49 protein-coding genes (2 of these 49 only partly in view) are annotated in these 57,671 nt (G+C 49.1%); 4 read left to right on the forward strand and 45 right to left on the reverse strand.

What is annotated here, in order from left to right:
• The 5 genes from C3B52_RS13870 to C3B52_RS13890 all read right to left on the reverse strand — a co-directional run.
• On the reverse strand, positions 1-125 hold the beginning of the coding sequence (locus tag C3B52_RS13870; protein ID WP_103106675.1) for a threonine ammonia-lyase. 847 nt of this gene lie to the left of the window's left edge; only the first 125 of its 972 coding nucleotides appear in the window; the start codon lies at positions 123-125; the stop codon falls past the left edge of the window.
• Positions 126-153: 28 nt separating this feature from the next.
• The gene (locus C3B52_RS13875; protein WP_103106676.1) at positions 154-1,299 is read right to left on the reverse strand and encodes a M20 metallopeptidase family protein; all 1,146 of its coding nucleotides are present in this window, start codon (positions 1,297-1,299) and stop codon (positions 154-156) included.
• An 18-nt stretch (positions 1,300-1,317) separates the two neighbouring features.
• Entirely contained in the window at positions 1,318-2,733 is a 1,416-nt protein-coding gene (locus C3B52_RS13880) for a YfcC family protein (RefSeq protein WP_103106677.1), read from the reverse strand.
• Positions 2,734-2,816: 83 nt separating this feature from the next.
• Positions 2,817-3,947, reverse strand: coding sequence for an aminotransferase (locus C3B52_RS13885; RefSeq protein WP_103106678.1), 1,131 nt, complete (start codon positions 3,945-3,947; stop codon positions 2,817-2,819).
• A gap of 33 nt (positions 3,948-3,980) precedes the next feature.
• A complete protein-coding gene (locus C3B52_RS13890) occupies positions 3,981-5,030 on the reverse strand; it encodes an ornithine cyclodeaminase family protein (protein WP_103106679.1) in 1,050 nt (349 codons plus the stop codon).
• A gap of 331 nt (positions 5,031-5,361) precedes the next feature.
• Here C3B52_RS13890 and C3B52_RS13895 point away from each other — a divergent pair, with 331 nt between their 5' ends.
• Positions 5,362-6,153 carry an SDR family NAD(P)-dependent oxidoreductase gene (locus C3B52_RS13895; protein ID WP_201264886.1) on the forward strand — a complete coding sequence of 264 codons (792 nt, stop codon included), beginning with the start codon at positions 5,362-5,364 and terminating at the stop codon, positions 6,151-6,153.
• 60 nt (positions 6,154-6,213) lie between these two features.
• Here C3B52_RS13895 and C3B52_RS13900 read toward each other — a convergent pair whose 3' ends face one another.
• The 23 genes from C3B52_RS13900 to C3B52_RS14010 form a co-directional block, all read right to left on the reverse strand.
• Positions 6,214-6,981 (reverse strand): IclR family transcriptional regulator, encoded by a 768-nt coding sequence (locus tag C3B52_RS13900; protein WP_103106680.1) that lies wholly within the window; start codon positions 6,979-6,981, stop codon positions 6,214-6,216.
• 182 nt (positions 6,982-7,163) lie between these two features.
• The gene (locus C3B52_RS13905) at positions 7,164-7,850 is read right to left on the reverse strand and encodes a GntR family transcriptional regulator (protein ID WP_103106681.1); all 687 of its coding nucleotides are present in this window, start codon (positions 7,848-7,850) and stop codon (positions 7,164-7,166) included.
• A gap of 258 nt (positions 7,851-8,108) precedes the next feature.
• Entirely contained in the window at positions 8,109-9,584 is a 1,476-nt protein-coding gene (locus tag C3B52_RS13910) for a sodium:solute symporter family protein (RefSeq protein ID WP_103106682.1), read from the reverse strand.
• The gene (locus C3B52_RS13915; RefSeq protein WP_103106683.1) at positions 9,584-9,781 is read right to left on the reverse strand and encodes a DUF3311 domain-containing protein; all 198 of its coding nucleotides are present in this window, start codon (positions 9,779-9,781) and stop codon (positions 9,584-9,586) included. The genes C3B52_RS13910 and C3B52_RS13915 overlap by 1 nt, the downstream gene beginning before the upstream one ends.
• 18 nt (positions 9,782-9,799) lie before the next feature.
• Positions 9,800-11,002 carry a M20 family metallopeptidase gene (locus C3B52_RS13920; RefSeq protein ID WP_103106684.1) on the reverse strand — a complete coding sequence of 401 codons (1,203 nt, stop codon included), beginning with the start codon at positions 11,000-11,002 and terminating at the stop codon, positions 9,800-9,802.
• Positions 11,003-11,139: 137 nt separating this feature from the next.
• On the reverse strand, positions 11,140-12,534 hold the full coding sequence (locus tag C3B52_RS13925; RefSeq protein WP_103106685.1) for an NCS1 family transporter: 1,395 nt from the start codon (positions 12,532-12,534) through the stop codon (positions 11,140-11,142).
• A 192-nt stretch (positions 12,535-12,726) separates the two neighbouring features.
• On the reverse strand, positions 12,727-14,124 hold the full coding sequence (gene allB, locus C3B52_RS13930) for an allantoinase AllB (protein WP_103106686.1): 1,398 nt from the start codon (positions 14,122-14,124) through the stop codon (positions 12,727-12,729).
• A 144-nt stretch (positions 14,125-14,268) separates the two neighbouring features.
• Positions 14,269-15,534: an ArgE/DapE family deacylase gene (locus tag C3B52_RS13935; protein ID WP_103106687.1), complete on the reverse strand. Its 1,266-nt coding sequence runs from the start codon at positions 15,532-15,534 to the stop codon at positions 14,269-14,271.
• Positions 15,535-15,574: 40 nt separating this feature from the next.
• Complete coding sequence (locus C3B52_RS13940; RefSeq protein WP_103106688.1) at positions 15,575-16,810, reverse strand: allantoate amidohydrolase; 1,236 nt, start codon at positions 16,808-16,810, stop codon at positions 15,575-15,577.
• A 172-nt stretch (positions 16,811-16,982) separates the two neighbouring features.
• Positions 16,983-17,846 carry a class II fructose-1,6-bisphosphate aldolase gene (gene fba, locus C3B52_RS13945; protein ID WP_103106689.1) on the reverse strand — a complete coding sequence of 288 codons (864 nt, stop codon included), beginning with the start codon at positions 17,844-17,846 and terminating at the stop codon, positions 16,983-16,985.
• Positions 17,847-17,895: 49 nt separating this feature from the next.
• Entirely contained in the window at positions 17,896-18,807 is a 912-nt protein-coding gene (locus C3B52_RS13950) for a sugar phosphate isomerase/epimerase family protein (protein ID WP_103106690.1), read from the reverse strand.
• Between the two features lie 85 nt (positions 18,808-18,892).
• Positions 18,893-20,620, reverse strand: a complete 1,728-nt coding sequence (locus C3B52_RS13955; protein ID WP_103106691.1) for a thiamine pyrophosphate-binding protein — start codon at positions 20,618-20,620, stop codon at positions 18,893-18,895.
• A gap of 28 nt (positions 20,621-20,648) precedes the next feature.
• The gene (locus tag C3B52_RS13960; protein WP_103106692.1) at positions 20,649-22,085 is read right to left on the reverse strand and encodes a four-carbon acid sugar kinase family protein; all 1,437 of its coding nucleotides are present in this window, start codon (positions 22,083-22,085) and stop codon (positions 20,649-20,651) included.
• Positions 22,086-22,098: 13 nt separating this feature from the next.
• Positions 22,099-23,043, reverse strand: a complete 945-nt coding sequence (locus tag C3B52_RS13965; RefSeq protein WP_103106693.1) for a transketolase family protein — start codon at positions 23,041-23,043, stop codon at positions 22,099-22,101.
• Positions 23,044-23,868: a transketolase gene (locus C3B52_RS13970; protein WP_103106694.1), complete on the reverse strand. Its 825-nt coding sequence runs from the start codon at positions 23,866-23,868 to the stop codon at positions 23,044-23,046.
• A 101-nt stretch (positions 23,869-23,969) separates the two neighbouring features.
• Positions 23,970-24,347 (reverse strand): RidA family protein, encoded by a 378-nt coding sequence (locus tag C3B52_RS13975; RefSeq protein WP_103106695.1) that lies wholly within the window; start codon positions 24,345-24,347, stop codon positions 23,970-23,972.
• Positions 24,348-24,461: 114 nt separating this feature from the next.
• Positions 24,462-24,959 carry a thiol peroxidase gene (tpx, locus tag C3B52_RS13980; RefSeq protein WP_103106696.1) on the reverse strand — a complete coding sequence of 166 codons (498 nt, stop codon included), beginning with the start codon at positions 24,957-24,959 and terminating at the stop codon, positions 24,462-24,464.
• A gap of 306 nt (positions 24,960-25,265) precedes the next feature.
• Positions 25,266-25,679 (reverse strand): DUF6220 domain-containing protein, encoded by a 414-nt coding sequence (locus tag C3B52_RS13985; RefSeq protein WP_103106697.1) that lies wholly within the window; start codon positions 25,677-25,679, stop codon positions 25,266-25,268.
• 15 nt (positions 25,680-25,694) lie between these two features.
• Complete coding sequence (locus tag C3B52_RS13990) at positions 25,695-26,417, reverse strand: VOC family protein (RefSeq protein ID WP_103106698.1); 723 nt, start codon at positions 26,415-26,417, stop codon at positions 25,695-25,697.
• A complete protein-coding gene (locus tag C3B52_RS13995) occupies positions 26,414-27,301 on the reverse strand; it encodes an RNA polymerase sigma-70 factor (RefSeq protein ID WP_103106699.1) in 888 nt (295 codons plus the stop codon). The genes C3B52_RS13990 and C3B52_RS13995 overlap by 4 nt, the downstream gene beginning before the upstream one ends.
• Positions 27,302-27,328: 27 nt before the next feature.
• On the reverse strand, positions 27,329-28,603 hold the full coding sequence (locus tag C3B52_RS14000; protein WP_103106700.1) for a phytoene desaturase family protein: 1,275 nt from the start codon (positions 28,601-28,603) through the stop codon (positions 27,329-27,331).
• 190 nt (positions 28,604-28,793) lie between these two features.
• Positions 28,794-30,122 (reverse strand): sensor histidine kinase, encoded by a 1,329-nt coding sequence (locus tag C3B52_RS14005; protein ID WP_103106701.1) that lies wholly within the window; start codon positions 30,120-30,122, stop codon positions 28,794-28,796.
• Positions 30,119-30,805: a response regulator gene (locus tag C3B52_RS14010; protein WP_103106702.1), complete on the reverse strand. Its 687-nt coding sequence runs from the start codon at positions 30,803-30,805 to the stop codon at positions 30,119-30,121. Before C3B52_RS14010 ends, C3B52_RS14005 begins: the two co-directional genes overlap by 4 nt.
• Before the next feature lie 185 nt (positions 30,806-30,990).
• Here C3B52_RS14010 and C3B52_RS14015 point away from each other — a divergent pair, with 185 nt between their 5' ends.
• The gene (locus tag C3B52_RS14015) at positions 30,991-31,497 is read left to right on the forward strand and encodes a hypothetical protein (protein ID WP_103106703.1); all 507 of its coding nucleotides are present in this window, start codon (positions 30,991-30,993) and stop codon (positions 31,495-31,497) included.
• 376 nt (positions 31,498-31,873) lie between these two features.
• Positions 31,874-33,484, forward strand: a complete 1,611-nt coding sequence (gene aceB / locus C3B52_RS14020; RefSeq protein ID WP_103106704.1) for a malate synthase A — start codon at positions 31,874-31,876, stop codon at positions 33,482-33,484.
• Positions 33,485-33,540: 56 nt separating this feature from the next.
• On the opposite strand, the gene C3B52_RS14025 is transcribed toward aceB, so the two are convergent.
• The 17 genes from C3B52_RS14025 to C3B52_RS14105 form a co-directional block, all read right to left on the reverse strand.
• Positions 33,541-34,272: an IclR family transcriptional regulator gene (locus tag C3B52_RS14025; protein ID WP_103106705.1), complete on the reverse strand. Its 732-nt coding sequence runs from the start codon at positions 34,270-34,272 to the stop codon at positions 33,541-33,543.
• 25 nt (positions 34,273-34,297) lie between these two features.
• On the reverse strand, positions 34,298-34,984 hold the full coding sequence (locus tag C3B52_RS14030; RefSeq protein WP_103106706.1) for an amino acid ABC transporter permease: 687 nt from the start codon (positions 34,982-34,984) through the stop codon (positions 34,298-34,300).
• Between the two features lie 123 nt (positions 34,985-35,107).
• On the reverse strand, positions 35,108-35,917 hold the full coding sequence (locus tag C3B52_RS14035) for an ABC transporter substrate-binding protein (RefSeq protein ID WP_103106707.1): 810 nt from the start codon (positions 35,915-35,917) through the stop codon (positions 35,108-35,110).
• A 35-nt stretch (positions 35,918-35,952) separates the two neighbouring features.
• Positions 35,953-36,675, reverse strand: coding sequence for an amino acid ABC transporter ATP-binding protein (locus C3B52_RS14040; RefSeq protein ID WP_103106708.1), 723 nt, complete (start codon positions 36,673-36,675; stop codon positions 35,953-35,955).
• Positions 36,676-36,943: 268 nt separating this feature from the next.
• Positions 36,944-37,948: an aromatic acid exporter family protein gene (locus C3B52_RS14045; RefSeq protein WP_103106709.1), complete on the reverse strand. Its 1,005-nt coding sequence runs from the start codon at positions 37,946-37,948 to the stop codon at positions 36,944-36,946.
• Between the two features lie 31 nt (positions 37,949-37,979).
• Positions 37,980-38,393: a zinc ribbon domain-containing protein gene (locus tag C3B52_RS14050; RefSeq protein ID WP_164684780.1), complete on the reverse strand. Its 414-nt coding sequence runs from the start codon at positions 38,391-38,393 to the stop codon at positions 37,980-37,982.
• 266 nt (positions 38,394-38,659) lie between these two features.
• Positions 38,660-40,909 carry a YcdB/YcdC domain-containing protein gene (locus C3B52_RS14055; RefSeq protein ID WP_235615709.1) on the reverse strand — a complete coding sequence of 750 codons (2,250 nt, stop codon included), beginning with the start codon at positions 40,907-40,909 and terminating at the stop codon, positions 38,660-38,662.
• 131 nt (positions 40,910-41,040) lie between these two features.
• Positions 41,041-41,793 carry a hydrogen peroxide-dependent heme synthase gene (gene hemQ, locus C3B52_RS14060; RefSeq protein ID WP_103106711.1) on the reverse strand — a complete coding sequence of 251 codons (753 nt, stop codon included), beginning with the start codon at positions 41,791-41,793 and terminating at the stop codon, positions 41,041-41,043.
• A gap of 125 nt (positions 41,794-41,918) precedes the next feature.
• Positions 41,919-42,677, reverse strand: coding sequence for a glucosamine-6-phosphate deaminase (gene nagB / locus C3B52_RS14065; protein WP_103106712.1), 759 nt, complete (start codon positions 42,675-42,677; stop codon positions 41,919-41,921).
• Positions 42,678-42,692: 15 nt separating this feature from the next.
• Entirely contained in the window at positions 42,693-43,586 is an 894-nt protein-coding gene (locus tag C3B52_RS14070; protein ID WP_103106713.1) for a MurR/RpiR family transcriptional regulator, read from the reverse strand.
• Positions 43,587-43,727: 141 nt separating this feature from the next.
• Complete coding sequence (locus C3B52_RS14075) at positions 43,728-50,282, reverse strand: carboxypeptidase regulatory-like domain-containing protein (RefSeq protein WP_103106714.1); 6,555 nt, start codon at positions 50,280-50,282, stop codon at positions 43,728-43,730.
• A 154-nt stretch (positions 50,283-50,436) separates the two neighbouring features.
• On the reverse strand, positions 50,437-50,793 hold the full coding sequence (locus tag C3B52_RS14080; protein WP_103106770.1) for a YisL family protein: 357 nt from the start codon (positions 50,791-50,793) through the stop codon (positions 50,437-50,439).
• Between the two features lie 311 nt (positions 50,794-51,104).
• On the reverse strand, positions 51,105-52,109 hold the full coding sequence (locus tag C3B52_RS14085; RefSeq protein ID WP_103106715.1) for a proline racemase family protein: 1,005 nt from the start codon (positions 52,107-52,109) through the stop codon (positions 51,105-51,107).
• Between the two features lie 30 nt (positions 52,110-52,139).
• On the reverse strand, positions 52,140-53,579 hold the full coding sequence (locus tag C3B52_RS14090; RefSeq protein ID WP_103106716.1) for an aldehyde dehydrogenase family protein: 1,440 nt from the start codon (positions 53,577-53,579) through the stop codon (positions 52,140-52,142).
• Positions 53,580-53,594: 15 nt separating this feature from the next.
• Complete coding sequence (locus tag C3B52_RS14095; RefSeq protein WP_103106717.1) at positions 53,595-54,479, reverse strand: dihydrodipicolinate synthase family protein; 885 nt, start codon at positions 54,477-54,479, stop codon at positions 53,595-53,597.
• A gap of 46 nt (positions 54,480-54,525) precedes the next feature.
• The gene (locus C3B52_RS14100) at positions 54,526-55,551 is read right to left on the reverse strand and encodes a 4-hydroxyproline epimerase (RefSeq protein WP_103106718.1); all 1,026 of its coding nucleotides are present in this window, start codon (positions 55,549-55,551) and stop codon (positions 54,526-54,528) included.
• Positions 55,548-56,747, reverse strand: a complete 1,200-nt coding sequence (locus C3B52_RS14105; protein ID WP_103106719.1) for an NAD(P)/FAD-dependent oxidoreductase — start codon at positions 56,745-56,747, stop codon at positions 55,548-55,550. The genes C3B52_RS14100 and C3B52_RS14105 overlap by 4 nt, the downstream gene beginning before the upstream one ends.
• A gap of 178 nt (positions 56,748-56,925) precedes the next feature.
• Between C3B52_RS14105 and C3B52_RS14110 the strand changes: the two genes are divergently transcribed.
• Positions 56,926-57,671, forward strand: partial view of a sigma-54 interaction domain-containing protein gene (locus tag C3B52_RS14110; protein ID WP_373419726.1) — the beginning only. The gene runs 967 nt beyond the window's last position; only the first 746 of its 1,713 coding nucleotides appear in the window; the start codon lies at positions 56,926-56,928; its stop codon lies beyond the right edge, outside the window.

A 57,671-nucleotide genomic window follows, 5' to 3' on the forward strand; every position in this document is an offset into this window, starting at 1 on the left:
TTCATCCATACGTCTGCGCCAGACAAGCTGGACAAGGCTGCCGACTGAATGAGCGGTGTCTGAATGACTTGCCCTCTCAAATGTTTATGTGCTTTGACAATATCGAGAAAAGATACCGTTAGCATTTGCTACATCCTCCTTTTGTACAATCTATTAGAAATGCTTGACCAATTGAATAAACAGCTCGATACCTGTCGGGATTACATCCTCGTCGATATCAAATCGGGGGTGATGGTGGGGATAAGCGCTTTGGTCGCCTCCCATTCCAATAAAAACAAAGGAACCAGGCTTACGCTCCAAATAATAGGAAAAGTCTTCTCCCCCCATGACCGGCTCTACATAGCATAGCACTTCTTCCCCCCAATGATCGGCGACAACTCCTGCGACATACTGGCTCATCTCTTTATCATTTACGACAGGCGGTGTGCCCCAGTCCACGATCACCTCACCCTTTGCGCCCCACGCGCTGCATATGGCCTCAATCGTCTGCTTCAGCTCGGCGACCAGCAATTGCCTCGTCTTTTCAGACTGCGCGCGGATCGTTCCGTAGAGAATGGCCGTGTTTGGGATAATATTGTAGGTGGTACCAGACTCCATCCGACAAATCGAAATAACTGCAGGCTCCATCGGGTTTATCCTCCGGGACACAATCCCTTGGACTGCTGTAATGACCTGGCTGGCTACAAAGATCGGATCAACGGTCTCATGCGGCATCGAGCCATGTCCACCGTAACCTGTAATCACGATACGCAAATCATCGGAGGAGGCCATTATCGATCCGTTGCTAATTCCGATTTTGCCTTTCGCAAGCGGCTGCCAGAGATGAAGTCCAAACACGGCGTCGACGTCGTCCACCACGCCTTGGCGAACAAGCGCTTCCGCACCGCTCGGGAGCATCTCCTCAGACGATTGGAACAGAAACAGCACATTGGGCCGTACTTCCCCCCTGTTCTCAGCAAGCCACTTCGCTGCTGCAAGCAAAATGGCGGTGTGACCGTCATGCCCACATACATGAGCGACACCCGGATTTTTGGAAAGATAAGCTTTATCCCCTTCTTCGTTCACAGGCAGAGCGTCTATATCTGCGCGCAGAGCAATCGTTTTGCTGCCATCCGTTCCCCGCAACAAGCCGACGACGCTGGGAGGCTCGCATGGAATCAGCTCAATTTGCCATTGTTGCAGCCATTTTCGGATATAAGCGGCAGTCTGATATTCCTCGCCAGACAGCTCCGGGTATTGATGCAAATATCGCCGCTCGTTCACCGTCCATTGGGCGAGAGTCGAGGTACAAATTGTCATGGCCTACTCTCCTTTTTATCAAAATGGTCCGTACCCGATCAGATGCGCAACAAACACCGCAACAGCCGCAACAGCGTATTGCATCATAATCAGCGGGAAAATCCACTTCATCCAGCGGGTCCACGGAATGCCTGCCAGCGCCAGTCCAGCCATAAAATAACCGGAGGTCGGGATAAAAATATTCGAGATTCCATCCCCGAACTGATAGGCGAGCACCGCTGTCTGGCGCGTCACCCCGACAAGCTCTGCCAAAGGCGCCATGATCGGCATGGTCAGTGCAGCCATTCCACTGCCAGACGGAACGATAAAGCTGATGATTGTTTGCAAGACGAGCATCCCGAGAGCCGTAAAGGTGCTCGGCAGCTGATTTAGCACCCCTGCGGAATAATACAGAATCGTATCGAGAATATGACCATCATTGAGGACAACCACGACAGCCCGCGCGACTCCGATGACCAACGCTCCGGCAATCAGCCCGGCTGCCCCTTTCATGAAAGCGTCTACGATATGATTGACGCTAAGCTTTCCTGTGAAGCCGATGATGATCCCGAGTAACAGGAAGAGTCCGGATAGCTCAGTCAAATACCAGCCATACTCGATCACCCCAAAAACCAGAACACCGAAGTTTAGGACAAACAAGGATAAGATCCATTTGTGCCTGACCGTTAATTGAATATCCTCGCGCAAAAGCTCACTCGTGCTTTTTCCTTCGAACAGACCAAAGAAGCCAGCTGAACGATCCTTTTTCACTTTTGATGCATACCGCAAAATAAAGGCGGTAGAAACGATGTACATCACGACAAATACAGCAATGCGATAGCCCATGCCGGAGAAGGGAGGTAATTCAGCGATTCCTTGGGCAACTCCCACTGTAAACGGATTCATAAGCGCCGACGTAAAACCGACAGACGCTCCTACCAAAACGATCGCCGCACCCGTAATTGCATCAAAGCCAAGTGCGATCGCCAGTGGAATCATGATTGCGATATAAGGCAGCGTCTCCTCGGCCATACCCATGAGGGAGCCTCCAGCGGCAAAAAACAGCATCATGATTGGAATCAGCCATTTTTCTTGATTTCGCAATAGCTTGGATAGAGTGACGATGAGTGCTTCAATCGCGCCAGTAGCCGTTATAATTCCGAATGTTCCGCCAATTATAAGAACGAAAAAGATGACTCCAGAGGCTTCAACCAAGCCGGTATGCACACTGTTGACCAGTCCCAGCGGCTTTACTGGAGAAGCTTCTATGAATTGAAAGGTAGCTGGGTCAATCACGTTTCTTCCATTTACTTCTACTCTTCCATATTCACCAGCAGGCAGTAAATACGTAAGTACAACTGCAATTGCAAGAACGACAAAGAGCAAGGCAAACACGTTGATATCCCATAGCTTTTTCTGCTTTTTCGGCTGCACGTCCACATGTAACTGACTCATGATAACCCCCCATTTGGTATCAGATCAGATGATCGGGAGAGAAGTCTCCTCCATCACTTGAAGGAGACTCTGCCTGCCCGAGCCTATTGCGTTACTTTTTGTGTAGCGAGAAACTCAGATACCTTTTCCAAGCCAGCCTTCAGTACCTCTGTAGAGCAGGCATATCCGATTCGGACCCAGCCCTCCATGTCAAAGCAGCTACCCGGTGTCAAAAACGCTCCGGTTGACCGGAACAAATCGATGCAAAATGCTTCTGACGGAATATCCAGCTCGTATTTCAGCATCGCGGTTGTTCCCGCCTGTGGCTTCACGTAAGAAACCAGCGGCTCGCTTATTACCCATTCATCTAAAATTTGTAGGTTATCACGTACGATCTTCAGGTTGCGCTCCATGATTTTGTCGCGGTTTTTCAAGGCATGTACGGCCAGCATATCGTCAAGCATCCCGCAGCTGATGGTTGTGTAGTCACGATGCTGGAAGCAGTTTTTGATCACATCTACAGGCGCGGCGATCCAGCCCAGACGAAGGCCCGCGAGAGAAAATACTTTAGACATACTGCTTGTCGCAATTCCTTTGTCGTACAGATCCACAATCGAAGGAACTGTAATCTCCGGATCTTGGTGCAAATTGCGATAGACCTCGTCACATAGCAGATAGGCATCTACAGAGCGGGCAATCTCTACGATTTCACGGAGAATCGCTTCGTTCATCAGCGCACCTGATGGATTGTTCGGGTTGTTAATGCAAATCAGCTTGGTCTTGTCTGTAACGAGCGAGCGCAGCTCATCGAGGTCAGGTAAAAACTCATTCTCTGGAAGCAATCTGAGCAGCTTTACTTGTGCGCCAAACGATTCAGGCACGGAGTAGATTTGCTGGTAGGTAGGATGAACCGTAATGACCTCGTCCCCTGGCTGGACAAGCGAGAACAAGGTAAGGAAATTGGCTCCGATCGCCCCATTCATCGCCAAAATGTTCTCTGGCTTCATCGTCTTGTACATGCCTGCCACGAGGCTGCGGAATTCCGGGGAGCCCTCGATGTGACCATACGTCAGCTTCTGCGCTGCCATCTCTTTGAAAAAGTCTTCTGGCTCAGCAGAAAGACGAATCAGCTCCTCGACTGTCAGAGAGTCTACACATGTCTCAGCAATATTGTAGACAGCCTCAAGCTCGTATTCATTCATCCATTCTTCTACTTTAAAAGGGGCAATTCTCATCGCTCGTTCTCTCCTTTACGCATACATTTCCTTTTACAGATCAACAATCGTTCCAACGCCGCGTTTATCTGCCACTTTCAAAATATGGGTAGCCGTCAGCAAATCCTGAATAGCGATACCTGTACTGTCAAAGATCGTAATTTCCTCTGCTGTATTTCTACCGGGAACACGCCCCAGGATCACGTTGCCGATTTCCCCAACGATGTCTGCTTCGGTGATGACTCCTTTTTTGATCGGAACCTCTGTTTCTCCTACACGAACAGCCTGCCCGACATCATCCACGAAGACACGCCCTGCTGCAAACAGGTGCTCATCAATCTCCTGCTTTCCTTCCATATCTGCACCGATACATGTGATGTGTGTACCTGGTTTTACCCAATCCTTTTGAATCATCGGCTCGCGGGAAGGAGTAGCTGTAATGATGATATCTGCTTGTCTGACGGCATCCTCGATATTTTCCACCGCGATAAATTCTACATCGCAGCGACTCGCATAACGCTCGTATTCATCTCCTGTATACTTCGAGACGAACTTTTTAAGAAGCTTGTCCTTGATCTGCGCTGTAAAGCTGCGTGCTTTTTCTCCTGATTTCGGATGGCAAATATAGACTCGTTTAATATGCTCCATGGCCATGAGCGTCGCCATGATTTGAAAAGGTGCCTGATGACCCGTACCCACGATGAGGAGGTTTTCTGATTCTGGACGTGCCAAATATTTGGCGCCAATTCCGCCTGCTGCTCCCGTACGCATGCAGGTGATGTGCTCCCCGCTCAAAATCCCGAGAGGAACACCCGTCTGACTATCCAATACCATGACAGTTCCGACCAGCTGTGGCAACCCTTTTTCTGCGTTGTCTCCAAACCATGAGACGAGCTTGAGCCCAAACACATCTGCTGCTGGCAAATGGCCTGATTTAATATCCATGTCGGCCCTGCCCTCTACGAATTCATGAAAGATGAGTGGGAACAATGTCGCCTGCTGATCTGACTTCATTTGATAGGCCTGCTCTACCACTTCGATCACACTGGCCATATCCAGTACGTCTTCGGTAGTTTCCTGATTGATTACGCGAAATGGAAACATGTGTCTCGCTCCTCCCCTCGATTTCCTTCACACTAACACAGTTTTCTGTCACTAAAAAATTGAAAGTTCCAATAGTTAGTATTAAGAAAAGTAAAGCCTCCAAATCCACGTCAGATCATGGGCTTTTCGCGAAAAAGCATTGAACTTCTGTTCCTCGTTTGTTACTATTTTCCTTAAAAAAGAAACTTATTTTCGCAATACGAAACAAAAATGCATTTCTTTTTTGGTGAATATCCAGGTCGTACGCAGTGAAAAGGGCTTCGGGCAACACCAATAATCAGAAAGTTCGTACAAAAAAATGCCGCCGAGACCTCTGCTGGGAAGGAAGACCATGTATATTCACTCCAATACGTTTACGTTCACTAAAGAAAAGGTGGGGATTTCATTGTTAAAAGGAAAAGTGGCCTTGATTACAGGCGCAGGTACTGGAATCGGACGTGCTACAGCCTTGCGCTTGGCAAAGGAAGGCGTACATATCACGATTAATTATTCCAGATCAGAGCAAGAGGCGCGTGAGACGCAAAAAGAGGTAGAGGCTCTCGGGGTTCAAAGTCTGTTATACCAAGCGGATGTAGCAGATGATGAGGCTGTCCGTCTCATGGTGAAAGAAACCATCAAGACGTTTGGACGCTTAGATATTTTGATCAATAACGCAGGTGTCACTACTTTTGTTGACCATCGCGACCTGGAAGGACTAAAGGATGAATACTGGGACAAAGTCATGGATGTCAATGTAAAGGGGATGTTTCATTGCTGCCGGGCAGCAGCTGACGAGCTGAGAAAGCAAAAGGGCTGTATCATAAACATTACCTCGATCGCAGGCATGACTGGGCTCGGCAGCTCCATCGCTTATGCGGCGTCCAAGGCTGCAGCCATCAGCGTCACGAAATCGCTGGCTAGAGTCATGGCACCCGAAGTTAGAGTAAACTGCGTTTCCCCAGGCGTCGTCCAAACCCGTTGGGTAGAAGGTCAGGATGAGCATGTAGAGCGTCTTGCCGAAGGAACACCATTGGGAAGAGTTGCTTCACCTGAGGACGTATCTGAAGTCATCTATTCCTTACTCGCTCACGCTCGCTTTGTAACTGGCCAGAACATAGTTGTCGATGGCGGTATGTTTATTTAAAGCAAACGTTCAAAAAGCAGTGAACACATCGCCCCATGCATGTGTGCACTGCTTTTTTTGTTATTCTCTGTACCCTAGTCGCCCTGATATCTTCTTGGCAATGCCTACAATATGCTCCTGCAATTCTTCCAACCTCTCTGCTGTCATACGCATCGTAGGTCCAGAAATACTCACTGCTGCAACAACCTTCCCGTTATGCTCGAAAATCGGAGCGGCAATACAGGAAATGCCCATTTCATTTTCTTCCAGGTCATACGCAAACCCGTTGCTTTTAATTTCTTTGAGTGCATCTAGTAAAACATCTTTATCGACAATCGTATGAACGGTATACGGCTCCATAGGCTGTCGATCGATTATTTTGGTTACTTCTGACGACGGCAAGTACGCCATAATCACTTTCCCAACACCTGTGCAGTGCATGGGAGCCCGTGTACCGACCTTGGAGTGCATGCGCAGCGTTTCGTTTCCTTCGAGCTTTTCAATATAGACGACCTCGCCACGATCATAGACAACGAGGTGAATCACTTCGTTTGTCACATTCCCGAGCTCTTTTAAAAATGGCTTCGCCTCTGTTCGCAAATCGATAGAGTCGAGCAAAGCCGAGCTCAATTCCAATACTTTATAGCCTAATTTATATTTCTCGGTTTCTGCATCCTGTTCAACATAGCCATGCCGAACAAAGGTAGACAGCATGCGATAAACCGATGTTTTGTTCAACCCGATCTCTTTGGATATTTCTGTTACGCCATATCCTCCCCTGCGAGAGCCAAGTACTTCAAATATCTGCAAGGCTCGATCAAGAGATTTAACCAAGTTATCACTCGACATAGTGGAGACACCCCAAATCTATTAGTGAGAAAAAACGGTAACAATCTACTCCTACTATAACATACAACGAAAGAATCTTAAGGACGGATAGCATTCGTCCTTAAGCCGGAACGGGAAATCCCCTTCACTTTTTTCAGTCCAAAAGAAGGGGATGGATGATTCGGCATTGACATTCCCCACATCTACGAGGGTGACCTGACCTCTTTGAAAATATCGACTAACGAGGTAGGCATATTCTCGGCTTCATCAAAATCCAGAGACTGCTCGATCAATGTGAGATGTTGGACGATAAGCTGCTCGGCAACCGCCTCGTCTCTTATTCGAATCGCTTCCAAAATTTGTGTGTGCTCGTCTGAGCTGCAGTACATTAATTGCTTGTAACCGTAAAAAGCAATAATGACATAGGTCAAGGAGATCAGTTCTTCCAAATAACGCAGGTAGTAGGAATTCCCTGCGATCTCTGCTATCTTCAAATGGAAATCCCCGGAAATTTGTAATACGCCAAACATATCACCTTGTACATGCGCCTCGTGCTCTTCTTCAATCAGGGCACATAGCCGATCGAGATGCTCCACATCCGCAAGCTTGCAGGCCTGTCGGATTGCTGCTGCTTCCAACACCCGACGCATTTCGAAAACTTCCTTGGCATCCGTAACTGCCGGACATGAGACAAACGTTCCTTTGTGCGGAATAATCGTCACCAATTTTTCGTACGCGAGACGCCGCAGTACGTTTCGGACAGGGGTACGACTAACGCCAAACGACTCTGCAATGACATCCTCTACCAACTGCATGTTAGGCCTGAGCTTTTGCTGCAGGATCGCTTGTTTTATCGTTTTATAAATGTCGGTTTCATTGGATTGGATCATTGGTTGGACCCTCTCTATTCATCCTTCGTGTATTAAGCAAGGCAACGACGACATTAGTACATTATAACATCAAAGGTTTTCATTTGCATAAACATTCAGAACAGACCCGCAATTACCATCTATTTAAAAGAAGGAGTATTCAGCACTTTTGACAGGCTGAATACTCCTTTGCTGATTAGCTTGAAAATTTCTAGATATCCCCAGATCAAACGCGGAAACAGTTTTGGGCAGAGGCTCTTTTCATCTTGTGCGTTATGACTAAGCCACGCGTGATTGTCTGTCGACTATCGAAACATTATCCTTCGTTATCAAACTGACAATGGTCATCACCACCACATTGATTACCAGGGCGATAATACCCTGGTTCAAATCCTGGATGGACTGCGGCAACAATGGGAACAGTGTCCCGATTGTAGTATTGCTGATCGTAACGTAAGCTACCATAGACACACCAGCAATGATTCCTGCTGCTGCACCCTGTTTCGTGACAAAATTTCGTTTCATCAAGCTGAACACCAATGACGGGCATAATTGCGTCACGAGACTGTAACCCATCAAGAGCAAGGTCACGAGCGTGTCGCCGCCCTCAAATGTGAAATAGAGGGAGATCAAGGCCACCACAGGTACGAGATATCTCGCCAGCCTGGAGACTTGTGCATCCGTCGTGTTTGGAACGATTACCTTGTACACATTTTTGGCCAAAAGAGTCGATGCCGACATCAGCATCATCGATCCCGGTACGATGGCAGTCAAAAGACCGGCCGCGCCGATGATACCGACGAACCACGGATCAAAGGTTTGGATAGAGAGACGCAAGAGTGATAGGTCGCCTTCCGCTCCTTTTAGACCAGGGACTTGCATGATAGCCGCGAATCCGACGAAAAAGACGAACAAGAGCACTAATTGATACATGGGCATGATGAAGGCATTCTTGCGGAACACTTTTTCGTTTTGTGCGGAGTAAATCGAACCAAAGGTATGAGGCCAAGCATAAAACCCAATTGCTGTAAGGAGTACCGTTGAGACAAACCAAGACGGGCTCAATCCCTTGTCCGGTAAGGCGAGGAATCCCGGTTTTACCGTCTCAATCGCTTGGAACATCTCGCCGATGCTGCCATAGTAATGGTAAGGCAGATATATACCGAGGAAGACGACGACACCTAGTATGGTGATATCTTTTACCACAGCCGTCCAAGCCGATCCATGAATCCCGGAAATCGTGACATAAACGGTAACAGCCATCGTTCCGATCCAGATCGCTGCGGTCGAAGAAATGCTCCCATAGGAGGCTTCTGATACGATTAGACCCAAACCTTTTAATTGCAGTACGAGATAAGGAATCAATGCTAATACCCCTACCAGCGAAACGAGTACACCGAGATAAGGGCTTTTGTACTTACTAACGAAAAAGTCAGATTGGGACATCAAGTTGTTTTCTTTTGCATAGCGCCAAATGGCAGGCAACAACCAATACGAGATGATATAGGCCAGACAGCCGTACCCCAGAATATAAAACGCGGGACCGCCCTTTCCGTAGGCCCAACCGCTACCGCCTAGGAAGGTGAATGTAGTGTAAATCTCGCCTGCCATGAGTAGGAAGATAAAAATGGTACCGAAACCGCGGCCCCCCACTGTCCACTGCTCCAGGTTCATGTCCTTTCCTTTGCGTGCCAAGATGCCTAGAAGAAGAGAAAATATAAGAAAACCGAATATTATGAATAAAGCTACGCCCATTATACCTCGCCCTCCTTATTCGCCGGGTCCAGCTTGTAGATAATGCCCATGATGATCGATGTCAGTACGACCCACAAGACAATCCAAAACAGAATGAACGGCAGTCCTGCAACAAATGGTGTAACCTTATTGACAAATCCTATACAGCCCAATATGCCGATAAACGGCAGCATCGCTAAAAAATGGATTAGCTTCATAGATATCTCCCCCAAATTTTATCTTTCACAGTTCTCCTTGTTTTCCATCACGATCTTTCTCGCTGCATTGACAAACATCTTCACGCCCACTTCCAGTGCATCTTCGTCCACTGTAAAGCGCGGATGGTGATGTGGATACGTAATGCCTTTTTCCTTGTTTCCAGCAGGCACGAAGAAGAAGCATCCCGGCGCCTTTTGCTGGAAGGCAGAGAAGTCTTCGCCACCCATGATTGGACGCATGTGCTCCACCCATTCTTGTCCTAAAGTCTCCACCACTACTTCTTCTATTAATTTCGTTACTTCGGGGTCATTGATCACAGGATAGTTGCCAAACTCGTATTTGAATTCGTAAGAAGCACCATGTGCCTCTGTAATTCCTTTAATCACACGCTCCATCAGGCCAGGAACGGCTGCACGCAGGTCCTTGTCAAAGCTGCGAACTGTACCGCAAATCTCTACAGCATCCGGGATAACGTTGTGTGTGGTACCTCCAATAAACTGCGTAACAGAGAGAACCAGATTGTCCAGCGGATCGGCATTGCGGGATACGATATGCTGCAGACTGGTTACGACTAAAGCTGCAATGGCGATGCTGTCAATGGTTTCATGCGGCAATGCGGCATGTCCACCTTTTCCAATTACAGTCAGCCAAAAGGTATCCGTTGCAGCCATCATCGGACCTGAGCAAATCCCGACTGTACCAAATTCCATCGTCGACCACAAATGCGTACCAATTACCATATCGACGCCATCCATCACCCCTGCCTGGACCATCTCCTCTGCACCGCCAGGAACTACCTCTTCCGCGTGCTGGAACAAAAAGCGTACTTCCCCTTTGATCTGATCTTTCTTGCTGGACAGAAGCTTCGCGGCACCAAGCAACATGGCCGTATGTCCATCGTGGCCACATGCGTGCATCACGCCGGGATTTTTTGAGACGAAGTCAAACGTGTTTTCTTCCATGATAGGAAGAGCATCCATGTCAGCTCGCATGGCTAGCACTGTACCAGGCTCTGAACCGATCAGACGCGCCATAACACTTTTTTCGGTCGGTCGACTTACTGCCAAATTCCCAAAAGAGACGAGAGTTTCATATACAAACTGGGCTGTCTTTTCTTCACGGAAGGAAAGCTCTGGATTTTGGTGCAAATAGCGTCTCCACGAGATTACCTGTTCCTTCAACTCTTCTGCTTCTTTATTAAGTGTTTCTGTTGCTGTCATTTCGTTCTCCTCCTTTTACTTGCCCGGGGATATCTTTCTCGGACCCGGGTGCGTTTGTCATCTGCCTTTTCTAAAATCCACGGGAAATGCTCAGACGGATCTCCCCACTCCTGTTTCTCTCTTTCTCAAACGCTGCTTTACTCGAAGATCGTACCTTTTCTGAATTTCGAATCTTTAAAGGCGTATTTGGTCAGAAGAATATAGGCAATCCCCGCCACAACAAAACCAACAATCCACGCCAGCTCCACTTTTACGATTGCTGCTCCGGCACCGATAAACATTGCGAGCATAGCGTTTGGGTTATACCCTGCAAATGGACCGTCTTCCTTGTACAATTCCGAGATGTTCACTTCTTGCCTCCGTAAGATGTAGTATTCGACGAGAAGGATGGAGACGATCGGTCCTAAAAAGGCAGAGTAAATCAGAATGAACAGGTTCAGACCTTCTGCAGAAGAATCCTGCACCAGCACCCACGGGAATGAGCAGAGCGCGAGCAAGCCCGTGATGATTACCGCTGGCTTGAATTTGACTTTGGTCAGCAGCGTAATGACATAGGCTGGCGGAATGATGTTGGCAACCATGTTGACTGCTACCACGCCCATGACAATAAATGCAGATACAAAAATAGTAATGTATGAGTTATCAACCACGAGTGCAAATGCCTTGACTGGATTGGAAATGCCCGTTGCGGAAGCTAGCATGCCCCCGATGGTGAGGGTAAAGCCGTACGCGATTAAAATCGGCAGGAAGTACAAGAATCCGCGCTTCGCGTCACTGATGCCTGTTTTCAGCTCTCTCGAATAGTCTGCGGCACTCAAAAAGATAGCTGCGTAATTCCCCATAAATACCATAATGAATGCAAAGAACGGCAAGCCCCACGTCCCTTCAGTATGAACCCATTTTTCTGCAATCACAGCACTATGGGAGGTAAGCAGAACACCGAATACGTATAGAAGGGCGAGCATAATCACGATTGACGTAAGCGCTTCCACCCATTTGATTGCATGAAATCCGTACAGAGACAACCCGATTTGCACAAGCTGGAGGACAACGAAGCAAATCGCGACACTATCAAAGGCTCCACCCGTTACAATCTTGGCGATTTCGTTTAGCGCCGTGCCCCCTATCCAGCTCTGAAAGCCGTACCAGACAATCGCAGGTATACCACGCATCAGTGAGGAGATGACGGAGCCTTTTAGCCCAAATGACATCCTGAGCTGCACAACATAAGGGATTCCCGTTCTGTAACCGAGTCGATCGTTCAGGGCGAAAATGATGGAAATGATCCCGATCGCGATGATTGTGGCGGCCATGGTTTGCACGATATTCAACGTAGCAATCCCCGCAACAATCAAGCTGGCACCGAGTGTCATGTTGCCTAGATTCACACCATCGCCAATCCACATAAAAATGTAATCGAGTGGCCGTACGGTTCGGGCATCGTCTTTTTTCGGATTTAACGATTCATCCAGACCCGTGTTCTGTTGGATCTGTGTTTCCGTCGCCAATAAGCTTTCCACATTGGTTGACATAATTCGCCCAGCTCCTTTTTGTTATCGGTTCTTGTTCCGCAATAAGAAACAATGTTTCTAGTGAAGATTCGCTTTTTTACAGGATGACACGGCATTTTTGCTTTGCTCTTTTTGCGCAAGTGATTTACGAACGATAAGCTGATGGTAACCCGGGAAGAGTCCCGGGCTCCTCAATCAAAAAGGGCCTGTTACTCATTGTGCTTGGGCGAAGTTGTTTTGAGAAGTTTTGGGATGGGAGAGGAGCTGTCCGATCGGTTCACTGACAATCCCTTGTGGAAGATCAAAGACTAGATGACCTCGTACAAATGTTTTTGTGACGCGGCAGTTGATGGTTCTACCTGTGTAGGGGCTTTGTTTATGACGATAATACAAATCTTCTGCTGCTACCGTATACGACTGATTTGGATCTACGAGAATGATGTCTGCATCTTTAAAGATCGCGATTTCACCCTTTGACTTCAGCTGGAACCGTTCTGCCGGCTTCGTTGCAATCATTCGAACAAATTCTGTGACGGGGACATTGCGTTTTTTTACAGCTTCATCAAACATGAGGTCGACGTTGTTCTGGCAGCCGGAAATGCCACCCCACACTTCGAAAATATTGTTTGTATCACTGTGCTTCATTGCTGGTGGGCACGGAGAATGATCAGAGGTGAGCATATCGATCTTGCCTTGCTTTAGTACTTCCCACAGTTTTTCTTGTTCTCGCTCATCGCGCAAAGGCGGAGAACATTTTGCCAGTGGGCCAATCGCTTCAAACTGGCTGGTCGTAATCGTGAAGTAATGCGGGCATGATTCTAGGGTTACATCCTGACCTTCCTTGCGTGCCGAAATGATGACCTCCACGGCTTCTGCACTGCTGATATGGACAAAATGCAGTTTGCATCCTGTCTCTCTCCCCAATTGCAGGGCGCGCTTGACAGCTTCTACTTCGGAGATGATGGGACGTGATTCTACGTAATCGGTCGCTGTCAGCTTTCCTTGCTTGATCTTTTCTTCTGCGAGGCGATCCGTAATTTGGGGATTCTCAGCGTGGATCGATAACACATGACCGAGCTGAGCTATTTTTTTCATTCCGGCATAAAGCGTGTAATCATCCACATTTTTGAAATCGTCAGGCAAGTCTGTGCCGCAGGATGCCATGAAGCATTTGTAGGCGACGACCCCTTCATCGGACAGCTCCTGCAGGTTATCCAGATTTCCTGGTACCAATCCTCCGTAGAAGTAATAGTCGACGTAATTTTTACCTTCGGCCGCCCTCCTTTTTGCCTCCAGTGCTTGCTTGGTAGTCGTGGCGGGCAGGGCATTCAACGGCATATCCACGTATGAGGTGGTCCCGCCTGCTGCGAGTGCTTTGGTCCCGATAACAAAGCCTTCCCACTCGGTTCGTCCCGGCTCGCAAATGTGTACATGTGTGTCAATCATTCCTGGCATCACGTATTGGCCAGTGGCATCCACTACCTCGATTGCAATCGCTTCCAAACTTTCGGCAATCGCGGAGATTTTCCCATCTCGCACGCCGATGTCTACCTTCTTCACTTCATCACGAAAAACGACGTTCCCACCTTTAATAATGAGATCATAAACCATACACCCTTACCTCCCCTAGTTTTTGTTTTTTACCTCCCATTTTCTAAAGCGCTCTCCCGTTTTGGTAAAAGAAGACCGCTTGACCTTTGCGATATCGATGTATGCGCTTATCGGTCAAGCGGTACGAGAACCCCTTGGATGAATTTACTTGTTGTTTAACAGATCATAGAGTGTGAGTGCGACGATCTTCGTTGCTTTGACCAAATCGTCAATTTTCACATGCTCATCAGCACGGTGGCCGTTTGCTTCCAGCAAGGTGCGCGGTCCCGCTCCAAACATGACGGTCGGAATCCCGGCTTCTGCGAAAAGTCTGGCATCTGCATAGAGTGGCACACCGTGAACGGTAAGCTCTCCGTCCATGATTTCCTTCCAGTTTGCTCCGAGTGTTTGGATGAGTGCCGTATCCTCTGGAACAGGGCCAAAGCTTTTTGCCAAAAGGATACGCTCAACCGCCGCTTCGATGCCGATATATTCGCTTGCTGTTTGTTCTACCAGGCGGCGCAGCTCTGCTTCGACTTGCTCTCCATCTTCTTCCGGGATGAGTCTGCGGTCGATACGAATCGTGCATTCATCTGGCACAACGTTTGTATTGATGCCACCCGAAATCAGACCGACAACCATATTTGGCGTGCCGATTCCTGGCACCTTGGAGGAGACTCCCCGCAAGGTTCTGCGATACTCGTACAAGGCAGCAAGTACGCCCGTCATCGCTTCGATGGCGTCATAGCCTGTCTCCGGCGCAGCTGCGTGTGCCGATTTCCCTTTGAGCTTAATCTCCAGATGGAGGCAGCCATTATGTGCATTGACAATCGAGTGTGTGAAGCCCGCTGCTATTGCCATGTCCGGTGCGATATGGCCTTTTTCCAGCAGCCACTTCGGCCCGATGATGCCGCCTACCTCCTCGTCGAAGGTAAATGCGAGCGAAACTTTACCGGACAATTGTTCAGCCACCTGCCGAAGCGCCATCACCGCAAATGTATAGGTGGCAATATCGGACTTGGATACCGCTGCTCCGCGACCATAAATTTTGCCGTCGACAATTTGCCCGCCATAAGGATCATACGTCCAGCCAAGCCCCGGAGCGACGACATCCCCGTGTGAATTGAGGGCGATCGTAGGTCCTGCTCCATCTCCAAAGCTCGTAGTGGAGACAACATTGGCCACTCGTATCATGCCATTGGCTTTTACGGCTTCCGGCTCTACTGGAAGCAGCGATACATCTTCAAAGCGGAAGTCTGAAAGACGTTTTTCGATGTGGGTCGCGATGTTGTAGCAGTCCCCTGGTGGATTATCTGATGGAATCGCTACCAATTCCTGCAAAAAAGAAATCAGATGGTCTGTATGTGCTTCTATCCATTGAAGTACTTCCTGTTTCGATGAATTCAGCGTTCCTTGATTTGCAGTGCTCATGTACTGGCAACTCCTTTATCTTCATTTTTCAAGCCCTCACCTACGTCAGCCTGAGTACCACGTTCAACAGGACCGAAGCCCCTGCTTGCATATCCGCTACCGTCACAAACTCATCTGGATGATGGCTTACCCCATCCCTGCATCTGACGAAAATCATTCCGATATCGGTGATCGAAGCAACTGCCATTGCGTCATGCCCTGCACCGCTCACGATCTGAATCGGTTTCATCCCGCTCTCTGCCAGAACAGTTTCAATCTCATTGATAAAACGCTGTGAGCAAGCTACAGCGGGAGAATCCATAATCTGCGAAAACTCCCCAACCAATCCGCGCCTCGCTAAAATGCGCCTGCATTCCTCCAAAATGTCCGCGAGAGCCATCTTTTTGGTTTGATCTTCGATATGCCGTATGTCCAGCGTCCCCTCGACAACACCTGGAATGACATTGCTCGCTCCAGGAGCAACGGACAATTTGCCGACCGTTACCACAAGATTCTGATATTTTTGCGCAGCCTTTTCCATCGCCAGGATCATTTCGCTCGTTCCTACCAGTGCGTCCTTGCGCATCGAGATCGGGACAGTCCCTGCATGACCCGCGTTTCCTTCTACACGAAAGTGATACCGTGCTGCTCCTGCGATCCCCGAGACAGCACCACAGGCTTGCATCTCCTGTTCCAGAACCGGTCCCTGCTCGATATGCAGCTCGATATAGCCGAGGATCGTCTTCGGGTCACGTGCAGCCAAATGATAGCGGGACGGCTCCAGCCCCAGCTCTTGCATGGCGGCAGCTACGGTAATCCCTTGTTCATCCTTTGCCTGTAAATCCTCCGCTCGCAAATCACCGGATAATGCCTTGCTACCCAGCAAAGTCGTATGAAACCGGGTCCCTTCCTCGTCACAAAAGCCAATCACCTCGATAGGATGCCGCGGTCGATATTGGTGCTCGTGCAGCGTCTGGACGACCTCGATGCCTGAGAGGACTCCGAGAATTCCGTCATACTTCCCAGCTTCGACGACCGAATCAAGATGGGAACCGATCAGCAGTGCAGGAGCATCGGGTTGTGTTCCTTCGTATCTGCCAATCAGATTGCCTAGTTCATCACGGCGAACTATCATTCCTGCCTCTCTCATCCATTGGCTGACGAGCTCGTTTGCCGTCTCGCTTTCTTTAGTAAACGAAAGTCGCGTTACGCCTCGTACAGTCGTACTGCATGCTGCCAATTCTTCAATACGCTGGGCGATTCTCTGTGCGCTCACGCTTTGCTGCATCACTTGCATCTGCTCTCCTCCTTCCCTACCAATCAGAGAAAACAGCCCTTGCACAGCCTGATGAATCCCTCGTTGTATACAATACGATTTATGATTGTATACACTGTTATATCCATACCGAAACTATAGTTTGAATTTATACAATTTTCAATATTTTTATTTCTACTTCCAGATGCTTTTTTTACGCTTGTTGAGAGGAACCAAACTCGCGCATTTTTTGCTTTACGCTAGCCCTGACAGCGTCTACTGCCTGTCTTGCATACTTTTGCACCTCATAGGCATTCGCTGCTCCCACCAGTACGCGTCTAAGCGCTGCCGTGTACACTATCTGGTTTTCGGTATTGACGTTGATTTTCGTGATGCCAAGCCCAATTGCTTTTTGGATATCGCGGGTCGGGATACCTGTACCTCCATGGAGAGCACAAGGTGCCTGGGTCAAGCGTACGATATCTGCCAGAAGATCAAATTGGAGCCTGGGCTCACCCTTGTACAGCCCGTGTACAGACCCAAGTGCCGGTGCCAAGCAATCGATCTGCGTTTCGAGCATGAATCGCTCACAGTCTTTTGCAGCAGCAAATGTCCCCAGCGACTCATCAACAACGATTCCATCCTCTTCCCCTGTTATACGTCCGAGCTCTGCCTCAACGGATACGCCGAGCGAGCGGGCAACCGCGGCCACTTTTTGCGTCAGCTCGATATTCTTTTCCAGTGGCAAATGGGACCCATCAATCATGACAGAGGAAAATCCTGCCTGGATCGCTTTGACACATGCTTCAAAGGAAGAGCTATGATCCAGATGAAGTGCGACGGGAACCGTAACCTCGTACGCTTTGATCAGTTCCCGGACGATCGAGGCAACGAGTGCAAAGCCTCCCAAATGACGAACCGCTGCTTCCGTAATACCGAGGATGACCGGCGAGCTCTCTTCCTTTGCCGCAAGCAAAAAGGCTTGTGCGAACTCCAAGCTGTTTACATTAAACTGACCGACTGCATATTGCCGCTCTTTTGCTGCATGCAGCATGTTTTTCATCGAAACGATTTGCATACATACCTATCTCCTCTTGCCCCATGCGCAAAAAGATGTTAAGAGACTGCTACAGCTTGCTCCACGCTTTTCGAAGCGTACGCTTGGACTGGGCAACAACGATATCAGACGATTCTATGCCAACTGGCTTCACTTCGAAAGCCACCACATTTTCCGAGCCTTCGCCGATGTAACCAATCTCCAGCAATATTTTCAAATATTCCACCAATTCATCCACGTCGTTTTCAGACCCTGGATAGCCAAATCGCGGATGTACATCGCCATAGGCAGGATCGGTTGGATTTTTAATATAGCAATTGCCAATATGGGCATGATTGATGTAATCGCGAGCTGTGTAAAGCGCATCCCGCGACGTTTCACGCTGCATGGGCAAATGGCTCAGATCGAGCATCAAGCCAAAATTCGCATCTGTTTTGCGTACTTCCTTGGCTACTTCTACTGCCAAGCGATTTGGTCCGACCAAGCATTTTTTATCAGTCGCATCGTCGAACGTTTCCAATGAGATGGACAGATTTCCTTTTGCTCTCGCATACTGGCAAATCTCTTTCAACGAATCAATCAAAAGTGCCACTGCCTTCTCTTCATTCTGGTCGGGCTTGGGACCGCTCAGCAAGCCGAGCTTCCCGGCATTCAGCTCATGCGCTTGATCGATCGCGCCTTTGATTAAATCGATTGCAAAGCGTCTTTTCTCTTCGTCAAACGAATTCAAGTCCGCTTTATTTCCGAGCAATATCGGTTGTGCACCGAAGCCTGTTGTGATTCTGCCCGATTCCAGCATCTGCGCGACTTGCTTTCGCTGCTCACTGTCGTTGATTCGCGTAATTTCAATCGCGGAAAAGAAATCATCCGTAATGATTTTGTTAACCGTCTCTACAATCGGTCCCTCTCCACCGATTGTTTGGGGATACGCCATGAAATGAACAATACCTACCTGCATGTAATGCTGGAGATCTGTTTTCATCTATCCTTCCCTGCTCCTTTCTGGATATCTTTCTCCCCTCACGACGAGAGGAGAAAGATTCGTCTTTGCTCCCAAAAGCATCGAGTTAGTTGACGCTATAATCAACGGTCGATAGTCTTCCATTTGGCGAGAAGCCGCATTCTGCTGCTGGGTCGACGATCACTTCGATGAGATAAGGCTTGCCGAGCTCTACTGCGCGTGCAAGAGCAGGCTTGATCTCTCTCCAATCCGTAACAAGCTCGCCACGAACGCCCATTCCTTCCGCTGTTTTGACGAAATCGATGCCACGGTCGCCATTTTCGCAAAGCTCATTCGTATAAATCAGGTCGGTAGAAATGCGGCGCTCGTCATACCACCAGTTTTGCTGCTGGCGAATCAGACCGAGCAAGGAGTTGTTCATGACGAATACGATGATAGGGATATTGAACTTGGCGGCTGTAGCCAAATCCTGCAGGGACATCCCCAAACTGCCGTCACCTACAATGTTTACACTTTGACGCTTTGGAAAAGCTAGCTTTGCTGCCATCGCTGCTCCCAGCCCCCAGCCCATCGTACCTGCTCCTCCTGTGATGAGATAGGAGCGCGGGACATATGTTTCGAACAATTGGCATGACCAGATTTGGCTGATCCCGCAGTCATGCGAAACAAAAGCGTCTCGGTCCAAAAATTCGCGAAGCTCACGCAAAGCACGCTGTGGCTTGATCAGATCGTTGTCAAAATCCGTCTTGCGCGCAAGGCGATTGCGCTCTTCGGTTAAATCGAGCTGCTTGATCTCCAACGCCGCAGCAGCTACATCCTTTGTCAAATCCTTGATTGTAGCAGCGAGCTTCACCATGTACGATTTAACGTCAGCGATTACCGCTACCTCTGTCTCCAAATATTTGCCGATTTGCTTTTTATCGAGATTGACGTGAACGATCTTCGTATTTTGCTTGAACTCTTCGAAGTTTCCAATGCTTCGATCTCCGAAACGTCCCCCCAGGTTGATCACGAGGTCAGCTTCCAAAATCGTTTTGTTTCCAAGCGGCGTGTTGAGCATCGTGCCCATCCGTCCTGCAAACAATGGATGATCGTTCGGGAAAGTATCGATCCCCATCACTGATGTAACGACCGGAATTTGCAAGGTTTCTGCCAGCTCTTTCAATTCAGCAGTCGCATTAGCCAGGTTTACACCGCCACCAGAGATCAGTACTGGCTTCTTGGCTTCTTTCAACAGCTCGATTGTTTTGGCAATATCTTCATCCGTCGCTTGTGGCAATTGTTCCTGTACGCTGACGAAAGCATCCAAGTCCACCTCTACCTCTGTCTTTTGTACATCTACACAAAGGTCGATCAATACGGGACCTTTTTTCCCGGTCGTTGCCGTCTCCCACGCTTCATGGAACCGTTGGACCGTTGTAGCCGCATCGTTCATCAGATAAACTTCCTTGCAGACGGGCCGCGCGATTTCGGTAACTGGCACTTCCTGAAACGATTGTGTACCGATCAGATGAGTCGCCACTTGACCTGTAAAGGCAATCATCGGTACCGAGTCCATGTAGGCTCCGTAAAGACCCGTGATAAAATTGGTTCCACCCGGCCCGGATGTGGCTGCACAAACGCCCACCTTTCCAGTCGCTCGGGAGTATGAATCGGCCATGAAAGCAGCTGTTTGTTCATGTCGAACAACATACGATTGGATGTCCGTCAATTCGCGAATCGCATCATATAATGGAAGAATCGCAACACCCGGAACACCGTATACGTGCTCGACTCCTTTTTTCTTTAAATAAAGCGCAATTGCTTCTGCTACCGTCATTTTTTGCAATGCCATGATCATGCCCCTCTTTCTTCATTCGTTCCTAAATTTTGATCGTGCCGATGATCTCTGCCAAGGTGGATCGATTCCCTACGTTTCCTGGAAAAACGATGTAGGGTGTATGGGGAAGATGTGCTTCTGACCCGGTTAGCCAGACAGGGATTCCAGGTGCAGCCTGACCGAGCACCTTTGCTTTTTTGATCGCCAAGCCTTTGGTTGCAATATCACTGGAGGTAATGCCTCCTTTGGCTACGATGAATTTTGGCGTCACACGCAGACTGCTGACTACCTCCGCCAGACTGTTCGAGATCGTTTGACTAATCGTCAAATTGTCCGATTTGTCCTTGGCCGTCACGACTTCTCTGCTTGTGTACATAACCGTGTCCTGCCCGCTTGCCATTGCTTCTTCTACCTGATCGCGCACCCGTGCCAATTCCCCTTTTCGCGAAGCTTCATCTAATAGTTCAGCTACACGTATCTCAATCGTTTGAATCTGGAACCGGGAGATGAGCTCCTGGAGCTGCTCTGTCGTTTTTTTCGTGTGCGAACCGACGATGATCAGTCCGCCGTGATTTTGGCCAGTTGCCGACATCATTTCCCGGGCAGTCAGGAAAGGCCGGTCCTCGATTCCTGCAAACGATTTGACAAAGGAAGCTGCGGTGCGGAACAAAAACCTTTTGCCCATTTCCATTGCTCGAATCAGAGCGACGGACAAAATATCGAGGTCCTCATACGAAGCTGCATTGACGATAATCGGTGCATTTCCATGTGTCGCAAGCAGCTTGGAATGTACCCGAACGACACCGCCCTCACGAATGTCCGCAAGCGAAATCGTCTGGATCGGATCGCTGGCATCAGCTCCGCCTTTTTCAATCACCCAGCTAGGGAGATGCGCATTGGAAAAGCCGAAGACCACGTCCCTAGCAAACTCCGTTTCATGTACGGGAACAAGCGTGTCGCCATCCAGCAGGTAGTGAGTATCATTAATCGTGTAGCGCCCGCCCTCCATAAAGGCAGGTATGATCAGATGACCGTCAAACTCCCACCCGGCCTCTCGGGACAATTCGTTTTGCAGTACCTGAACCTCCAACGGATAATGCCCACGCAGCGTAGAATCCCCACGGCTAATCACAGAAAAATCGATAGCCATTTCCTGCGCAGCCTCCACCAGATTGTACATGATCTCGCGGTTGATCTCTGCCGCCTTCTCGGGCTGATAGCTTCTCGTATTCGTCAAAATGTAGAGGACATGACGATCATCCGCCAAGCCTTGGCGAATCCATTCCTTGCTCCAGTCTGTAATGACGTATACATCGTGTACGGTTTGAACTCCCGTAGGATCATCATCGAGAACAATCAATTTATGCCCGGTTTGCTTCCATCTGTCCTGGATTTGTTGACGCAGACCATGCTCCTGTCTGACTGGCGGGAGGTCGCTGCGTATGGCTTCAAACGTTATGGGCGTGGATGGTGGATTCATAGAGACATCCCCCCTACAATTTGACTCTGTCTAAAAGCTCTTCGACCGTTTCCACAATGTTGGCCGCCCGCAATCCGAAGAAATCAAGCAGCTCATCCATTTTTCCAGAAACACCGAAGCGATCCTTGGTCCCGACACGCCGCAGTTGAGTCGGCTGATGCTCAGCGAGTACCTCCGCAACAGCGCTCCCCAGTCCGCCTACAATCGAATGCTCCTCGACAGTGACAACCTTGCTCGTTTTGGCCGCGGACTGTACGATCGCCTCTACATCGATCGGCTTGATTGTATGAACGTGGATTACCTCGGTACTGACGCCCCGATCTCGCAGCTGCTCTGCCGCTTTTAACACTTCACTCAACATCATGCCCGTACTAATGAGAGACACATCCGAGCCCTCAAGATAGCGTTTCGCCTTTCCAATTTGGAACGGCTCCTCGGACTTTGTGACAATCGGCACGGGCAGCTTGCCTACGCGCAAATAGACTGGACCCTCAAAATGAAAGGCAGCTTCGACTGCCTTTTCCATTTCGACCGAGTCGGCTGGGACCAGTACGGTCATCCGCGGCAATGAGCGCATCAGCGATATGTCCTCCAACGGAAGATGGGTGGCCCCCTCCTGTGCAGCAGAGGTTCCCGCATTATGTCCGACGATTTTGGCATTATTGTTGGCGTAGCAGACGGAAATCCTCATTTGATCGTAAGCGCGGCCCGTTAAAAAGTTGGCATAGGCATTCGCAAAAGGAATTTTTCCAGCAATCGCAAACCCTGCTGCTGTCCCTACCAAATCGCATTCCGAAATACCAATATTGAAAAAACGTTCTGGAAATTTATCTTTAAACAAATTGGTCATATTCGATTTCGCACAATCGGCGTCTAGAACGACCAGCTCTTTGTGCCTTTCGCCTAAACGAATCAGAGCGGCACTATATCCTTCACGAGGTGCTTTTAGCAGCGTCATTTATACCAGCTCCTTCAACGCGAATTCCAGTTCCTCATTGCTTGGCGCCAACCCGTGCCACTTATGTGTATTTTCCATAAAGGAAATCCCTTTGCCCTTGATCGTATGAGCCAAAATCGCAGTTGGCTTGCCTTTTACCTCTTTGGCTTGTCGCAGAGCATCGTCCACCTGATCCAGCTCATGTCCATCGATTTCGATCACATGCCAGCCAAACGACTTCCATTTACCAACCAGATCACCGACGCCTTTTACATTGTCCACATAATCGTCCAACTGAATCTTGTTCCAGTCGATGATGGCACAAACGTTATCCAGCTTGTAATGAGGCGTAGTCATCGCCGCTTCCCATACTTGGCCTTCCTGCAGCTCTCCGTCACCGATCATGACGTAGGAGCGGCGATTACTGCCATCCAGCTTTGCTGCCAAAGCAACTCCATTCGCTACAGACAGTCCCTGACCGAGCGAGCCCGAGGAAATATCAACTCCCGGACAATGCTCGCTGCACGGATGCCCATGCAAGCGTCCATCCACATCGCGGAAGGTCATTAGCTCTTCCACCGGAAAAAAACCTTTCTCAGCCAGTACAGAATAATAAACTGGCGTACAATGACCTTTTGATAAAAAGAAGCAATCCCTATCAGCCCATTGCGGATTTTTTGGATCGACATTCATGTGCTCAAAAAACAGTACGGTCAGAAGTTCAGTTGCTGACAACGAACCGCCAGGATGTCCACTCCCCGCATGATTGGTCATTTTGACAATGTGCCTGCGAATGGTTTTCGATAATTCCTGATAGTGCGCCAGCTTTTCCCGACTTAAAGCCATAGCGGCTCCCTCCTTCTTCGAACTCTCCTTTGTGATATGGGCAAGCACTCCAATTGTTTCTTATTAAGAAACGTCGTTTCGTTTAATGATTAAAAAAATATCTACTCACGAACAGCTGCTATTAGCTCTATTTCCACCCAAGCGTCTTTTGGCAAGCGAGCGACTTCCACCGTAGAACGAGCCGGAAGATGCGCTGTAAAATATCTGCCGTAAATTTCATTGAGCTTTGCAAAATCATTCATGTCTTTTAAGAAAACGGTCGTTTTCACCACATGCTGCAAGCTGGTACCTGCCGCTTCAAGAACGGCTTGTAGGTTGGCAAATACTTGATGCAATTGATCTTCGAAGGTTCCCTCCACAAAAGTCCCATCTGGTCTGAACGGAAGTGTCCCGGAAGTATAGACCAGATTGTCAATCTTCACCGCTTGTGAATAAGGGAGATTCGGCTGCGGTGCTTTCGGCGTGCGAATCATCTCCATCTCGATCGTCTCCTCCCTTTACTACTTTTGTTCCTTATTACGAAACAATGTTTCTATTTTATAGCGATTGTATCAACTCTGACAGCGCTTTTCAAGATACAAAAAATTAAATTTTCAGTTTTTTATTGCCACCTGTATCGCTGCTTCATAATCAGGATGTTCGGTTACTTCTGATACATATTCAGCATGAACCACTTTATTATTCTTGTCGATCACAAAAATTGCCCGTGTGAGCAAGCGCAGCTCCTCGATGACAACCCCATATGCTTTTCCAAATGATAGATCACGATAATCCGACAAAGTCTGCACCTGATCGATACCTGCTGCGCCGCACCACCGTTTTTGGGCAAATGGCAAATCCACACTGATTGTTAATACGGTAACATCTTTCAGATTCGCAGCCTCTTGATTAAATCGGCGCGTCTGCTGGTCACACACAGGCGTGTCAACGGAAGGAACGACACTGATGATGCGAACGGTGCCTTTGGAATCCTCCAGCGAAACCGGAGATAGATCATGATCCAGTACGGTAAAGCTTGGTGCTTGCTGACCTGCCTTTACTTCCTGCCCTACAAGTGTGACCGGATTTCCTTTGAAAGCTACTTGAGCCATTTTTACAAGCCTCCTTCATTTTGAGTTTGTTTCTTAATAAGAAATATCGTTTCTTAAATGAACTCACCTCTTTTATATCACATCCCTCTTGTCCTTCACAACCATTTTGTGACAAAGGAATATAACCCTATGCAAAAATAGAAGATTTACCTCACCTTGTAGCCATTGAAAAGCGCATTGAGATAATTTCCGATAGCTTTTATGTAGCTGAAGAAGATGGTGAAATTGAGGCCATCCCTTACAGGGTGGCCTATAAATTTCCTTGAAAATCATGTTTACTAGATTTCAAACGCTGTCTCCACTCATCTATTCTTTCGTTTTCGTCATTTCCCTCATAATCAACATCGCGTTCAAGAGCAAGCCTAGCGAGATGACGGGATGTGCCGCTGCCACGAATCCAATTTCTTCCGAGAAGACAGCCGTCGCGAAAATCAAAAGGGTTAGGCCGATCAGCACCAAACTCTTAATTTTTATGCCCTTGGGCAGTATGGCCGGAAAAGACAATATAAATAACAATACGGGGATAGGCGCGAAGTACATGGCGAAATTACCGTGCAGCCCCCATTGAGTCGAATCTAGGAACAGCGCAATTCCAGCCAAGAACACCTGTACCGCGATGCAGATCGAAAAAAGCACGTTCAATTTTCTAAAACCTAGCCGCGCGTATTGAGCGGCTACCGGCAGCGAAGAGCGGTTTTCGGTCATTTTGCGTACTTCCATCTTTTAAATCCTCCCTTAGACTTGCCTTTCGGAAACAGCGCGAATGAAGTAGGGGTACGGATCCAATTGAAACTCCCCTACTTTTGGATCGAGAATCGTCATTCGAATAGGGTGAACTTCCGGAATCTTCATCGAAGGATACCACCCGATGGCCATATCCCCCAGGATGAACATTCCGTGCTCGTCACCGAGCATCTGAAACGTCCTTCCGTCCCCGTTATAAGGCGTGACGTCAAATCGAGAATCTAGTCGCTGAATTGCCTCCGATACGCTGCCGCGAAGCGGAAAGCCGATCTCGCTGACATTCAGAATGGATTCGTGATCAAACGGCTTTGTTGAGGCATTGTCCATCCGATGCCGAGCGATGAGCTCCACCAGATTCCCCGAAGGATCTTCGAAATAGAAGGCATGCGCATCCATTCCTTCGAAATAAGCGATATCTTCGTTTGCCTGAATTCCTGTGTACGGAAGGGGCGCAGCGGAAAGCACCTGACAGCCTTTGGCCAGAAGCCAACTTTTCGCTTCATGAATTTGGTTCTCGGGGATATTCATTGCCAAATGGTAGGACGGCAGTATGCTACCCTCCTCCTCGTGAACGAAAGTCAATCGCGTTGCCCCGGCAACGATCGTGATTGAATGTTCCGTTATATCTGCTAAAACAAATCCAAGTCTTTCTGTGTAGAACACCTTCATTTCAGCTAAATGGGAGGTTCTCAGTTCCAGTTCGATGATTCTCATCTTACAGCCTCCTCCAGATACTTGAGTTTGTCAGGATTTGCAACTGCATAGATGGAATGAATCCTATTGTCCAAAGCCTCGAACGAGTAAACGTAAGCAATGCGTCCGCCGATCATCATTACGATTCCCGGGCTTCCGTTCACCGTAGTGATTATATAGGAATAGTGGCTATCAGGACTCCGGAACCAATCCATCCATTGCATATAAAACGGAATGACTCGCTTCGCTCCGACGACGGGCTGCTGTGCAGCCGGCGCCTTGCCACCTCCATCTGTATAATGGACGACGTCAGGAGACAGCAACTGCAACAAGCGGTTCGCATCGCCGGCAATCACGCTTTGGATGAATTGCTGCACTTGCTTCTCCGTAACAGTGCTCGCTCTTATGTCCAGCGGTTCATGGCGGATACCTTTCTTGGCCCGATGGAAAATTTGCCTGCAATTGAAGCTGCTTTTCCCCACCATGTTGGCAATCTCGTCATACGGATATTGAAACATTTCCCGCAGGAGAAACACTGCCCGCTCGACCGCGCTTAGCTGTTGCAGAAGCATCAAACAGGCCGTTGAGATCGTTTCCCTTTGTTGATAAATTTCAGAAGGGTCCAAGCTTACGCCTTCAAGATGCACGAGGGGCTCCGGCAGCCAGGTCCCCACGTAAACTTCCCGTTGTTTCGCGGACGATTGCAACAGGTTCAGGCAACGGTTTGTTACGATTTTGCACAAGTATGCCTTTACGTTCCGGATATTTGCGTCCGAAGGCAATTGGTTCATCGCCAGGAAAGCATCCTGTACGATGTCTTCCGCATCCATGACGCTTCCCAACATTCGATACGCCAGTGAGAACAATAACATCCGATAAGTTTGATATAGTTGTTCTGTGTCCATACAGACCTCCTTTCCGAAATAGTCCGTTTAGTGCGCGAGAATATGAAGGGAAGCTCGCTTCGCGCTTGCTGTCGCCCCGCCCGCCAAATATTCACCGTGTGACACCCAATCTCCAGCCACGTACAGGCCCTTGATCTGAGGGACGGCAGGACCCGGATTCTCGACCCGCTTCATATGTGGAAAGTCATGAACAACCGTCATCTTGGGCAAATACTGCTCCGCCACCACTTCCCGTCTCCAACCGGGATGAACGAGATCCATTGCTTGCTCAAGCTGTCTGCGGTCTTCTTGCGCATTGCTTCCTTGCACTTGGAACTTGATCATTTGAAACACTTGAACGTCATCGTTCTCGCTGAGTTCTAGCCCTTTGATTCGTGATGAGTTGATCATAAGGAACGGTTGATCGATGCCGTAGACAAATTGATGCTGCGGAGCGGGAAGTCGACGGAGCCCGATATCCAAACAAGCGGCCGTGATCGGAATGGCCTGCTGCTCCCACGTCCGCAGCGAAGTCAGTTCGACAGATGGAACCAGTCTGCTCGCTATCTGCGGCGATGTCGTCAGGATCACGTTGCGAACCTCTATCGTTTCGCCATTCTCGCATCGAACTCGTTGCACCCGTCCGTCATCATGCTCAACGGATATGACTTTCCTACCTGTAATCACTACCACGCCGAGCCGACGTGCTTCCGAAAACATTTCCTCGATCAGAGATCCCCAGCCTTTCTTCAAATAATACACGCCAGTGAAGGAACGTTGCATCTGTCTGAACAAAGGTCCCGCCACTTGTAAATCCGGAGCTTGCACGTATGTTCCTCCTCGGGCCAGTACGTACAGAAGATGACGTACCATCGGGCTTCCCACGTGCTCCTCCATCCAGTCTCGCAGACTCATGTGTGGAATCGTGGCCGTGTCAAGCTTGAGAATTTTCAAGAGGGTGGCTCCGAACCTGTATTTGTCCACCGCCGATAACAAGGGAGTCTTAAGCAGCGAACTGACTGCAGCTGGAAACGGGTGCACCTGCTCTTTCCAGATTCCGAATGGGGTGAACTCGTCGACTTTTCGAAAAATATCCGGATTTAAGGTTAATTCCCGGAAAATGTCGTACGCATCCCCGGCATAGAGTGCATGCGAACCCAAATTGAAGAGTATTCCGTCCTTCTTGTTCGTGATCGCCCTTCCCCCCGTCTGATTCTGACTTTCCAAAACTACGACACGTTTTCCTCCTCTTGCTAAATAAAGAGCTGCGGTCAGTCCGGCAATACCTCCACCAACAATGGCTACATCATACTTTGCAACCATTCGAAGAAGCCTCCTTCATGTGTTGTCATTAAACAAGACAGGAAGGAGGCCGAAGATGTGACAAAGTGAAAACAGCGATGTAGAAAAAAGAGCAACCCGAATAGCCCAGCCCACATTGAGTTATGACAAGAATTTATATACTTCAAACAAAAAAGCCGCATAAGTTGCGGCGACGGCAGACGTTGCATGATCAATACGGGAGCCGAATAATAAACCGACTTCCTTGATTCAGATTGCTTTGCACTTCAATGACGCCATTGTGAGAAAGTACGTATTGTTTTGCAATGGCAAGACCTAACCCTGTCCCACCGCTGACTCTTGAACGTGCTTCATCGACGCGGTAAAAACGGTCAAGCAAGTGTGGCAGGTGCTCAGGGGAAATGCCAATACCAGTATCCTGCACAATGACTGTCAAATATTGATCATTCTCATTAAGAAGCCGGAGATAGATGCCTCCTGGGCTCGGTGTATATCGGATAGCATTGGTAAGCAAATTCACCAAAACCTGTTTGATTCGATTAGCATCCACGGATATGGTTGTTTGATTGGTCCATACATCTAGTTGAATAGAAATACCTTTTTCTTCCGCAATTTGCTCCATAGCTGCGAGGAGTTTTTGTGCCAGGTCTGCCATATTAGTAGGCTCTTTTTTTACTGGCAATTCTCCTGCTTCTGCTAATGACAACGTTCGCAGATCCTCTACTAATTGGTTTAGCCGAATGAGCTCGTCCTGTAGCGGCAACAATGTCTCGGGCGGTATCATTTTCCCCTGCTGTTGCAGTGAATCCAGCTTCCCACCAATAATGGTAAGGGGGGTCCTAAGTTCATGTGCGACGTCAGCGGTTAGATTTTGACGTGCCTTTTCAGCTTGCTCCAGTTTTGTTGACATCACATTGATTGCACTCGCAATTTTGCCGTATTCATCATGCGTGTTTACATTGGTTTGAACGCCAAATTCTCCTCTTCCTAACTGTTCAATCACGGGGAGTAGCGCTCGCAGCGGAGAGGTCAACCACCGTGATAATTGGTAGGTGATGATAAGAGAGATGAGTATGAGCAACACACCGCTTACAAGTAAGATGATCACGACGGATATTGGTATGCCTATCATGATTTTATTTAAGTTTGCCACTTCTGGATCATAATAAAAAAATTGACCGACGATTTGTTCATTGATCATGATTTCTTTATGAATACCCAGGCGAGTTATTAACGTTTCAGGTGAGTCACCTAGATAACAAATGACGTTTTGATTGCTGTCCATGACAATGATGCTCGGACTTTCCTGGTGAATATCTTGTAAAAGATCGAACTGTTCAAGCCTATTCCATGAATACTTGTTGTCTAGATAATAGTTCGATAATTTGTTCGTAAGTAATCCAACTTCTTTTCCCCTTGTTTCATTTATGCTCGCGTCAATCGCGTTCTTCACAATTAGATGAGTAAGCGTAATAAATATGATGCTAATTCCCACGACCGTAGAAGTCATTGTCAGGAAAATTTTCCAGTGAAACTTCATGGCTGGTCCCCAAATCGATATCCGAATCCGTATACGGTTTGTATGTATCTTGGATTCGAAATATCGTCCTCTATTTTTTTCCGCAATCGGCTAATATGGGCATCCACTGTTCGCTCCTCGTTAAAAAGATCGTCCTCCAATGCAGCCTTTAAAAGCTGAAGACGGCTGTAGACAATACTGGGCTTGTCGGCCAGCGTCAATAAGAGCTTGAATTCCGTAGGCGTCAAACTGATTTCAACTCCACGCTTCCATACCTGATACTGTGAACGGGAAATGGTTAAGTCGCCTCTTACCAAATCTTCTTCGAACAAGGGGCTGCCATCTATCCTGCGCATCACCGAACGAATGCGCGCCAATAATTCTCGTAATGAAAAGGGTTTTGTCAGGTAATCATCGGCACCGACCTCAAGGCCGACTACTTTATCCATCTCGTCTGCCTTTGCGGTCACCATAATAATGCCGACCCGGCCCTTCTTCCTCAGTTCACGACAGACATCCAGCCCGCTCATACCGGGCATCATCCAATCAAGCACGACTACAACCGGATTTGTTTCTTTCGCTTTAGCCAGTGCCTCCGTTCCTGTTCGAGCCGTAACAACCTTGAATCCTTCACTCTGGAGAAATGAACGCATAAACTCAAGGACCTTTTCCTCATCATCCACCAATAGAATGGTTTGGTCCATCAAACTCCCTGCCTTTCCAAAGCCTCTCTTTCGTTAGTATATCCTATAGAATTTAACGCGTCATAAATGTCATGAAAGCCGCAACGGTTCGTCATAAGTTCACAACATTTTTTTGTTACGGTTAATGGGAGCTAAGGTGCTCGCTCAAGAGCATTTGGCACTTTTTTTGATAGAGGGTGATTACTATGGCATATAGGCTTAGTCACAAGAAAAAAAGCTTTCTAGTGGCGATACACGTTATTGCAGTTGCTTCATGGATCGGCGGAACATTGGGGATGCTGCTGCTTGGTTTTTATTTGCAAAATGCCGCTAATGGTGAACAACTTGCTTATACATTGGTGAGCATGGAGGTGATCGATGAAAATTTGCTTAAGTATCCTGCATTGTTCAGCTTGCTTACCGGAATCATGTTATCTGTATGGACCCAATGGGGACTTGTCAAGCACTACTGGGTCATCACGAAACTGGTCTTAACGATTATGACGATATTGATCGGCATTTTCTTTCTAAACGATTGGACAGCATCTCTTGCCGAAATGGTAGAAAAGATGGGCTTTTCAACATTGCAAAATCCGGATTTTCAAAATACATGGTTGTCCATTATCATCACGGCAAGCTTCAACTTGTTATGTTTAGTGTTGATGGTCTTTCTTACTTATTTCAAACCGTTCGGAAAGATGAAAAAGAAATAGCCACTAGAATCCACCGGAAAGGAATTTACTTTATATGACATTAGCGAAAGTTTTATAATTGATGTCTTCATCACCAATGCGATTTGGGGCTTAGTTATAGGAGGAATCGCTAAAGCCATAGGCCGTGTAAAGAGGTGGAATTTATATTAGGATACTTAATTAGAGAAGATGCAGTCTAAGACTTTTTTAGGCTGCATTCCTTTATTATTGCTGACTTAGTCTCAGGTTGCCGATTTAACCGCGTCCATTTTCACTGCGTAAAATAATTGATTTTTCTGAATGTAATTGCTACTATATATTATTAGAAACGTTATTTCTTATTAAGGAACAAGTGACAACCTATTCCTATGCCCCACCCAAAGGAGATGGAGAAACCGTGAGCAACCATACCAAAAGGCAGGTCGAAGGCATTCAAGTAACTGGTCCAGTCACCCCAGAAATAGCAGAGATTCTCTCACCCGATGCTCTTTCCTTTCTCGTCAAATTATCCAGAGCGTTTTCTGATACACGCCAAGATTTGCTTCAAAGAAGATTGGAAAGACAAGCCGAATTTGACGCAGGCAAAAAGCCTGATTTTCTCCCAGAGACGGAGCATATTCGCAATGGCGATTGGACCATTTTGTCGGTCCCTCAGGACTTGCAGGATCGGCGGGTAGAGATTACTGGGCCTTCCGGAGATCGCAAAATGGTCATCAATGCCTTGAATTCGGGAGCAAAGGCTTTTATGGCTGATTTCGAGGACGCGAATTCACCTACGTGGACAAACACTATTCATGGGCAAATCAATATGCGCGATGCAATTAACCGAACGATCGACTACGTTAGTCCGGAAGGCAAAAAATATGCTCTACATGACGAGATCGCTACACTGATCGTCCGTCCGCGCGGCTGGCATCTGGATGAAAAGCATGTGCTTGTTGACGGGAAGCCCATCTCGGGAAGTCTGTTTGATTTTGGGCTCTACTTTTTCCATAATGCTAAAAATCTATTGGCCAAAGGCTCTGGTCCATACTTTTACTTGCCGAAATTGGAAAGCCATCTGGAAGCACGTCTTTGGAATGACGTGTTTATTCTCGCGCAGGACGAACTCCAGATTCCCCAAGGAACGATCAAAGCGACGGTTCTCGTGGAAACGATTTTGGCGACCTTTGAAATGGATGAAATCTTGTACGAGCTGAGGGACCATATTGTCGGGATGAATTGTGGACGCTGGGATTACATCTTCAGCTATATCAAAAAGCTTCGCAATCATCCGGAGGTCATTCTCCCCGACCGCTCTTTGGTGACCATGTCGGTTCCGTTTATGGAAGCGTACACCTTGCTGACCATCCAAACATGTCACCGGCGCAAAGCTCATGCGATTGGAGGAATGGCTGCCCAAATTCCGATTAAAAATGATGCTGTCGCCAACGAAGAAGCGCTGCAAAAGGTCAAAGCCGATAAACAGCGGGAAGCACAAAACGGACATGACGGCTCGTGGGTAGCACATCCTGGTCTCGTGCCGATTGTAAAACAAGTATTCGATGAGATCATGCCTGCGCCGAATCAAGTGGAGAAACTAATCGAGAATTTGAACGTATCTGCCGCGGACCTCGTTCGGGTACCCGAAGGTGTTATCACCGAAAGCGGTCTGCGCACCAATATTAGTGTGAGTATTCAATATATCGAGGCCTGGCTGCGAGGTTCGGGAGCGGTTCCTATCTTCCACTTAATGGAGGATGCTGCAACCGCTGAGATTTCCAGAGCACAAATATGGCAGTGGATTCGCCATCCAAAAGGGGTTCTTGCTGATGGTAGGGACGTGACGCTGGACCTGGTACAGCAGCTCGGCGCCGAAGAGCTGGACAAGATCAAAAACACTATTGGCGAGGATGCCTTTGCCGCTGGAAAATTTGGGGTGGCTTACGAAATTTTTAGCAACCTCATCGTAAATGATCAGTTTGAGGATTTCCTGACTGTTCCGGGATATGCTTATTTGGAAGAATAGCTACTACTCTCCCATACAAAAACCTCCATTCTCTTTACGCGGAATGGAGGTTTTGTTTAGGTACCGCCGATTCTTGCAGAAATCGTCGCCGCCTTTTGCTTTACTTTTTCAATGAAGAAAGACAATCGCTCATCTGGAACCCGAAAGCTGGGAGCATTGATCGAAATAGCCCCCACTAGCTGATTTCCATATCCGATGATCGGGGCTGCGACAGCCATCGTCCCTTCTGTCTTCTCCGCGTAACTGATCGCATAGCCGTTCTGCTTGGCCTCTGCCAGTTGCTCGATGAACGTCTGCTGAGAAGCTGACGGCAGCTGAGCGCTGACTATTTTCATCATCTCTGGCGTTTTCCAATGTGCGAGAATCATTTTACTGGGGGCACCGATTGTGAGAGGAATCCGTTCCCCCAAATTCTCGTCAATGCGTATTTTCAATGGACTTTCTACTTTTTCGATCGGAATGGAATCGCCGCCTGCCGGAATGTTGAGGAAAATGCTCTCCTCTACCTCTATCGCCAGCTCCTCCATATACGGCCTCGCCACAGCGCGCAAATTCAGCTTTTCATGCAGCAGAAATCCGATTTCCATCCACGTATAGCCGGCCTTGTAATGCTTGGTGACGGGTTCCTGCTCCACCAATCCGTAGTGGATCATCGATTCGAGAAAACGGTGGAGCGTACTGATGGGCAGGCCGGTTGCGTCAACTAGCTCCGATATGGGCCAAGCAGGTTTCTCGTCTGAAATCAGTACCCGAATGATTTTCATCGTCCGCTCTATAGATTGAACCATAGTCTCCCGCCTCTACAAAAATGCGTTACGCTGACACGCTGTTATCATTAGTCGCCTGCTTTTTTGTCTTTTTACCATTGGATAGCTTGCCTTCCAGTCTGTTCACGAAGTAGGTGAAGATCATAATCAGGATCAAGTAGTACAAGCCAACAACCATGTAGGTGTCTAACTGGCGATAGTTGGACGCCGCTTCACTAAGCGCTGTCCCCCACAAATCCTGCATCCCTACATAGGCAACCAGCGAGGAATCCTTCAGCCCGATAATAAACTGGTTGCCCAAGGCAGGAATCGCTCGGCGAAATGCTTGCGGCAGAACAATTCGGCGCATAGCCAGCGGATAGGACATTCCCAATGAACGAGATGCCTCCATCTGCCCACGATCAATCGATTGGATCGCTCCACGGAAAATTTCTGCAATATATGCACCGTTGTGAACTGCTAGTGCAAGTGCCCCTGCCCAAAAGTTAGAGAGTGTGATCAGATTGGCAATCCCGAAATACAAAATCGCAATTTGTACGATCAACGGAGTACCGCGAATGACCGTAATGTACGTGTGTGCGAAGTAGTTTAATGGCTTGGAGTTTGAGATACGGAAAAAGGCAATGATCAGACCAACGATACAGCCAAGTACGAGGGCAACGGCTGTCAGCTGGAGCGTAAGCCACGCCGCTTTTAGAAAAAGAGGATAGCTGGAAACTAAAATATCAACCACGTTAGATCACTCCTCGCATGAAGTAAAACCATCACGATACCTCTATCGAGGCCTGCTCAAGGGTGAGCGACCGCGTCTCTTGGAAAAAGGGGGGCGTCCTGTCCGGACACCCCGCAACCTCGCTTACTGTTTTTGCAAAATGTCGCGACCAAACCATTTTTCGCTGATTTTTGCATAGGTACCGTCTTTTATGATTTCATCCAACGCTTTGTTAATGCGCTCTACCCCTTCTTTGTCATCCTTGCGCACAGCAATCGCTTGCTCGTCAAAGCTCAGTGGCTCACCTACGTCTTTTACTTTTCCAGCGCCTTCTTTAATAAAGCGCAAGCCTACTACCTGGTCAGTAATCACCGCATCGAGACGGCCTGTTGGCAAATCGAGCAGTGCTGTGATGTCACTGTCGTACTGTGTGATTTTATCTTCATCGGTCAGCTTTTTCGCCCAATCCAAGTAGTTGGATGCTTTTACAACACCGATTTTTTTGCCTTTCAGATCCTCTTTGGATTTGATCGTTGTATTGTCTTCATTTACAAAAATTTGGGAACCGGAGCGGTAATATGGGTTCGTAAAGGCTACGGCTTTTTGACGCTCCTCAGTCACCGTCAAGCTACCGATGATGGAATCGTATTTATTGGAATTCAAGCCTTGGATAATGGTTTCGAATGGGTTGGTGATCGGTACTGCGGTCATGCCCATTTTTTCTGCCAGGGCTTGTCCGATTTCTACGTCAAAGCCTGTGAGCGTACCATTTTCTTTAAAGCTAAACGGCTTGTACACTCCACTCATCGCGTAGGTAAATTCTTTTTTTCCGCCAGCTGCTCCAGATCCTCCAGCCGCAGGTGCGCTGCTATCTGAACCACATGCCGACAACAGGAGTGAGCCTAGCAAAACGGTAGACAGCAGAACTCCAGACCACATAGAACGTTTTTTCATTTGAAATTCCCCCATTTTTTTCTGTTGGTTTTTATTTAGCGAATGCTTCCCAAAAATTGCTTTGTCCGCTCGTTTTGCGGGTTTTCAAAGAATGTTTTGGGCGGCCCTTGCTCCAAAATAACGCCGTTGTCCATGAACACCGCCCGATCGGCAACTTCACGCGCAAAGCCCATTTCGTGAGTCACAACGATCATGGTCATCCCTTCCTGAGCAAGCTGCTTCATTACTTGCAGCACCTCTCCAACGAGCTCGGGATCGAGCGCGGAGGTAGGCTCATCGAACAACAGTACCTTTGGTTTCATCGCAAGCGCTCTGGCTATCGCTACCCGTTGCTTTTGTCCGCCAGAGAGCATATCGGGATAAACATCTGCTTTGTCCTGCAAATTTACTTTTTTCAATAATTCGAGCCCCAGCGCTTTCGCTTCTGCCGGATTCATCTTTTTGACATGGATCGGGGCCTCGATGACATTTTCCAAAGCGGTTTTATGCGGGAACAGGTTGAAATGCTGAAAGACCATGCCCACCTCTTCGCGGAAGTGGTTCAAGTTTGTCTTGTTCGGGTCGATCTGTTTGCCACCTACCCAAATCTCACCTTCATTGTATACTTCCAGAAAATTCAAACATCGGAGCAGCGTACTTTTCCCGGAACCACTCGCCCCGAGCAGTACCACCACTTCTTGTTCTTTTACTTCAAGTGTCACACCTTTTAGCACGGTTAAAGACCCAAAAGACTTCACAAGCTGTTTAACCTGAATCATCCTGCTATCCCCCTATCTCTTCGCCACGGGATGACTTGCTGTTTTCCAATAGTCGGAAAAGTTTTCTGATTTAAATTATAATTACATTTTTTCAGATATGCAAGAAAGTTTTTATTTATTCATTCATTAAAAATATGCTGATCGGAAATAAGCTTGAAATGACAAGAGTAAAACGCGAGAAAAAATCCTGCAAAAAGAGCAACGCAAAAAGCGACCCTTCGGCATTGCGCCGTGGTCGCCTTTTCATAACGTGCATGTGCAGCTTTTCCTAGCTCTTGGCTGTCTTCGGCTGCTTTTTCCCTGTTTTTTCATCGCTTGTTTTACCCAGCTCGTGCTTGATAAACAAATAGCTCTCGATCTCTCTTAGCAGGTAAAACAAGGACGCTCTCGTTTCAAACTCTTCACGTGTACGTGGCAGGTCTGTTTCCTTGATCTCCTTGCGCATGTCCCGCAGCTGATCGATAAAGCGGTAAGCGGTATTGCCCGGATGCACGGAATCACTGATCCGTTCGAGAAAATCAGCAATGTGAAGCCCCTGCGGTACCCGGGTATTGAGCGAGGAGACGATCGGCATCATCCGCTCCAATAGCTCAAATTGTTTTTCGCGCATGATGAAGTACTGGTAGTACGAATCGTCGCGGCGTCCCAAGCGATTGTCGACATCACGCGATGCCAGACGGATTGCTTTTTCCAAAAGCCCAGGAGCCTCGATCATTTCCCTCCCGTCCCAGTCGCTTTCGCCATGACGCAAATAATAGCAAAACTCCCGCAATATTTTTATAAACAGCCTTTCCACTTGTCCCTGCATGGCTTGCAGTTCTTTATCCAGACTGGGCATGTACAGATTTACGACCAACGCGACACCGACACCTACGACAAGCAGCGCCACTTCGTTTGCAATCAGCGCCACATCCATTCTTTGGGTCGAATACAAATGCATGAGCACAACGATGCTGGTGACGAAGCCCTCCTGAATTTTAAAGCGCACAGCCAGCGGCATGAAAATCAGAATTTCAATCAAAATCGCGAGAGGCGTAAAGCCAAGGACGAGAAACAAGGCTATCCCGATAGCCAATCCCAAAAAGCTTGCCAATATCCGATTCCACGCGGTTCGAAACGATTGCTTAACCGTCACCTGAATGCACAGGATCGTAATAATACCAGCAGAGGCAGGGAACATCAGGTCCAGCTGCTGGGCTAATAGGATCGAAATCGCTGTTCCGATCGCTGTTTTTAGTGTTCGATAACCAATTTTAAGCTTGAGCCAATTCAGTCGTGTTCCCCTCCATGCTACAAAAGCGGATTTACAATGTTTTGCCGCAGCTCGGGCAATATTGATACTCCGTTTTTACTCGCTCTCCGCAGTATGGACAAAAAGCCTTCTGTCCAGTAGTTTCGTCTGTCTGTTGATTCTCGCCCGCTGATTGTTGTCCGAATCTACGGTTTAGGGGATCGCCTTCTTCAATGGATTCCGTAATATCAAACAAGGACATTCTTTCCTTGGAGGTCGCGTTTTTGTAATGATAAATCGTCTGGAAAATGCCAATTGCCACAAAGATAATTCCAAACAACGGAAAAATTGTTCCGACAAGTGGAAATGGAGCATCTCGCGTCATGGCAAACGCCATGATCGTCCAAAAAATGCCGAACACAACAACGCCAAGGCTTCCGGCTGCCCCCATCGCAGACGGTCCACGACCTGGTTTGATGCTTTTCATCCGAAGCACCTCCTCTTTCCTAAATCTTACCCTAAAAATGATTGGGTCACAAACAGAAGCACCCGTTCATAAGACTGTTTTTGTCTGTGTTACGTTACGCAGCCACATCCTGAACAAGCATAGCAACCAAGTTTATCACGATCAGGCCAATGTCGGCGACTAAAAAGTCAAACGATGGAAGAGAAGCTCAAGCTGTAGCCAAAGAAAGGGACTGCCTGTCAAAAGTCATACACTCCGACTTTTGCGGCAGCCCTTCGTATCAAGCTCTATTTCTTTTGTGTTTGTTCATATAAAGTTTGAACCAGCTGTGCTACCTCTGCTCGCGTCAGTGACTCATTCGGGCTAAAGGCATTTGGGGATTTACCTGCCAGAATTCCTTTTGCATTCACCAGTGCTACTGCTGGAACCTGTTTTTTCTGTAGGTCTGTGTAAGGCGTGATGAATATGTCCGTCTTCTCTAACAGGCTTCCGTAGCCAAACAGACGGGCAAGCATGTCTGCTGCTTCTATTCGCGTAATGGCGCGATCAGGGTTGAACGTGTTACCTTCCTTGGCAATGATACCGTATCGAATTGCTTTTTGAATCGCTGGATAGTACGCGTTCTTCATATCTACGTCCGTAAACTGATAAGTCTGGTCCTCATCGTCCTCATAAAACATACCCAGATTCCGGAATTCATACCGATTTGTCAATCGCGTCAAAATTTGGGCCATTTCCCCGCGTGTCACTGCTTTCTCCGGCTCCAGCTTTCCATCCTTGGCCGTGAGCAGGTCCATGCGCACTGCGAATTCCAATGCTGCTTTTTGCGGATGCTCGTCGATGTCCTGCGGCTGCCGATTTTTTTCTGCCTCCGCATAGCTGACCCATTGTCCCGATACCGCGTCCACTACACCTTCATCTCCTACGTAACGATAGATAAGAAGTGGCTCCTTTGGCTGGGAAGGGAATCCGTAGCTGGTGTATTGTGGCTGGTAATAGGTAAGCATGAACTCTTTTTGCTTTTGCATGATTTGATTGGCTTTTGTATGATCGATGGTTGCTTTGAGTGATTTTTCAGTGGCGTTTACAGGCAATTCGTCCCAAGGAGCTCTCAGTCCTTCTGCTTCCCCTGTCTCAGGATCAACGATAACCTCAGTATACATGCTTTGAATTTCGACCCCATCCTTTAACCAACCAAAACGGACTCCGTACGATTCTCCACGCTCTATCAGCTGCTTCTGCTCTTCTGCCGATGGAGACGGCAAGAGGAACATTTCTCCCAATCGGTCAGCATAGAGCATTTTCACGAGCTGGATCGCGTTTGCCTCTGCCTTGCCCCATGGTATAACTGTTGTGAACTTGCGCCCCCGCTCCCTAAATCGAGCCCCTTCTCTCGCTTCGTATCCCTTCAATTCACCACGGTCACCGATCGTGAGCTCCACGCGCTCCTCCGAATCCGCCTTCCCTTGGAGAGGGGTAAAGGAAAAATCCCAATTCTGTCTTCGAACACCGTCCGCGCCAGTGCTGGAACCACTGCCATAGCTTCCTTCAAAGCGATAGCTGCCCGGGAACTTTTTGATGATTTGCTCAGCAATCTTTTGCGCCTCTTCCTTGGTAATGATGCGCTCTTCTCCTTTATTCTTTACGACAGTAGTTCCGAGTGGCTGGATCTTTCTCTCCACAGCCTCGGTGCCTACCGCATTAATGACCTTGCCGCTTATCGCATCTACAAACTGCGGATCATTTTCATCAAAACGATATATCAGCATATACAGATCTGAACCCGGCTCTCCACTTCTTAGAACACTTGCCTGATTCGCGAATACGAGAGAAGGCTTCGCCTGCTCAGCTAAAAGCTTTTGTCCTTCTTCAGCAGAAATCACCTGTGTAGTCGCAGGGAGCTTGCCATCATACCATTCCCGTGAGAAGGAAGTAAGCTGTCCCTCTTGGTCAAGAACGATTTGAAACCCGTTCTCCAGAAAAGGAATCTCGTTTTCCATCCGGGTAAAAGAAAAGTGATGGATAGCTTGCTGCTGGAAAAAGTAAGGGTACAGCGGTCCGAATTCGTTCGGCTTGGACAGTTTTTGTCGCTCTTCCGAAGTAGTGACTCGTTGTAAAAACTCCTCTGCTATACTTAGTGCCTGTTCTGATGAAAGCTTTTTTTGTGAAGCTGTCGTATTGACTTTGTCCCGATAGTAGGAATATTGCAGCAATTTACTGGAAGCAGCATCGATTGTAACCATGATTCGGTTGGACTTTGTGTCTTCCCAAGCGATTCGCCAAGACGATGTCCCGCTAAATGGATCGCGTTTGGCATCCAGAAAGCTCGCTCGCTCCAATTTATAATCTGCAGGGATGGTGACCCATTTTTTGGCTGCCTGGATCGCTTCCTCCTGTGAAATACTTCTGGTTTGTTCTTCGGCTGCGTACGTGACCAGTGCTCCTCCACTCATACCAATCGTAGTGAGTACGGATGTGAGCAAAATGGAGGTAGATACTCCCATCGCCACTCCCCATGATTGTCTCCGTTTTAGCACGGTAAAAACCACTCCTCTCGATATACATGCTCGTCCATTTTACCATTAATCTGGAAAATATAGCAAAAAAAAGATCTGCAAATCAGGCTAATGACTCGCCCAGCAGATCTTTTTTTCCTTGCTCTCTTATTTTATACTTCCAGCTTTTTCGCGAGCGTTTCCACGTTCAACACATTACCAACGAGGAAGTTGCCAAATTCGCCGAAGCGCGCACTTACTTCATCAAAGCGCATTTCGTACACGATGTGCTTGAATTCCAGCGGATCGTTGGCAAACAGTGTAACGCCCCACTCCCAATCGTCAAAGCCCACAGAGCCACCGATGATTTGCTTCACGCGACCAGCATAGGAACGGCCGATCAAGCCGTGGGAGCGCATCATTTCCTGACGCTCCTGCATGCTCAGCATGTACCAGTTGTCTTGCAGATCACGTTTTTTGTTCATCGGATAGAAGCAGATGTGCTCCCATTTTGGCAGGACTGGGTACAGACGGTCACGCACATGTGGGTTAGCCTTTGGATCTTCACCTGGGTTATGTACATAATTGCTCAGCTCAACTACAGATACATAAGAATACGGTGCTTCTGTATAGGCAGCAAAGCGTGTTTTATTAAATGCCGTTTTGATTTCATCCAGCTCTTGCATAGTTTCTCGCAGAAACATGAAGACCAGATCAGCCTTGTGTCCCAAAATGGAGTACACAGCCGTGCTTCCTTTTCCTTCTGCTTCATTCGCGTCCCACGTATGGATCAATTCATTCAGCTCGTCCAACGCTTCTTGACGCTCCTGGGCAGAAGCTGCTTTCCACTTTTCCCAATTGATGGTGCGGAAATTATGATACGTATACCAACCTTCTAATGTAAGCAACGCTTCGTTCGTGCTCATTTGAAAATCAGCTCCTTTGAAAAATCTGGTTATCCTGTCTTCACCATTCCCAGTATAGCATAAGCAACTGCGGTATATTCCGAACAGATTGGTGAACAACAAAAGAAACAAGCGGCGCCATACGGCTACCGCTTGTCTTCGCTACTTGCTGCTGCAACTGTCAATTGACTTGCTGCTGCCTCATCTACAATAACAGTCACATCTGGGTGATGCTGCAGCAAGGAAGCCGGCACATCCGCTGTTGGCTCTCCCTCCAGCATCAGCCGTACTGCCTCTGCTTTTGCCTCACCGCTCGCCAGAAGAACAACCTTTTTGGCACTAAGAATCGTCTTGATCCCCATCGAAACTGCTTGTGTTGGCACTTCCACTTTACTCGCAAAATAGCGGGCGTTTGCTTCGATCGTGCTCTCGGTCAGCTGCACCACTCTTGTCGTCGAATCTGCAGAGGAACCAGGCTCATTGAAGCCGATATGTCCATTGTTGCCGATCCCCAGCACTTGAATATCTACACCGCCTGCTTGGCGAATGGCTTCCTCGTAGCTTACACACTCCTGTTGAAGATCAGCGGCATCCCCCGCCGGTACATGTGTATTGCCTGCTGGCAGGTTAATATGATCGAACAGGTTTTCCTGCATATAGGCGCGATAGCTTTGCGGGTGTGTAGCTCCTAGCCCGACATATTCATCAAGATTAAAGCTGCTCGCCTGAGAAAAATCGATGCCTTCCTCCTGATGCAGCTTGATCAGCTCCCGGTACATACCTACGGGTGTACCTCCAGTTGCCAGACCCAAAACGACTTTCGGGTTGCTCTTGACTTCATCAGCGACCAGTCCTGCCGCCTTTTTGCCGAGCTCCCCGTAATCTTTTACAATTATGAGTTTCAACTCATCTCACCTCAGTCAATATTTTCTCTCCAGTACGGCCTTTGCCGTTCGTTCCTTGTACGTGAGCGCTTTTTCCTTGTTGCGCATGGCAAGTGTCGTGCAGATGACATCCAACACATGCAGCTGTGCAATTTTTGCCGCCAGTGAACCTCCCTGCAACGGACCTTCCTGAGCCGCAGTGAGCAGCGTTATATCTGCTACATTCGTAATCGGCGAGCGGCGGTAATGTGTCAAGCAGATGATGGTCGCACCTGCCTGTTTTGCCACTTTGAGCGAGTCGATCGTGTCTTTGGTACTGCCCGATACGGACAACCCGATCGCTACATCACCAGGGCCTAGTGTCGCAGCTGCCATCGCCTGCAGATGTGACTCACTCATGGCGTCTACACGCAGACCAATCCGCATAAATGCGTACTTGGCGTCCTGTGCCGTGACGGCTGAGGTACCTACTCCGTAGAAGTGGATGGAGCCCGCTTTTTGCAGCAGCTCCACGCAGCGCTCGATCTGCTCCATGTCAATCAATGCAGCTGTATCACCTATCGCCTGCTGATTGGTTGCCATTACTTTCTGGGCAATGATATCGAGGGTATCATTTTCGCCTACTTCTCCATGCAGATTTTTGGCTGGCGTAACCAGCTCCTGCGCAAGCGCCAGCTTGAATTCCTGATAGCCACGAAAGCCGATCTTCCGGCAAAAACGGAGTACCGTCGTCTCCCCTACGCCAGCCTTTTCTGCCAGATCGATGACAGAAGAGTAGATGACGCTATCCGTTTGCTGCAAGACGATACTTGCGACTTTTTGCTCTGATTTCGTAAAAGAAGGCGTGAGACTCTGTATTTGCAATAGCGTATTTGTCTTGAGAATGGTCGCTGTACCCAGACTGGACAGCTCCTCTTGGTGTCCTGCCATATGCTCCCCCTTGGGTAAAAAGGCTGATCTCATCGAGTTCTTCAGGCGCAAAACAAAAAGGCTGTATTTCTACAGCCATTATATCAAAAAAGGAGTTTTCCGCCATCTCTTTTATATAAAGTGGAGTGTTCCTCCAACTTTCTAAAAAGGCGTGAACAAAACGTTGGCACATCTTCTAATACTCATGCAGCCTGTTCGCACTGCCGGATTCAGGACCAGATCGAGAGTCACGATCTCCCCGGCTTCTAATGTGACGGTTCCTATCCCCTCGCCAACGCCCAAAGCTCTGGCCACAACCAGATAATTACCCGGCTCCAGGTTGGCTGCGACGTAACGTCCCAGATTGTCCGTTTGAACAGTCGCTACGATTCTTACTGGCTGATTCAATGTCTGTACATACACAAGTGCCCCGGCAACCGGAAGTCCCGTCAATCCTGAACGGACTGTTCCGTGGATTCGGCCAGTCTGAGAGAGTTGAATGACGATTGCGGTCGTCTGGTTGGCGTTAACGACTAGCTCCACTTGCCCAGAGCCAATTCCTGGTATCGTCCCTACTGCGGTATACGTCCCAGGCGCCACATTGACAAAACGGAATGTGCCGTCCGGCTGTGCCAGGATGTTCTGCAATCGTATCCCATCTGCATTGATTAATGTCAGCTGAATATTGTTTCCGATCGCTTGGGTACCATCCGGCAGCAAGACAATCCCTGTTATATCTCCGACGATCGGCAACATTGAAATAGAAGCACCAGCTGTCTGCCCGCCGACAACGGAAACGGTGGTATAATGCGTGCCGAAGCCGTCTGCACTTGCCACGACATTATACAAACCTTGGGGCAGTCCCGTTATCAGGAAATTCCCGGCCTGATTTGTTACCGTATTGGTAATAAACATGCCATTGGAAAAGATTTGCACCGAAACAGCCGCTCCCGAGATCGGAAGCCCCGTCAGCTGATTGGTCACCTGTCCAGAAATATTACCCGGCAGTGCCGCCATCGATAGAACGACTCCGTTTATTGTCTGCCCTGCTGTAACAGTAATGCTTTGCATCGCTGTGGTGTAGCTCTCCTGACTCGCACTAATGATGTACGTTCCAGGCGGGAGATTGCCTACTGAATAATTCCCTAAGTCATCCGTGACCGCACTGCCGTACAAAGTGCCGTGCGCATCCTTCACCTGTACCACCGCGTTGGGAACGACTCCTCCTCCCGCTGCTTGCACCTGTCCCGTGATCGTAGCAGGGAATGGGTTTAGCCCGACATCAATCTCCGTGGTCTGCCCTGAGAAAATCGTCGCCCCGACAGGTGCAGTCGCGTAGCCCTGTTCGCTGATGGCCAGTGTATACGTCAAGGGAGCCAAGCCATCAATGACAAATTGCCCGAGTCCGTCCGTAATCGTCCGAGCGAGTAAATTGTTTGTGGAAGGGAAAAAGATGAGAACCTCTGCCCCAACCAATGGGGTTCCATCCAGACTGTCCCTGACGACGCCCTGCAACCTTCCCGGATTTGGATCAAGCGGGATGTTGATGGTTGCTGTTCCTCCAGCGGCTACAGCAAAAGAGACACTCTTCCTTTGATAGTTTTCGTTTCTTGCCAAAAGCGTGTAGTTTCCTTCCGTAAAGCCGTTGATCAGGTACACTCCCTGTATGTCTGTCTGGATAGAAAACAGAATTGTATTATTGTTGTCCAGCAGACGGACGAGGGTGTTGGCAAGAGGCGTAGCAACCAAGGAGTCGCTGACTTGACCGGTCACACCCGCTGGCAAGCTCGGCAAGGAAAAGTCGAGACCGGTCAGTCCTCCCTGTACAACCAGAACGGTAGACGCTTCTGCGGCATACCCCGCAGCATTCGCAATGAGCGTATAGCTGCCTGCAGTAAGGCCACTTGCCACGTACTGTCCTTGTGAATCGGCGAGCAGGATCGTCAGGATGGTCCCAGATGGGCTTCCTTGACGGACGGTTATCGTAGCGCCAGCTATCGGCATGCCCGAATTTTCCTCTCGCACTGTGCCCGCTATTGCGCCGGGCAAGTCTTGGAGCGCAAAGCTTAATGTAGAAGCACTGCCAGACTGTATGATTGCTCCGGCAGCATCGCTTGCATATCCGGAAGCATTTACGTTAACGGTGTATCCTCCGGGGGCCAGCCTATTTACGTAATAGTTGCCCATGGCGTCCGTCACTAAAGTCGCCACAGGCGCCCGTGTGTTATCGTAGACGATGATCGTTGCTCCTACGATCGGCAAGCCTGTTTCAAGATCAATCACAGTCCCTGACAAGCTGCCAGGATTCGGGATAAGCGCAGTCTGGAAGCTTGCCGTTTGTCCCCCTGACAAAATGACAGACTGCGATGCAGATGAAAAGTTTGGAGCGGTTACCGTTACGTTTACCACGCCAGGAGGTAGTTTTTCGGCAAGAAAAACACCTTGATCATCGGTAAGAAGCGTAGAAAGCCGTGCACCTTGGGCGTTTGTAATCAGAACACTGCTTCCAGGAATGCCGAGTCCTGTCATTTGATTGGTTACCTGACCAGAGATGGCAGCAGGCAAATCAGCCAACGTAACTGTCGTCGTTGCCGTCGCTCCTGCTGTTATCGCAACACCAATGCTCCCCACTCCGTAGCCTGGCGCGGAAGCGAGGATGGTGTACACCCCAGGAGCGACGTTTGAAAAGAAAAAACCGCCTGATTCATTCGCAAGTAAGCTTTGAAGAACCGATTGATTGCTATCAACCAGCTTGACGTTTATTTGGCCTCCGGTAGCGGGCTGTCCCGAGCTGTTAATAACGCTGCCAGCAATAGCCCCGGGCATTGACAGGAGTGCAACGCTGGCTCCCGTCGTCTGTTGACTTGCTACATTGACCCCGACAGTCTGAGCAGAATAGGTAGGAGCGCTTATCGTGACGGTATATGCTCCCGGAGTGATATTTCCAATCAGATAATTCCCCGCCTGGTCGGTACTTGCCGAAGCGACTACATTTCCGTCCAAGGCGGAACGAATCAGCACAACAGCCCCTGAGATTGGGGTTCCCGGACTATTCGCATCTGTCACCTGACCGCTTATTCCTCCCGCATCTGCTGAGAGGGTAAAATCAATCCCCGTTTTGACATCCCCTGGTCCAAGCGTAGCACCAATCGTAGCAGCGACAAAACCGGGGGCATTCGCTGCCACGATGAAGGAGCCGACAGGCAGATGGCCGATCGTATAGACCCCAGCTGTGTCAGTCGCTCCAAAGCCCAGTGTCGTCTCATGCAAATCCATGATACGCACAACGGCAGTGGCGATCGGCTGCATGCTGGCATCACGTACTGTTCCCGAAATGCTTGCCGGATTTGGCGCGAGTGTCATCGTCACACTGGTGGTCTGTCCAGCCACTACGATTGCACCGGTGGATTGCACAGCATAACCAGGTGCGGATGCGGTCAAGACATAGGAACCCGGCGGCAATCCTTCAAATAGAAATGCCCCGTTCCCATCGGCAATGACAGAGCCAATCAATAAGTTATTGATGTCGAACAACTGGATAGTAGTACTTGCAACTATAGGCCCTATTGTTCCAACGACTGCTCCGACTGCTTGGGATAGTTGTAGCTGGACCGGAGTTGCTGCATTAGGCAATACGATTGCTCCTGCTTGATTCGTTTGAAAGCCAGCAGCTGAGGCGGTGACAATATATTGTCCCCCAGCTAGCCCCATGATCGCGAAATTCCCTTGACTGTCGCTGTTGACTGATTTGATCACGAAGCCATTGGCATCAAGCACTTTGATTTGCGCCCCGGCGATAGGCTGCAGTGTTCCGGCTCCAACTACTTGCCCGTAAATTTCACCTGGACTTGAAAACAACGAAAGTGTGACGGGCGTGTTGGCATTTGCAAGTACGATAGCCGTAGCGCTGTTCGTTTGATAGGTAGCCGCGTTTGCCGTAATCGTGTATACCCCTGGCGAAAGGCCTGTAATCTGATAATTTCCTGCGAGATCGCTCAATGCCTGGGCGACGATAGCTCCTGCACCATTCAAGACACTAACCTCTACGGAAGCGCCAATGATTGGCAGTCCCGATGTCCCGTCAAGAATTGTCCCTGAAAGACTCCCCGGCAGGTCTGCAAGCTGCGCGTTCACCGTAGTTACGGCAAGGGGACTGACAATCGCACCTGTTAAGCTGGTTGCTTTGTTGGGAGCCGACACGATAACAACGTAGTTTTTTGGCAGCAGGTTAAAAATTGCGTATTGACCATTGCCGTCTGTAAGCACCGTAGCTACTACCGGACCGGATGCTGTGTTCTCTCTGATGGTAATAACTGCTCCCTGGATCGGCTGGTTCGCACTGTCTGTGACCTGACCTGTTATGGAGCCTGGTGAAGCTTGCAGCACAAAGTTCAGCAGTGATATTGTCTGGGGCATGACGACCGTCCCGAGCACCGACGTCGAATAGTCCTGGGCCGATGCAGTAACGGTATAAGAATACGGTGCCAAGTGAGGAAAGGAAAAAGTTCCCGCACTATCCGTTATCGCCTGCGCTACGGGCACGGTACCCTTTGATACGATGACAGCTGCCCCAACAATCGGATTCCCTGACGTATCTGTGACACTCCCGTTCAGTACCCCCGCCAGTTTATCCAATGAAAGATCAACCTGGGTAACAGTCGCTGGCGCAATATCAAACCCGATTGTCTTCCCTGCGTATCCCTCCGCTGCAACTGAGAGAACATAGGTTGTCGGCCCAAGCAAGGATAACGAATAGTCCCCGTTCGCATCAGTTGTCGTCTCTGCAACAGGAAGCCCATCGCGAGTCAAAACCTTGACGCTTGCACCCGGAATGTCGTCTCCTGTTTGTGCATCCGAGATCGTCCCGCTCACAGTGCCAAACGCTGCTGTCAGACTGTAGTTCAGAATTTTGACATCCCCCGGCTGCAAGCTGATTCCTGCCAGCTGTGTGGAATACCCCGCAGCGCTGACGCGAATCTGGTAGACGCCTTGGGCCAGCTTATTCAACACATACGACCCGGCCCCGTCTGTTGTTGTTTCCGTCAGGAGAATCCCGGTCTGATTCAATACTTCCACGAGTGCCCCTGGGATCGGCACATTGCCAGGCCCGGTTACCTGACCTGAAAGCTGAGCCAGAGCCGTTTGCAAAACGACATTTTGTGTTGTCGTCTGGGCCCGAATCACACTGATTGCAGCTGTTGCTGGCTGATACGTATCCGCACTCACGGCGATTGTGTAAGCGCCTGGCACGACATTCAGGAATTGATAGACTCCCCCCGCCCCGGTAACCACCTGATTGACGGTGACACCTGACGTATTGATGAGTTTTACAACCGCCCCTGCAATCGGAGACAGGGAAGCATCCGTAACAGTCCCCGTCACTTGCCCTGGACTTTGCGGTAGTAAAATATCTGCACGCGTTGTCTGGCCAGCTACTACCGTAACAAATTGTATTTTCGGATCGTAAGTGGACGCAGTGACCGAGACGGAATAGACCCCAGGTGCCAATCCCGTAAAGGAATAGGCTCCATCAACGTTTGTAGTCGTCGTACCGATCAGGACCGGAGTCAAGTCGTACAGCTCTACCTGTGCACCCGCAACAGGCAAATTCGTGGATTGGTCAAGAACAACACCAGCAACGCTGCCAGCTGGGCTCACCGTGATATCCAAGGTGTCCGAAAGCGGAGTAAGCGTGCCTCCCGAGTAGCTATCAACCCCTGAAGCTGTCGCAGTATTCAATCGCCGCGTTCCGGTCGGTGAAGTCGTAAATATCCCGCTTACTGTAAAAGACAAGCTCGCTAGCGCTGCCACAGGAAGATTGCCTATAGTCCAGCTGAGGGTTTTCGTTAGCGAATTATAGCTCACAGTGCCGCTGCTCACCGTATTTACGGCAAAAGCCGTAACCTGATCAAGCTGGAGCAAGTCTTGAACCGTGACCACATTCGCCTGACTTTTTCCCGTATTTGCAACTGCGATCGTACCGGTCCACTGCGCCACCTGTCCGGTGATGACGCTGCCAGGTCCAGAAGTCAGCTGCTTGTCGATAGCCAGACTGGCCCGAACATCTCCCACCGCTACCATACTCACGTTACTCAATGAATTGACAAAGCTGAACCCTTCGCTCGTCCGCAAAGAATCCTTGTTGTAGTTATTATCATTCGTAGACGTAAACGGCAAGAATCGTAGGGTGGTAAGGGAGGTAACGGATAGCGTGGAAAAAAAAGCAGCTGCAGGAACGATACAGTCTATGAAGTAATCGGGATTGCCACTAAAATTGGAGCCGTCATTGGTGAGCCGTACGCGAGCCGTATCAAAATTGATAATCGGCAACTGCCAGTTCGGTGCTCCACTGCCGTTTGTTCCCTCAGCCTGATCCGTCCATGAATCGAATTCGACGATCGTGTTTTGTATCAAGGCAATGCGATTGCGCAGCCCTTGCACGCCCAGCATCCATTGGTACGTACCCGCTACACCGTTTGTATTGATCAAAAATCCCCAGGCAAAATTTTGGAAGCCGTTTTTTTGTGTATTTCGTGGATCCTCGTTGACTCGCAATCGAAAGTATAAATTGGTTCCGTCATACGCCAAATACGCTCCAGGAAAAGTAGCGTTTCCCACCAAATCGACAGAACCCGGACTTTCGTCATTAGGAACGTCTCCGTATGGACTCCCCCCTAATGTAAAAGCGACAAACTGATTATCAGAAGGATAGGCCATCTGTGCTCACCTCTCGTCTCTAACATATGTGCTCGTAAGGGTATAGCACTGTGTCATCGTCCAATTTGGGCTTATCAGCGCGAGTCCACCATCGAAAAAAGGCTTTCGCCTGCAAGATTACCTTGCCTACGAAAGCCTTTCTGCTTTACTAACCTTATGCAAACACACGGTAGCCCAGCATGATCACGAGCACCATGACCACGAGTGCACCGATGAAGAATCCGATACTGCCTTCGTTTCTACGGGCACGTCCCAAAGACATTTCCATCAAGCCGAATAGGACGATGGCGAGTATCCCTTTGACATAGTAGTAGAAATCGCTCGTATGATACTGGAAAAGCAGCCAAGCACCGGAAACCAGAATGATAACGATCATGAGTCTGAGCAGCATATGTACGATTTTTCCTGCTTTTGCTTTTCCCAAACGATACAAGATATAGCCTACGATCAACAGGACAAACGCAACTTCCCAACCTCCGACATGCGCTTCCTTCAACGCGTTGTAAGGCATCATTTCAACCCCTTTTTCCTCATTAAATAGCCTATCCAAGCCATTATAACAGAAGTGTCGGAAAAAAGCAGATGTCCAAATACGTGGCAGTATTGTGACAGGAGCACGTATTATTTCGGACTGCTCAGGAGGAGAGAAAAAGGAGAAAAGGCTCCAGGTTCTTGGGCCACTTTCTGGGGTTTTGACTGTCCGGTTCCAAAGACCTTCGCTTTTCTCCTTTTTTCTCTCACCAGCCACTAGTGGTCCCCCTGTCTTACTTTTTAAAACAAAAAAAGACCGCACATGGCGTGCAGTCTTTTCACTCTAGCATTCTATCTCAGCAAAAATCCGTCTGACAGCGGATCGGTCGGATCAACGACGAATTGGTGCAAGCCTGTGATGAACGCCTTTCCCTCTATACTTGGGACGATAGCTGGGTAATTGCCTACTTGTGTCGTCTCGATCACCGTACCGATAAATTGACTACCTACAATTCCTTCGTGGACGAACTTCTCGCCAATCGCAAGCTTGCCTCTTGCGTATAAAGTAGCGAGGCGAGCAGCGGTACCTGTGCCGCATGGCGAGCGATCGATTTGTTTATCAGCAAAAATCGTGACGTTGCGCAAATCGGAGCCTTGTTTTCTCGGCTCATCTGATATGATGACGCCGTAGATTCCGACCAGCTCTGGCTCCAATGGATGTACGACCTCCAGCTTTGCCTCGATCTGTTCCTTGATGCGCGCTCCCCACTCCTGTAGCGCGGGTAGCTGCTCAATCTCTACCTGCACGCCTATATCCTCAGCATGCACGACCGCGTAAAAGGCTCCGCCAAAAGCGATGTCGACGTGAAAGGCTTTTCCTTCCCACTCGATCGGGACATCCTTGGCAAATACAAAGGACGGCACATTTTCAAACGAGACGGATTTGACCTGCGTTCCTTCTGTATGGGCACGAGCGAGGATGCGGCCAGCGGGACTGTCGATGACAATGTCCTCATCCGGCGCTGTTGCCTGCATGATCCCTGTTTCAATTGCTGCTGTGACTACCGCAATGATCCCGTGACCACACATTGTGCTATAGCCTTCGTTATGCATAAAGAGCACGCCAAATGCCGCATCCGGGCTAACCGGGGCCGTCATGATGCACCCGTACATCCCATGGTGTCCCCGCGGCTCATACATGAGCACGCGTCTGATGGTATCAAGGTTCTCACGAAAATAACGCCGCTTCTCCAAAATCGTCTCGCCCTTGAGCGGTGGTATTCCCCCTGTAATAATCCGCAGCGGCTCCCCACCAGTATGAGCGTCAATGGTCGTAAATAACTGATTGATCTGCATCGTATACTCACCTCTACCAGGTTGCTTTACCTACCAGGCATATTTGATGGCGCAGGTCTTGATTTCGCTGTAGAACTCAAGAGCCGCCTGGCCTTGCTCCCTTGTATGGGAGCTGGACAGCTTCATCCCGCCAAATGGCGCCTGGTATTCCACGCCTGCGGTTTCCTGATTGACGCGAACCATTCCAGCCTGCGCGAGATCAAGGAACCGATGTGCACTTGCCAAATCACGCGTAAACAGCGAGGCACTGAGTCCATACACGGTCTGATTGCACAACTCAATCGCTTGATCAAAATTGTCAGCAGCAAGCATGACAGCAAGCGGTCCAAACACTTCCTCCTGAACGAGGGCATGGTTGGCAGCTACACCTTCTACAATCTTGGGACGGATGAAGTAGCCCTGATCCGCTGCGTCTACAGCTGGACTTTCAGCGACGAGACGTGCTTGCTCACTTGCCAGGGAAATGTATTTGTTTACCGTCTCATATTGCGCCGCTGAAGCAACTGGACCCAGGTATGCCGCAGGATCACTGGCTTCGCCAACCCGGCACGCCGCCATCGCTGTCTGCAATCGCTCCACCAGTGGCTGATAGATTGCCTTCTCCACAATAATCCGGCTCGTTGCCGTGCATTTTTGTCCCGCTGAACGAAAAGCTCCACTCAACAGGATCGGTACGGTTTTATCCAAGTCAGCATCTGCCAAAACGACTGCGGCATTTTTTCCGCCCATTTCGGTCTGATACTTGATATTGCGTCCCGCACAAGCCACTGCGATTTGTTTGCCAGTATCCGATGATCCTGTAAAGCTGACTGCATCGATATCCGCCTCTGCTGTCAGGACGTTTCCAATCTCGCGCCCTTTTCCGATCACGAGATTCAATACCCCAGCCGGCAGCTTGGTCTCAGCAAAAATCTCTGCCAATCTCGTCGCTGTAAGCGAGCCGTTTTCAGCTGGCTTCCAGATGACCGTGTTGCCGCAGATCAGTGCCGGAGCGATTTTCCAGATCGGGATTGCAACGGGAAAATTCCATGGTGTGATGACCGCTACGACCCCAAGAGGCACGCGACGGCTGTATTGCAGGACATTCGTATCGGCTGACGGAATCAAATTTCCGTTGGTGCGCATCCCTTCACCCGCGTAGTAGCGCAGCAAATTGACGCCTCGCATGACTTCCCCGCGCATTTCGCCTATTTGCTTGCCCATTTCCCGGCTAGCCAGACTGGCCAGATCATCTGCATGCTTTTCCAATACGGAAGCCATCTGAAATAAAATCTCACCACGCGCGGCACCCGTCAGCTCTGCCCAAGACTTTTGCGCTGCTCTTGCCGCCTGCTGGGCTGCGAGTACATGGGAGCGGTCAGATAGATGCAGCACCCCAACCTCTTCCGTTAGACGCGACGGATTTTTGACCGTCACTTCCTTGCCAGACGGCGTAATCCATTCGCCGCCGATCCAGTTTTTGCTTTGCATCCTCGCCTGACCTCCTTATCGACTGCTTGCGGCACCAACTGCATAGTCAAACGCTTTTTTAATATCCGCGTAGTATTCTTCTGTCAGTGGGAGACGTGGCGGTCTTGTGGGCCCAACCGGGAAGTTCGCCAGCTCCATCATGTATTTAATCGACTGGACAAGCTGTGGGCTCGCGTCGAAGTGGAACAATGGCAATAGTCTGCGGTACAGCGCTTGGGCTTGCTTCAGATTACCTTCTCTCGCCAGACGGAACAGCTCTACGCCCTCTTTTGGCAGTGCATTCGGTACGCCGGAAATCCAGCCAGTAGCCCCAACCAATGCACCTTCCATCGCCAAGTCGTCAACACCGACCATGACCTCCAAATCGGACATCGCCAAAATATCCTGTATGCGGCGTACATCTCCTGTAAATTCTTTGACCGCTACGATGTTTTCCATTTTGGACAAGCGAGCCAAAATATCCGGTGTCAAATCAATTTTGTAGTCATGCGGGTTGTTGTACGCGATAATTGGCAGGCCGACTGTATTGAGTGCTTCGTAGTGAGCAAATACTTCATTTTCCAGTGGCTTGTAGTTGATTGGCGGCAGAGCCATGACTCCAGCTGCGCCTGCGTCCTTGGAAAATTGGACCCATTCGACTGCCTGACGGGTAGAAGGAGCTGCAGAACCGACAACAACAGGCACGCGACCTTTTGCCGCTGCAATTACAGTGTTAATTACCTTGGCCCGCTCTTCTCCTGTCATCGTTGCGTATTCACCGAGCGAGCCAGACGGAACGAGCCCGTCAATTCCTTCTTGAATGAGCCATTCGCACAGCTCGGTAAGACGCTTGTAATCTACCTCGTGATCCTCTGTAAAAGGGGTAACCAGTGCTACATAAACGCCATCAAATCGTCCCATTGTTCATTCTCCTCTCGTTCTTTTCCTATGTTTTTTGGTAAATTTATTAATGGTCGGTTGCCTCCGGGATGAGCAGGAAGCCATTTGCCAGCTCATCATCCGGATTGTAAAAAATCGTATGCTTGCCCATCAGCCACGCAGAGCCAGCAATCCGTGTCACCACAGCAGTCAGGCCACCTTCTTTGGTCTCCTCCAGCACCTTTCCTGTAAACAGTGAGCCGACGATGCTCTCATGAACAAACGATTCATTCAAGCCGATTTCTCTTTTTGCATACAGGGTCGCAAGCTTGGCAGAGGTTCCGGTTCCGCATGGTGAACGATCGATGCCGCCAGGAGGGACGACGACTGTATTTTTCACATGGGCATCAGCATGATTGGGAGCCGTATAAAACTCCACATGGGTCAACCCACGAATGAATGGCTTTTCCGGGTGAACGACCTCTACTTCTTGATTGATTGCCTTGCGGATGCGAACAGCCGTATCGACGATCGCAGAAGCATTGGAAGGGATTAGCTCAAGCCCTAGCTTACGTGCATCGGTAATTGCGTAAAAATTACCTCCGTAGGCGATATCGCAGGTGACTCGCCCCAAGCCCTCCACCTCTACACTTACATCCTGCTTGTAGAGAAATGCCGGGATGTTGGTAAACGATACCTCGCCTGCCTTGCCACCTGCTACCTGAATCTCCACCTCTACCAGCCCTGCTGGCGTATCGAGCTTGAGCTTGGTCACAGGCTCTATTACGGGAACCAGCCCTGTCTCAATCAGTGCCGTACACAGACCGATCGTATCGTGCCCACACATCGGCAAATAACCGCCTGTTTCAATGTAGATGACACCGACATCTGCATCCGGATGGCACGGCTCCACGATTAGAGCACCCGACATGACATCGTGTCCGCGCGGCTCGTACATGAGGAGCGTGCGTATCCAATCGTACTCCGCTTTCATGTGGAGCATCTTGTCTGCCATCGTCTCCCCTTCCAGCTTGGGTAATCCACTGATCACCGTGCGTGTGGGATTCCCTCCGGTATGTGTATCGACCGTAGAAAACACCCTGCTTGCTTTCATGGATGCAACACCCCTTTTTTCGTAAAGCGGTCATGTCTGAGTGGCGTGAGTGGGATACTCGTTTCACTTGCTTCCGTCAGCATTTCCGCCATCACTTTGCCTGTAACAGCTGCCAGGCTGATTCCATCTCCCTCATGCCCCGCCGCAATAAAATAGCCCGGAATCTCCTCTACACGAGAAATAATCGGCAGATGATCCTCAGTCCATGGTCTCAGTCCGCAATAGGTGCGGATGATGGCAAAGTCCGCAATCTTTGGATAAAAGCGCAGTGCTCTGCGGGCCATGCACCTTACAACGTTCAGATCCACTCGTGTATCGAAGCCGACAAACTGCCGACTGGAGCCGATGAGGAAATTTTGACTCTCTGTCGGTTCAAACACCAACGCCACACCGTACTTTTCCGTCTCTTCATCAACCCGGCGCTGACCTCCGAACTTGGAAATCAGATAACCAAACTCCATCACCTTGCGTATCCCGACAGGCATCTGTCTCGAAGCGACGATCAGGTGACCTTTGCGCGGGAGAATGGGAATATCCAGCCCTACCATCTGACCGATATACGGTGCCCAGACGCCAGCCGCATTCACGACCTGCCTCGCCGTTACTTGGCCAGCTCCTGTCTCCAAACGAAAGATACCTGTTGCCTGATCGCGTTTGAGCGACTTTACCTCGGTACGCTGCATGATCCGTGCGCCATACTTTTTCGCCCCCTCAAACAGGGCAAATGTAAGCATGTACGGATTCACCGTAGAATCTGTAGCGCACTCCAATCCGCCCAGCAAATCGTCAGAAAAATAAGGCGACTCCTGCCTGATATCCGAGCGATCCAGCATCCGAAATGGCAGCCCCGCTTCTTTTTGCCGCCTCACCCACTCGTTTGCCGCCTCCATCTCTGCTTCTGTTTCACAGACGAGAATACTCCCAGGCGCTCGATACTCAAACGAGTGATCCAATTCATGGCTCAGCTCATCAACAAGCATCTGACTTTTTAGCGACATCTGACTGTCGAACCCCGGGTCCTTGTCGATCGCCAGAATGTTGCCGTCACAGCGAGAGGATGTGCCCGATGCAAGCTCGCCCTTTTCCAGCACGATAACATCAAGACCAGCCTTGGCAGCGTAATAGGCAATCGCTCCGCCGATGATTCCTCCACCGATCACGGCTACCTGGGCGTGGATTTTGGTTTGTACAGTCATGGTTGATTCTCCTCAAAAGCGTAGTGTCGGTTTTCACGCTATTCTTTCATTGCAAGCAGTATGCCAACCACTTTTCTCACTTTTTTTCTAACGAATTGTCTAAAATATTTTACAACTCAGATGTTGAATGTATAATTAATGAGAAAGTGTTTACTTTTTTATACACTCTTAAAAAGGGATGGTTGGGTTGAAACACAAACTGCCTGCTTTGACCGAATTCATGCAGACGAACATGCTGATTTCCCGCTATCACGAGCATTTCTTCATTCATCAGCACGAAACTGATGTTCCTGTGTTTGTCGAAGACACAAGCGGCTGGCACATTGCCCGCTCCTCGCAGTTATCTGCACAGATACCCATTAATCTCGCGCTGCCCCCCTGGGGAAAAACGACCGCCATCCATGCCGATCTCCCTATGTCCCAGGCTATTTCCTTACTCAGTGAATATTCCTATCTCTTGATCGTAAAAGAAGCGCCACAGCCGATCGGCTATCTCGAGCGTTCTCGCGTCCTGCAGGCTGTATTTGAGTCCTACGAGGTTCTTGAAGCGTATTTTGAAACGATGATCAAGACGATGGATGCGTCTATTTCCGTCATTGATGAGCAGGCCCGCGTCATGGTCTGGACAGAAGGAGCCGAAAGCATTTTTTCCTTGAAGCAAAAAGACATCATCGGCAAGCCAATTACAGATTTCTTCCCTTTGGAGATGCTCGAAACGATTCAATCCTTGAAAAGCGGACATTCCCTCTATCGTCATCAGCATCAACCCAGAGAGGATCTCGTCGTTTTGATTAATACCAACCCTATTTACCTGCATGACAAGATCATTGGTGCTGTCGCTGCCGAAACAGACATTACCAGTCAGGTCAGACTCAATCAGGAGCTGCTTAACGCCAACAAAAAGGTCAATCACCTCCAACAGGA

Origin of the sequence: Brevibacillus reuszeri, assembly GCF_002897295.1 — a bacterium.
Lineage (GTDB): Bacteria > Bacillota > Bacilli > Brevibacillales > Brevibacillaceae > Brevibacillus > Brevibacillus reuszeri_A.

Coding starts and splice junctions, on each gene's coding strand:
- C3B52_RS14040 (WP_103106708.1), bottom strand. CDS start 36,675: ATGATTCAGGTTAAACAGCTTGTGAAGTCTTTTGGGTCTTTAACCGTG.
- C3B52_RS13990 (WP_103106698.1), bottom strand. CDS start 26,417: ATGAGAATCATCGAACTGGAACTGAGAACCTCCCATTTAGCTGAAATG.
- C3B52_RS14015 (WP_103106703.1), top strand. CDS start 30,991: ATGGCATATAGGCTTAGTCACAAGAAAAAAAGCTTTCTAGTGGCGATA.
- C3B52_RS14105 (WP_103106719.1), bottom strand. CDS start 56,747: ATGACTGTACAAACCAAAATCCACGCCCAGGTAGCCGTGATCGGTGGA.
- tpx (WP_103106696.1), bottom strand. CDS start 24,959: ATGGCTCAAGTAGCTTTCAAAGGAAATCCGGTCACACTTGTAGGGCAG.
- C3B52_RS13995 (WP_103106699.1), bottom strand. CDS start 27,301: ATGGACACAGAACAACTATATCAAACTTATCGGATGTTATTGTTCTCA.
- C3B52_RS14005 (WP_103106701.1), bottom strand. CDS start 30,122: ATGAAGTTTCACTGGAAAATTTTCCTGACAATGACTTCTACGGTCGTG.
- C3B52_RS14025 (WP_103106705.1), bottom strand. CDS start 34,272: ATGGTTCAATCTATAGAGCGGACGATGAAAATCATTCGGGTACTGATT.
- fba (WP_103106689.1), bottom strand. CDS start 17,846: ATGCAAATCGTTTCGATGAAAAACATGCTGCATGCAGCAAAAGAGCGG.
- C3B52_RS14080 (WP_103106770.1), bottom strand. CDS start 50,793: ATGCCTTACAACGCGTTGAAGGAAGCGCATGTCGGAGGTTGGGAAGTT.
- allB (WP_103106686.1), bottom strand. CDS start 14,124: ATGGTTTATGATCTCATTATTAAAGGTGGGAACGTCGTTTTTCGTGAT.
- C3B52_RS13890 (WP_103106679.1), bottom strand. CDS start 5,030: ATGTTTCCATTTCGCGTAATCAATCAGGAAACTACCGAAGACGTACTG.
- C3B52_RS14090 (WP_103106716.1), bottom strand. CDS start 53,579: ATGCAAAGCAAAAACTGGATCGGCGGCGAATGGATTACGCCGTCTGGC.
- hemQ (WP_103106711.1), bottom strand. CDS start 41,793: ATGAGCACGAACGAAGCGTTGCTTACATTAGAAGGTTGGTATACGTAT.
- C3B52_RS13970 (WP_103106694.1), bottom strand. CDS start 23,868: ATGGCTTTAAGTCGGGAAAAGCTGGCGCACTATCAGGAATTATCGAAA.
- C3B52_RS13910 (WP_103106682.1), bottom strand. CDS start 9,584: ATGGGCGTAGCTTTATTCATAATATTCGGTTTTCTTATATTTTCTCTT.
- C3B52_RS13875 (WP_103106676.1), bottom strand. CDS start 1,299: ATGACAATTTGTACCTCGACTCTCGCCCAATGGACGGTGAACGAGCGG.
- C3B52_RS14035 (WP_103106707.1), bottom strand. CDS start 35,917: ATGAAAAAACGTTCTATGTGGTCTGGAGTTCTGCTGTCTACCGTTTTG.
- C3B52_RS13920 (WP_103106684.1), bottom strand. CDS start 11,002: ATGACAGCAACAGAAACACTTAATAAAGAAGCAGAAGAGTTGAAGGAA.
- C3B52_RS14000 (WP_103106700.1), bottom strand. CDS start 28,603: ATGGTTGCAAAGTATGATGTAGCCATTGTTGGTGGAGGTATTGCCGGA.
- C3B52_RS14070 (WP_103106713.1), bottom strand. CDS start 43,586: ATGGCAGGACACCAAGAGGAGCTGTCCAGTCTGGGTACAGCGACCATT.
- C3B52_RS13940 (WP_103106688.1), bottom strand. CDS start 16,810: ATGCAAGTGATGCAGCAAAGCGTGAGCGCACAGAGAATCGCCCAGCGT.
- C3B52_RS13900 (WP_103106680.1), bottom strand. CDS start 6,981: ATGTCGAGTGATAACTTGGTTAAATCTCTTGATCGAGCCTTGCAGATA.
- C3B52_RS13880 (WP_103106677.1), bottom strand. CDS start 2,733: ATGAGTCAGTTACATGTGGACGTGCAGCCGAAAAAGCAGAAAAAGCTA.
- C3B52_RS14075 (WP_103106714.1), bottom strand. CDS start 50,282: ATGGCCTATCCTTCTGATAATCAGTTTGTCGCTTTTACATTAGGGGGG.
- C3B52_RS14100 (WP_103106718.1), bottom strand. CDS start 55,551: ATGAAAGCAAGCAGGGTGTTTTCTACGGTCGATACACATACCGGAGGG.
- C3B52_RS14085 (WP_103106715.1), bottom strand. CDS start 52,109: ATGCAGATCAATCAGTTATTTACGACCATTGACGCTCATACTGGTGGG.
- C3B52_RS13985 (WP_103106697.1), bottom strand. CDS start 25,679: ATGGAAGTACGCAAAATGACCGAAAACCGCTCTTCGCTGCCGGTAGCC.
- C3B52_RS13960 (WP_103106692.1), bottom strand. CDS start 22,085: ATGAATCCACCATCCACGCCCATAACGTTTGAAGCCATACGCAGCGAC.
- C3B52_RS13950 (WP_103106690.1), bottom strand. CDS start 18,807: ATGAAAACAGATCTCCAGCATTACATGCAGGTAGGTATTGTTCATTTC.
- C3B52_RS13885 (WP_103106678.1), bottom strand. CDS start 3,947: ATGAGAATTGCCCCTTTTAAAGTAGAAGAATGGATGAATGAATACGAG.
- C3B52_RS13925 (WP_103106685.1), bottom strand. CDS start 12,534: ATGTCAACCAATGTGGAAAGCTTATTGGCGACGGAAACACAGATCCAA.
- C3B52_RS13935 (WP_103106687.1), bottom strand. CDS start 15,534: ATGAGCACTGCAAATCAAGGAACGCTGAATTCATCGAAACAGGAAGTA.
- C3B52_RS13955 (WP_103106691.1), bottom strand. CDS start 20,620: ATGGCATTGCAAAAAATGACGGTAGCAGAAGCAATTGCGCTTTATTTA.
- C3B52_RS13965 (WP_103106693.1), bottom strand. CDS start 23,043: ATGACGCTGCTAAAAGCACCTCGTGAAGGATATAGTGCCGCTCTGATT.
- C3B52_RS13905 (WP_103106681.1), bottom strand. CDS start 7,850: ATGATCCAATCCAATGAAACCGACATTTATAAAACGATAAAACAAGCG.
- C3B52_RS13895 (WP_201264886.1), top strand. CDS start 5,362: ATGTATATTCACTCCAATACGTTTACGTTCACTAAAGAAAAGGTGGGG.
- C3B52_RS13915 (WP_103106683.1), bottom strand. CDS start 9,781: ATGAAGCTAATCCATTTTTTAGCGATGCTGCCGTTTATCGGCATATTG.
- C3B52_RS14050 (WP_164684780.1), bottom strand. CDS start 38,393: ATGAAAAGCATCAAACCAGGTCGTGGACCGTCTGCGATGGGGGCAGCC.
- C3B52_RS13975 (WP_103106695.1), bottom strand. CDS start 24,347: ATGGAGATGATTCGCACGCCGAAAGCACCGCAGCCGAATCTCCCTTAT.
- C3B52_RS14010 (WP_103106702.1), bottom strand. CDS start 30,805: ATGGACCAAACCATTCTATTGGTGGATGATGAGGAAAAGGTCCTTGAG.
- C3B52_RS14095 (WP_103106717.1), bottom strand. CDS start 54,479: ATGGGACGATTTGATGGCGTTTATGTAGCACTGGTTACCCCTTTTACA.